The sequence below is a fragment of the Streptomyces sp. PKU-EA00015 genome (assembly GCF_013387495.1).
Taxonomy (GTDB): Bacteria; Actinomycetota; Actinomycetes; order Streptomycetales; family Streptomycetaceae; genus Streptomyces.
On record NZ_JABZEE010000007.1, the window covers coordinates 110847 to 165942 of the forward strand.

Sequence of the window (55096 nt, forward strand, 5' to 3'; positions counted from 1 at the left end):
CGCCCGAGTCCCCCACCGGTGTTCTCGTCGTAGGGGTCGTCCGGATGACGGACGGCGGCCAGATCGCGCCATGCGCGCCGGCCGTGCGATTCCACGGTGGCCTCGACGGGCACGCCGCCGTAGCCGAGGACCCGCTCGACGATCCGGCTGTTGTCCTCGACGAGATAGCCGAGGGTCTCGGCCCAGAAGTCCGCCTGGGCGTGCGGGTCGGCGGCGTCGACAACGAGCTTCCAGTGCAGTGTCATGGCAACCGGTTATAGTGGTTACATGGGTGGGACGGCAACGGAATCGCCGGGGCTGGAGCTGCGAACGCGGGAAGGACGCCCCTACCGCTTCGACGCGGGGGCGCTCTGCCTGGAGCTGCTGACCACGGGCGGACCGGGCGAATTCGCTCGCTACGAGGTGCTGGACGAGCCGGCCGGCCTGCTGTGCTGGGTGGCGGCAAGCCGCCTGCCCGGGGGCCTGCTGCTGGACGTCGACGACGCCTGCCTGGCGGAGGTCCGCCGGCTGAGGGACGCCCTGTGGCGGATGGCCGGCGCCCGCGTGCACGCCCAGGACGCCGACCCGGCGGATGTGGCCACGGTGAACGCGGCCGCCGCCGAGCCGCCCCTCGCCTTCGGCATCGCCGAGGACGGATCGCGGCAGTGGATGCCTGAGCGGTCCCGGGTGGCCCCACTGATGTCGACCGTCGCGCGCGACGCCGTGGAGCTCTTCACGGGTCCCTACGCGCACCGCCTCCGCGAGTGCTCCGCGCACAACTGCCACCTGCTCTTCGTCGACACCTCGCGGCCCGGCCGCCGTCGCTGGTGCGCGATGGAGCACTGCGGCAACCGCAGCAAGGTGCGGGCGCACCGCGCCCGCCAGGCCGAGGGAGAGGGATCATGACCACCGGACTGACCAGGGACGCGGGCTGGGAGATCGGCGTGTCCAGGACCCTGCCGCTGCCGCCCGAGGCTGTATGGGACTTCCTCGTGAGCCCCGAGGGGGTGGAGCTGTGGCTCGGCAAGGGCGTGCGGCTGCCCGCGGTGACGGGGGCGACGTACGAGAGGGCCGACGGCGTCACGGGCGAGGTCCGTTCCTGCCGTCCCGGCGACCGCATCCGCGTGACGTACGGCCCGAGCACCGTGCAGGTCACCGTCTCCGCCGCGCGCTCCGGCGACGGGGCGGTGCTCCGGTTCCACCAGGAGCGCCTGGCGGACGCGGAGGAGCGCGAGCGCCGCAGGGCGCACTGGAAGGCGGTGGTCGCGGAGGTGGAGAGTGCGCTGGGAGTCGACCGGGGACGGGAGTGACCGCCCGTCCGGCACGGGTGCTTTGCGACCGACGTCACGTCTTGATCGGTCTGCTCCCGGTTTAACGTGTCGGGATGGATGCTTCGCCCCTCGGCGGGCCGCCCGGCTGCCCGCTGGTCGGCGTGGCCGCCACGTACATGCCCCGGCTCTCGGAGTTCGCCTTCGAGCCGGGGCTCGTCGCCGCCGTCGACCAGCACGCGGCCGCAGTCCGGGACGCGCTGGCGCCGCTGGTCCCGGGGCAGCGCCGGTCCGGATCCCCGGTGCGCGCGAAGCCGGGTGACGTGCTGCGCCGTGAGGATCTCGCGGACTACGTCCTGGGGTTCACCGACTGGCTGTCGGAGATCGACTGGTCGGAGCCGGTCGGCTACGACTTCGCCACCCTGCGGCTCACGGCGGTCTGCTGGCTGATCCGCGAGCACGATCTGCTCGACGCCCCCTGACGCGACCGACGGGCCTGACGCGACCGACGGGCAGGGCCCGGTCGACGGCCGTCGACCGGGCCCTGCCCGTGCGCTGTGTCCCGGTGAGGCACACGGGCCCACGGGGTCACATCGGGTCCCGGCCGGTGCCTGTCCCGGGGGGCATGTCCTCGCCCCATCCCCTGTCCTGGCCGCCGCCCGTACCGGTGCCGCGGGCACGGCCGGGTTGGCGCTCGGTGACGGGCTGCCCGGCGGCGGCGTCCGCGCGGCCGCGCTGGTAGGCGGTGAGGGTGTCCCTGGCGCGGCCCGACTCGGCCTCGGCCGTGGCCAGCCAGCGCTCCCAGCGCTCGCGCATCGGGTTGACGAGACCACCGCCGACGCCCACGATCAGGATGCCCGCCATGGCGGCGAGCACGGCGACGAGGACGGGCCCGGTGACCGCCGTCGCGATCTGCGCCTGGCTGAGCGCCGCGATGACGCCGAGCGCCACGATGAAGCCCCAGGCCACGGTGGCGAGCACCCGGCCGTACGAGGTCTCGCCGAGGGCGCCCTGGACGATGTCGCGGACGGCACGGGCGATGGCCATGGCGACGACGACGATGACGCAGGCGACGATCGCCCTCGGGATCCACGAGACGATGCCGTTGATCATCGTGCTCACCGGGTTGGGTCCGAAGACCCCGAAGCCCAACTGCAGGGCGATCAGCATGATCCCGTAGTAGAGGATCTTGCAGATGATGCCGGTGGCGTCGTACTTCGAGTCCCTGAGGGTGTTCGAGACCCCGCTGCGCTCCGCCATGCGCTCGAAGCCGGCCTTGCGCAGGAGGCGGTCGGCGACCTTGGCGATCGCCTTGGCGACGACCCAGCCGATGATCAGGATCGCCAGGAAGGCGAGGAACTTCGGAATGAACCTGGCCACTGCGGACCACGCGTCGGTGATCCCCTGACCGAAGTCGATCGAAAGTGCGAGGGGTTGGGACATGACGCGCTCGCTCCGCTCTGGTGGGTTCCGCGGCCCGATGTGACCGGGCCTCGTCCTCCGGTGGTAACACCGGCCACCAGGGGTGGCCTGCGCCCAGAGGCGGAGCTGGGCCGTTCGAGTGGAGCTTGGGCCCTGCTGGGCGCGTCACCGGGAGGCAGCGCGGGTGAGGGTGTATCGACCTCCGGCGGTCGACAGGCGGCCCTGCGCACCTTTGCGCCCGGGACGCGGCCCGATCCGGACGTGGCCCAGTGCGGGCGCGCCCACCGGCAGGCGGGCTAGGGTCTTTCGTTTGGATCAGGCCGGATCAGTGAGTGGGGGTCCCCCCACGCCCGCAGGGCGTAGGGGGAGGGTCTGGTGCGTGCGATCGCAAGGCGGAGGAGGGAGACAATGGCGGAGCCATGGCGACCGACGACAACGCGGCGAGCGTGCGTGCCAGGGCCCGCGAGCCCGGCATGATCCAAACGAGAGGCCCTGGGTGGGGGCGGTCCCGGCCGGTCGGTCGGGGCGAAGGGCGCAGGCGTCGGGCCGCTGCGGGTCAGACTGGGCTGCCGCGGGTCAGGCGGTGCGGTCAGGCTGGGCGGCGGCGGGAGCCTGGGGCGTCAAGGACGTCTCCGGCAGGGGGGCGGTCTCCGGCGGCGCCGCCCTCAGGGCGTCCGCCGCGAGCCGCAGCGCCTGTGCCCTGGTCCGGCGGGCCGTCCTCAGCGCGTCCCACGTCAGACACGTCAGCGCCAGCCACACCAGCGCGAACCCGGCCCACCGCTCGGCGGGCATCGCCTCGTGGAAGTACAGGATCCCCAGCAGGAACTGGAACACCGGCGCCAAGTACTGCAGCAGCCCCAGCGTCGACAGCGGCACCCGGATGGCAGCGGCGCCGAAGCAGACCAGCGGTGCGGCCGTCACCAGACCTGTCGCGGCGAGCAGCACCGCATGGCCGGCGCCGTGGAAGCCGAAGGTCAACGAGCCGTTCGCACCCAGCCACAGCAGGAAGCCGAGCGCCGGCAGGAACTGGATCGCCGTCTCGGCCGCCAGCGACTCCAGGCCGCCGATGTTGACCTTCTTCTTCACCAGCCCGTAGGTGGCGAAGGAGAACGCGAGGGTCAGCGAGATCCACGGCGGCCTGCCGTAGCCGATCGCCAGGACCAGCACCGCGCCGAAGCCGATGCCCACGGCCGCCCACTGCGCGGGCCTCAGGCGCTCCTTCAGCAGCAGGACGCCCATGGCGATGGTGACCAGGGGGTTGATGAAGTAGCCCAGCGAGGCCTCGACGACATGGCCGGAGTTCACGGCCCAGATGTAGACGCCCCAGTTGACGGTGATCACCGTCGCGGCGACGGATATCAGGCCCAGCTTGCGCGGCTGCCGCACCAGTTCGCGTACCCAGCCCCACTGCTTCAGCGCGAGCAGGGCGACGGCCACGATCGCCAGGGACCACACCATCCGGTGGGCCAGGATCTCCAGGGCCCCGGACGGCTTGAGCAGCGGCCAGAAAAGGGGGACCAGACCCCACATGCCGTAGGCGCCGATCCCGTACAGCAGCCCTGCCCGCTGCTCGTTCTGCGACTTCACTGACCCTCCTGCCCCTGCGCGCGCGTTCCCAGACGAAGGTACGCGCGCGAGGGCGGTATGTCATGTCCGTATCGCCATACGGTCATGACGGATCATGCCGGTGCGGGCGGGGCGGCGGCCGCCGAGGCGTGGGGGTCAGGCGGTGGCCAGCGCCGCCGCGACCGTGTCGGCGAGCGGGGTGGTGGGCCGCCCGGCCAGCCGCGCCAGTTCGCCGGTGGTGCGGGCCAGCAGCCCGCGGCCGATGGCCCTGTCGACGTCGACGAGGATGCGGGCGAACGGCTCCGGAACACCCGCGCCGGTGAGGATGCCGAGGTGCGTCTCGGCCGGGACCTCGGTGTACGTGATGGTGCGGCCGGTCTGCCGCGACAGCTCGGCGGCGTACTCGGCGAGGGACCACGCGGCGTCGCCGCTCAGCTCGTAGGCCGCGCCCAGGTGGCCCTCGCCCGTCAGCACAGCGGCCGCGGCGGCCGCGTAGTCGGCGCGCGTGGCCGAGGCGATCCGGCCGTCGCCGGCGCTGCCGACGACGGTGCCGTGCTCCAGCACGGGGCCGAGGTTGCCCGTGTAGTTCTCGGTGTACCAGCCGTTGCGCAGGAAGGTGTACGGCAGCCCGGAGTCGAGGATCAGCTGCTCGGTCGCCTTGTGCTCGGCCGCCAGGTCGAAGTCCGCGTCCGGCCCGCCCAGTACGCCGGTGTACGCGAGCTGTGCGACGCCCGCGGCCTTCGCCGCCTCGACCACGGCGGCGTGCTGCGCGATGCGTCGGCCGACCTCGCTGCCGGAGATCAGCAGCACCCGGTCCCCGGCGCGGAAGGCGCCGTCGACGGTGGCCGGCTCGCTGTAGTCGGCGATCCGCAGCTCGACGCCGCGCGCCGCGAGGTCCGCCGCCTTCTCCTTGTCACGGACCACCGCGGTGATCCGGTCGGCCGGGACGGTGGCGAGCAGCTCGTCGACGACGAGACGGCCGAGGGCTCCGGTGGCTCCGGTGACAACGATGCTCATGGGTGGTTTCTCCGTTTTCGCGTGCTTCACGTGCGTCATTCGCCTGGTGAAACCACCCTAGGGAGAGCGCTAACAATTCGAAAGTACCCACTTTGAAGTAAGGTACTGGCATGGCCGTAAGCAACAACGGGGCTGGAGCCCCGGACGTGAACCGCGAGATGTGCCCGTCCCGGCTGATCCTGGAGCACGTGACCAGCCGCTGGGGCGTGCTCGTGCTCGCCGCCCTGCTGGAGCGCTCGTACCGGTTCAGCGAGCTGCGCCGGCACGTCGGCGGCGTCAGCGAGAAGATGCTGGCCCAGACCCTCCAGACGCTGGAGCGGGACGGCTTCGTGCACCGCGACGCCAAGCCCGTCATCCCGCCGCGCGTCGACTACTCGCTCACCGGGCTGGGCAGGGAGGCCGCCCGGCAGGTGTGGGACCTCGCGCGCTGGACGGAGCGGCGGGTGGCCGACGTGCAGGCGGCCCGGGCCGCGTACGACGACGGGAAGGCCCGCACGGCGGAGACCATCTGACCCGGTTCCCGTCCCCGCCCGCCGACGCCCACACGAAAGGGCCGGGAGCAGTGCTCCCGGCCCTTTCGCGAGTGGGGCGGCTCAGCCGACGACCGTCCAGGTGTCGTTGCCGGCGAGGAGCGCCGCGAGATCGCCCTTGCCGTTCTGCTCCACGGCCGTTTCGAGCTGGTCGGCCATGAGTGTGTCGTAGACCGGCCGCTCCACGCTGCGCAGGACGCCGATGGGCGTGTGGTGCAGCGTGTCGTTGTCGGCGAGCCGGGACAGCGCGAAGGCCGTGGTGGGACTCGGGTTGTGCGCGTCGTGGACGAGGACCCTGGACTCGTTCTCCGCCGTCACCTGCACCACCTCGAGATCACCGGTCCGCTCGTCGCGGACCACGCCCTTGGACAGCTCGGGACCGAACCGGATCGGCTTGCCGTGTTCCAGCCGGATCACGGCGTCCTCCGCCTGCTGCTTGTCCTTCAGGATCTCGAACGCGCCGTCGTTGAAGATGTTGCAGTTCTGGTAGATCTCGACGAGCGCGGTGCCCTGGTGGTCGGCGGCCTGCCGCAGCACCTCGGTGAGGTGCTTGCGGTCGGAGTCGACGGAGCGCGCGACGAACGAGGCCTCGGCCCCCAGCGCCAGGGAGACCGGGTTGAACGGGGCGTCCAGCGACCCCATCGGCGTCGACTTGGTGATCTTGCCGAGCTCGGAGGTCGGGCTGTACTGGCCCTTGGTGAGGCCGTAGATCCGGTTGTTGAACAGCAGGATCTTGAGGTTCACATTGCGGCGCAGGGCGTGGATCAGGTGGTTGCCGCCGATGGACAGCGCGTCGCCGTCCCCGGTGACGACCCAGACGGAGAGGTCGCGGCGGGAGGAGGCGAGGCCGGTCGCGATGGCGGGGGCGCGGCCATGGATGGAGTGCATCCCGTAGGTGTTCATGTAGTACGGGAAGCGCGAGGAGCAGCCGATGCCGGAGACGAAGACGATGTTCTCCTTCGCCAGGCCGAGCTCGGGCATGAAGCCCTGCACGGCGGCGAGGATCGCGTAGTCACCGCAACCGGGGCACCAGCGCACTTCCTGATCGGACTTGAAGTCCTTCATGGACTGCTTGGCCTCGGCCTTGGGCACCAGCGAGAGCGCCTCAGTCATTGATGGCCTCCTTGAGAGCTTCTGCGAGCTGCTCCGCCTTGAACGGCATCCCGTTCACCTGGGTGTGGCTCTGCGCGTCGACCAGGTACTTCGCCCGGATCAGGGCGGCGAGCTGGCCGAGGTTCATCTCCGGTACCACTACTTTTCGGTAACGCCCGAGCACGTCCCCGAGATTCCCGGGGAAGGGGTTCAGGTGGCGCAGATGGGCCTGCGCGATGGGCAGCCCCGCGGCCCGCAGGCGGCGTACGGCGGCCGTGATCGGGCCGTACGTCGAGCCCCATCCGAGCACCAGGGTCCGAGCGCCGTCCGGGTCGTCGACGTCGACGTCGGGCACCTCGATGCCGTCGATCTTGGCCTGCCGGGTGCGGACCATGAAGTCGTGGTTGGCCGGGTCGTACGAGATGTTGCCGCTGCCGTCCTGCTTCTCGATGCCGCCGATGCGGTGCTCCAGGCCGGGCGTGCCGGGCAGAGCCCAGGGGCGGGCCAGCGTCTGCGGGTCGCGCTTGTAGGGCCAGAACACCTCGGTGCCGTCGTCCAGCGTGTGGTTCGGCCCGGTGGCGAACTGGACGCGCAGGTCGGGAAGCTCGTCGATGTCGGGGATGCGCCAGGGCTCGGAGCCGTTGGCGAGGTACCCGTCGGACAGCAGGAAGACCGGGGTCCGGTACGTCAGCGCGATCCGGGCCGCCTCGACGGCCGCGTCGAAGCAGTCGGCCGGGGTGCGGGGGGCGACGACCGGCACCGGCGCCTCGCCGTTGCGCCCGTACATGGCCTGCAGCAGGTCCGCCTGCTCGGTCTTGGTCGGCAGACCGGTGGAGGGACCGCCGCGCTGGATGTCCACCACCAGCAGCGGCAGCTCCAGCGACACGGCGAGCCCGATCGTCTCCGACTTCAGCGCCACACCCGGACCGGAGGTGGTGGTCACCGCCAGCGAACCGCCGAACGCCGCGCCCAGCGCAGCGCCGATCCCGGCGATCTCGTCCTCGGCCTGGAAGGTGCGCACGCCGAAGTTCTTGTGCTTGGACAGCTCGTGCAGGATGTCCGAGGCCGGGGTGATCGGGTACGAGCCCAGGTACAGCGGGAGATCGGCCTGCTTGCTCGCGGCGATCAGGCCGTAGGACAGGGCGAGGTTGCCGGAGATGTTGCGGTACGTGCCCGTGGGGAAGGCGCTGGTGGCGGGGGCGACCTCGTAGGAGACCGCGAATTCCTCGGTCGTCTCGCCGAAGTTCCAGCCGGCGCGGAAGGCGGCGATGTTCGCCTCGGCGATGGCCGGCTTCTTCGCGAACTTCGTCCGCAGGAAGGACTCCGTGCCCTCGGTCGGCCGGTGGTACATCCAGCTGAGCAGCCCCAGCGCGAACATGTTCTTGCTGCGCTCGGCCTCCTTGCGGGTCAGGCCGAAGTCCTTGAGCGCCTCGATCGTCAGCGTCGTCAGCGGCACGGGATGGACGTGGTACGCGTCCAGCGAGCCGTCCTCCAGCGGAGAGGCGTCGTAGCCGACCTTGGCCATCGCGCGCTTGGCGAACTCGTCCGTGTTGACGATGATCTCGCCGCCGCGCGGCACATCGCCGATGTTGGCCTTGAGCGCCGCCGGATTCATCGCGACCAGCACGTTCGGCGCGTCGCCGGGCGTGAGGATGTCGTGGTCGGCGAAGTGCAGCTGGAAGCTGGAGACACCCGGCAGGGTTCCGGCGGGGGCCCGGATCTCCGCGGGGAAGTTCGGCAGCGTGGACAGGTCGTTGCCGAACGACGCCGTCTCGGAGGTGAACCTGTCACCCGTCAGCTGCATGCCGTCACCGGAGTCACCCGCGAAGCGGATGATCACCCGGTCCAGTCGGCGGATTTCCTTGTCGCCCGCGGGCCTGCGTTGCTCGCCGACGACGGCCTCATGGCCGCCGTTGGCCTCGTCGGCCTGATCGGCCGGGCTACTGACCTGGCTGGTCACTGAACTGGACCTCCCTCGAGGCGGCTCCTCCGGGCGGCCGGTCCACCGACCGTCCCACTGGCAACCCTACGACGGTAAGGGTCGCCTTCCCTGGACCGCTCATATGTCGGACGCCCCTATGAGACGTCGTGTCGCCCTGCTTTGTCACGCTTCACCCGTCCCAGGATCCTCTCCCGTATCTCTCCCCCTCGTCATTCCTCGGTCCTGGGCCCCGGGTGTCGCCGCCGCCGGATGCGGCGGGCGGAAGTTCAGGAATTCAGGTACGTCAGCACGGCCAGCACACGCCGGTGGTCCCCCTCGCTGGGGGAGAGGCCGAGCTTGAGGAAGATGTTGCTCACGTGCTTCTCCACCGCGCCGTCGCTCACGACGAGCTGCTTGGCGATCGCCGAGTTCGTCCGGCCCTCGGCCATCAGACCGAGGACCTCCCGTTCCCGGGGGGTGAGCCCGGCGAGGACGTCCTGCTTGCGGCTCCGGCCGAGCAGCTGCGCCACGACCTCCGGATCCAGCGCGGTGCCTCCGCGGGCCACTCGCACGACGGCGTCCACGAACTCTCGTACCTCGGCTACCCGGTCCTTCAGCAGATAGCCCACCCCGCGCGTGCTGCCCGCGAGCAGCTCGGTCGCGTACTGCTCCTCCACGTACTGGGACAGGACCAGCACGCCGACCGCGGGGTGCTCGCGACGCAGCTGCACCGCGGCCCGGACGCCCTCGTCCGTATGGGTGGGCGGCATCCGTACGTCGGCGACCACGACGTCCGGCAGCGCGTCCTGGTCCGCCAGCTCGGCGACGGTCTTGATCAGTGCCTGCGCGTCGCCGACGCCCGCCACGACGTCGTGCCCGCGGTCGGTCAGCAGCCGGGTCAGACCCTCCCGGAGCAGTACCGAATCCTCGGCGATGACCACCCGCACCCTGTCCTCCACAGCCCTGCGTCCCCCCTGTTCGATGATCCTTCCGCGCCTGCGCTGCCCAGCATTCCAGCTTCGTCCCGAGATCGGGTCCAACCGGCGGTATTGCCGGGGGGCCGCGGTTGTCCGGCGGGCATGCGCAGGGCCGGGGCCGCCCGTCCGGGCCGCCGCCCGGGGGGACGCGGCGGGGGGCGGAGGGGTTGAGGGAGGGGTTGAGGGGGAGAGGGCGTCAAGGGGCGGGCCGGGCTTCGGGCGCGTCGCCGGCCGGGACGGGGGCGGACCGGTGGGGCCGCGGGCGGCTCCCGTGCGTCGCGGGGCCGTGCCGGTGGGGCCGGGGAGCGGCGGATCAGCCGCGCCAGGGCAGCTCCGCCGTGACGGTGGTCGGGCCGCCCGCAGGGGAATCGACGGCGAGGATGCCGTCCACCGCGCCGAGCCGGTCCGCGAGCCCGGCCAGACCGCTGCCCGGCGCCGGGGCCGCGCCGCCCCTGCCGTCGTCCGTGACCTGGAGCATCAGCCGGTCCTGCGAGCGCCAGACGTCGACCGAGGCCCGGGTCGCCCGCGCGTGCTTGCTGACGTTCTGCAGGAGCTCCGAGACCGTGAAGTACGCGATGCCCTCGATCGCCGCCGCCGGCCTGCGGTCCAGGTCGACCTCGACCGTCACCGGCACCGCGCAGCGCGAGGCGACGGCGGACAGTGCGGCGTCCAGGCCGCGGTCGGTCAGCACGGCGGGGTGGATGCCGCGGGCAAGGTCGCGCAGTTCCTGCAGTGCCACCTTGACCTCGCCGTGCGCCTCGTCGACCATGCGGGCCGCCGCCTGCGGGTCCTCGGACAGCCTCTCCTTGGCGAGCCCGAGGTCCATGGCGAGCGCGACGAGCCGGGCCTGGGCGCCGTCGTGGAGATCGCGTTCGATACGGCGCAGATCGGCCACGGCCGTGTCGACGACCACGCCCCGGTCCGACTCCAGCTCGACGACGCGGCTGGCCAGCCGGGAGGGGCCGAGCAGTCCGGCCACCATCAGCCGGTCGACGCCGGTCAGCGCGCGGACGACCCAGGGCGTGGCCAGGGTGAGCAGCAGGCCGATGAGGCTGGTGACGGCGATCTCGAAGGGGGAGTCGAGGTAGAAGTTGTGCGTTCCGTCGCCGTAGAGCTGCAGACCGTCGATGCCCGCGTACATGGGGAAGACCCACTGCCACAGCGGGTAGAGGAGCAGCGCCCAGCCCGACGTCCACAGGGGCACCGCGAGGCAGAAGCCGAAGACGGCCCACGGGAAGTGGAGGACCGCGTACAGCAGGTGCCGCCAGGAGGTCCCGCTCTTGAGGACGCCTCCGATCCAGCCGGCGGCGCCGCTCCTGCGGACGCGGACGGGCTCGGGCGCGGCGACGTCCACGTCCAGCAGGGCCCTGGCGCGAAGCCGCTCCACCGCGCCGAATCCGCGCAGCACGGCGAACGATCCCGCGAGCAGCGGCACACCGAGGAAGGTGACGAGCAGTCCGGCGCTCGCGGCGGTCAGGGAGACGGCGAAGGCGAAGAGGAGCACGCTCATGGGCAGGCTGAGCAGGATCCATCCGAACTCCCGCCAGGTCCTGCCCTCCAGCGGCGCGCGCAGTACGGGAGGCAGGAGGTGCGTGCGTGCCCGGGGCACTGCGCCGTATCCGTGGTCCATGGCCATCGACGTGGTCCGTTCTGCGATGAGGTCTCGTTCTGCGGTGCGGGCTGTCATGTCCACAAGCGTGCTGGTGGGGCGCGTCGCGCACCATGAGGGCGGTATCCGTTCGCGCGGGGGGTTTTCCCCACCACGGGAGGCGGCCGGCGGCCCGGCGTCCACCCACGTGCGGCGGGCCGATCCGCACACTTCCTGACGGCCGGCGATCCCGGTCCTCAGGCGACCTCGAACCGGACGCGGGCGCCGGCGGACGCGGTCCTCGGCACCGGCGCCCCCGGTCCTCAGGACCGCGGTGTCAGCGCCCGCCGTGCGCCGTCCGCGCGCGCCAGGGCAGCTCGGCCGTGACCGTGGTCGGGCCGCCCGCCGGCGAGTCCAGCGCGAAGAGGCCGTCCACCGCGCCCAGCCGTTCGGCCAGCCCCGCCATCCCGGTGCCGCCGTCCAGCCGCGCCCCGCCCCTGCCGTCGTCCACGACCTGGATGAGCAGCCGCTCGTCCGTCCGCCACACGTCCACCGACACACGGGTCGCCTGCGCGTGCTTGCTGACGTTCTGCAGGAGCTCCGAGACCGTGAAGTACGCGATCCCCTCGATCGCCTCCGCGGGCCGTTCGGTCAGATCCACCGTCACCGTCACCGGGGCCGTGCAGCGGGATGCGATCGCGGACAGAGCGGCGTCGAGGCCGCGGTCGGTGAGCACGGCGGGGTGGATGCCGCGGGCGAGGTCCCGCAGCTCCTGGAGCGCGAGCTTCACCTCGCCGTGCGCCTCGTCGACCATCGCCGCCGCGGCGTCGGGATCGTCCAGGAGCTTCTCCTTGGCGAGGCCGAGCCCCATCGCGAGCGCGACCAGCCGCGCCTGGGCGCCGTCGTGCAGATCGCGTTCGATACGGCGCAGATCGGCCGCGGCCGTGTCGATCACGACGCCCCGGTCGGACTCCAACTCCGCGATGCGCCGCTCCAGTTCGTCCGACGGTGACAGCAGGCCGCGGACCATCGCACGGTCCGCACTCGCCATGGCATGCGCCAGGAACGGCAGCACCGGCCACAGCACGATCAGCCCCACCAGCGTGAGGGCGAACGTCAGCACACCCCACGGCAGCCGCACGAACGAGTACAGCACCGTCCGCCACGCCACCGGGTCCTTCAGCCGCGACCAGACCCAGGGGACCAGGCCGCCGTCCGCGGGACGGCCGAGCGGGCTGGGCTCGTCGACCTCCACGCCGAGCAGCGCGCGGGCCCTGGCCCGCTCCGCCCGCCCGATCCCGCGCGCGCCCGCGAGCGCGAGGGCCAGCAGGGGCAGACCGATCACGGTGACCGACAGGCCCACGCCGACGACCACGGTGACCGCGACGTAGACGAAGGCGAGCAGCGAGAGGGGGAAATCGCCCAGCAGGTGCGCGACCTCCTTCCAGGTGCGGCGGTCGAAAGCGAAGCGCACGGGGGGCGGTCCTCCGTTGTCCGGATGGGCGTTGCTCGCGGTCATGAGGGCCAGCCTGCCGGGCGGGGACTGCGCACGCCATGGGGTTCCTGGGTGGGATCAGGTGGGGACAACCCCACCTGATCCCTGACGCGACTGCTTACGCTCCCTTTAGCAGGGCCTAGACTCCGGTGCGTAGGGACCGACGTCGAACGCCGTCGAACAGGGCGCCGACGAGGTCAACCAGTCAGGGAGCGAGGGCGGACGTGCCGGAAACGACCGTGGTCGTCACCGCGGCGGACTACTTCCAGAGCTACTCGGTCGTCGGACTGCTCGCGGTCATCGGCGTGCTGTTCGTCGCCGTGGCCTTCGGCGCCGGGCGGCTGCTGCGGCCGGTGGTGCCGACCCCGGAGAAGCTGCTCACGTACGAGTGCGGTGTCGACCCCGTCGGCGAGGGCTGGGCCCACACCCAGGTCCGTTACTACGTCTACGCCTTCCTGTACGTGATCTTCGCCGTCGACTCGATCTTCCTCTTCCCGTGGGCGACCGTCTTCGCCGCCGGGGGCTACGGCGCGACGACGCTCGTCGAAATGTTCATCTTCCTCGGCTTCCTGGCCGTGGGACTGCTCTACGCGTACAAGAAGGGCGTCCTGACATGGGCGTGACTCCCGTGGACCTTCCCGAGCCCCGGCGGCTCGGCGCACTGGCGCGCCTGGCCCCCGAGCCGATGAAGGTCGTCCTCAACTGGGGCCGCCGCTACAGCCTGTGGGTCTTCAACTTCGGGCTCGCCTGCTGCGCCATCGAGTTCATCGCGGCCTCCATGGCCCGGCACGACTTCATCCGCCTCGGCGTGATCCCCTTCGCGCCGGGCCCGCGCCAGGCCGACCTGATGATCGTCTCCGGCACGGTGACGGACAAGATGGCCCCTGCCGTGAAGCGTCTGTACGAGCAGATGCCCGAGCCCAAGTACGTCATCTCCTTCGGCGCCTGCTCGAACTGCGGTGGCCCCTACTGGGACTCGTACTCCGTCACCAAGGGCGTCGACCAGATCATCCCAGTCGACGTCTACGTGCCCGGCTGCCCGCCGCGTCCGGAGGCGCTGCTCCAGGGCATCCTCAAGCTGCAGGAGAAGATCGCCCGCGAGTCGCTCGGCGAGCGCTACGGGCACGGCGGGGGAACCCGCCCGTCCACCGAGGCACTGCGCAGCGGTCTCGTCAGCCCGCCCCTGACCCCCGGCGCGGGCCCCGACGCCGGATCGGAGGGCGAGCGGTGAATCCGTACGACAGCCTCCCGGACGCCGTCACCGAGATCTTCGGCGAAGAGGCCACCGCCGAACGCGGCTACGACCTCCTCACCGTCGACGTCCCCGCCGGCACCTGGATCGCGGCGCTGGAGATCGCCCGCGACAAGCTGGGCTGCACCTACTTCGACTGGCTGAGCGCGGTCGACGAACCGGGCATCGGCTTCCGCGTGTGCGCGCACGTCGTCTCCCTGGAGGGCCGCGCGGTCCGCCGGCTGCTCGTCCGCACCACCGTCCCGCACAGCGCCCCCTCGCTGCCGACCGCCGTCGACGTCTACGCGGGCGCGAGCTGGCACGAGCGCGAGACGCACGAGATGTTCGGCGTCGATTTCACCGGGCATCCGCACCTTGATCCCCTGCTCCTTCCCGAGGGCTTCGAAGGGCACCCGCTGCGCAAGGACTTCGTCCTGGCCGCCCGGGTGGCCAAGGCATGGCCGGGTGCCAAGGAGCCGGGGGAGTCCGAGCACGGCGGGCCCAAGCGACGCCAGATGCTGCCGCCCGGCGTCCCCGACCCGAACGAGTGGGGCCCGCTGAAGGGCCAGCTCCCGCCCGCACCGGCCCGGCCGGCCCGCACCCCGCGTGCGGCCGCCGCCCCCGGCGCGACGGCCGAGCGCCCGCCGCGCCGCACCCGCACGGCGAGCGAGGGCTCGGCGTCGCAGGCCCCTGCGGCTCCGGGGGACGCGGGCGAGGCCCGTCCGGCCCGGCGGACGCGCACGGCGAGCGAGGGCTCGGCGTCCCAGGCGGCGGCTGCTGAGGCAGGCGCGGTTGGTCCGGCCCGGCGTACGCGCAGTGCGAGCGAGGGCTCGGCGTCGCAGGCCCCTGCGGCTCCGGGGGACGCGGGCGAGGAGACTCCTGCCGGTCCGCGCCCCCGCAGTTCCGACGCCCCCTGGCACCACGCCCGCCCCGCCTTCGACGATCAGCAACCGCCCGCGAGCGCGCCCGGCACGGCCCCCGAGGAGGCGCGGCCGCCCGGAGAAGCCCCCGCAGCCACGCCCGAGCCCGCGCCCCCCGCCGAGGCCGAGGCCGAGTGCGTACCCGAGCCCGAGCCCGAGCCCGAGCCCGCGCCACGCGCCGAGCCCGCACACGAACCCGAGGCCGACGAGCCGAACCGACCTGCCGGAGGCGACCCCGCGTGAACGACGCCCTCGACGTCGCCTTCCGGCTCATCGTCGTCTTCGCCGTGTTCATGGTCCTCCCGCTGATCATCGGGCAGACCGAGCACAAGGTCATGGCCCACATGCAGGGACGCCTCGGCCCCATGTACGCCGGCGGCTTCCACGGCTGGGCCCAGCTCGTCGCCGACGGCGTGAAGTTCGCGCAGAAGGAGGACGTGGTCCCGGCGGACGCCGACCGCCGCATCTTCCAACTCGCGCCCGCCGTTGCTCTGCTGCCCTACCTCCTGGTCCTGATCGCGATCCCCATCGGTCCGAGCGAGAGCGCGGTCGGCCAGATCGTCGACGCCGGCATCTTCTTCGTCCTCGCCGTCATGGGCGTCGGCGTACTCGGGTCGCTCATGGCGGGCTGGGCGTCGGCCAACAAGTTCTCCCTTCTCGGCGGTCTGCGTACCGCGGCTCAGCTGCTCGCGTACGAACTGCCGATGCTGCTCACCGCCGCGTCCGTCGCCATGGCGGCCGGTACGGTCTCACTGCCCGGCATCCTGAACGCCTTCGAGTGGTGGTGGCTGCCCTGGCAGATCGTGGGCGCCGTCGTCTTCTTCGTCGCCGGTCTCGCCGAACTTCAGCGTCCTCCCTTCGACATGCCGGTCGCCGACTCCGAGATCATCTTCGGTGCGTACACCGAGTACACCGGCCTCCGTTTCGCCCTGTTCCTGCTCGCCGAATACGCGGGCATCGTCGTCCTGTGCGGTCTGACCACCGTCCTCTTCCTCGGCGGCTGGCACGGTCCGTTCGGTGCCGACGGGCTCGGCTGGGTGTGGACCCTCCTCAAGACCGCGCTCCTGGCCTTCCTCGTCATCTGGCTGCGCGTGAGCTATCCGCGGCTGCGCGAGGACCAGCTGCAGAAGCTCGCCTGGACGGCCCTCGTCCCCCTCGCCCTCGCCCAGATCGCCCTCACCGGCATCGTCAAGGTGGTGATCCAGTAATGTCCCCGATCCCCGGCAGCGGCCTCGCCAAGGGCCTTGCCGTCACCCTGCGGACGATGACGAAGAAGCACGTCACCGCGCAGTACCCGGACGTCCTGCCCGACCTCCCGCCGCGCAGCCGCGGCGTGATCGGCCTGTTCGAGGAGAACTGCACGGTCTGCATGCTCTGCGCCCGTGAGTGCCCCGACTGGTGCATCTACATCGACTCCCACAAGGAGACCGTCCCGGCGGCCGCCCCCGGAGGCCGTGAGCGCAGCCGGAACGTCCTCGACCGGTTCGCCATCGACTTCTCGCTCTGCATGTACTGCGGTATCTGCATCGAGGTGTGTCCTTTCGACGCGTTGTTCTGGTCGCCCGAGTTCGAGTACGCCGAGACCGACATCCACGAACTCACCCACGAGCGCGACAAGCTCCGCGAGTGGATGTGGACGGTGCCCGCGCCGCCCGCACTCGACCCGGGCGCCGAGGAGCCGAAGGAGATCGCGGCTGCCCGCAAGGCCGCCGAGAAGCTCGCGGCCGCCGAGGAGGCAGCAGCGGTCGAGGCCCACGCCGGCACCGAGCCGGGCACCGAGCCCGGCGCCGAACCGGGACAGGGAGGCCCCGCATGACGCTCGCCGCCGCTTCCGCGCCCCAGGGCTTCCTCTCGCCGACCGGTGTCGAGATCGCCTTCCTGCTCGTCGGCCTCGCCACGCTCGGCGCGGCCCTCGTCACCGTCACGACCAGGCAGCTGGTGCATGCCGCGCTCTGGCTGGTCGTGACGCTCGGCGGCCTCGCCGTCGAGTACCTCCTGCTCACCGCCGAGTTCATCGCGTGGGTGCAGGTCCTGATCTACGTCGGGTCCGTGGTCGTCCTCCTTCTCTTCGGGCTGATGCTCACCAAGGCCCCCATCGGCCGCTCCCCGGACGCCGATTCGGGCAACCGGTGGGTGGCCCTCCCGGTGGCCGCCGCCGCCGCGGCGGCCCTGGTGTGGGTCGTCGTGGACGCGTTCCGCACCACCTGGATCGACCTCGACGGACCCGTCCAGGGATCCACCAAGGTGTCCGGCGAGATCCTCTTCCGGCACTGGGTGCTGCCGTTCGAAGCGCTCTCCGTCCTCCTGCTCGCCGCCCTCGTCGGCGCGATCGTGCTGTCCCGCCGGGACCCGGAACCGCCCGCCACGACCGGTCCCGTGCCGCCGGACCGGGCCGGCCGCACGGGCCGCGAGGCTGCGGCCGACCGTACGGCCCGAGAGGGGAAGAGCTGATGCATCTCGCCTATCCCGCCGTGCTCGCCGTCCTCCTCTTCAGCATCGGGCTGTACGGCGTCCTCGCACGCCGCAACGCGATCCTCGTCCTGATGTCCGTCGAGCTGATGCTCAACGCGGTCAACCTCAACCTGGTCGCCTTCGACGTGTGGCTGCGCGACACGCTCCACGCCGGCCAGGCCCTCACCCTGTTCATCATCGCCATCGCCGCCGCCGAGATCGGGATCGGCCTGGCGATCGTGCTGATGGTCTACCGCAACCGCGGCAGCTCCGACGTCGACCGCCTCCGTGACACGGCCGAGCCGACCGGACCCGACGGCAGCGGCACCCCCGACGACAGCGACACACCCGCAGACCGCGAGGAGAAGGCCGAGGCCACCGCGTGACCACGACGACCCTCGCCGTTCTCGTCCCCCTTCTTCCGTTCCTCGGAGCCGCCGCCGGACTCCTCCTCGGCCGCACCGCCCCCGGATTCGTCCGCCCCCTGGCCGTCCTGCCCACGCTCGCAGCCGCCGCTCTCGCCGTCGTCGTCGCAGCGCGCCAGCAAGGCGGGCGGACCATCACCGCGTCGACCGAGCTCACGCCCACCGGCTCGGTCCCGATCGACCTCGCCCTGCACATCGACGGCTTCGCGGCGCTCGTCGCCGTGCTGGTCGGGATCGTCGCGTCCTGCGTGCAGATCTACTCGACGGGCTATCTCCGCGACGACCCGCGTTACCCCTCGTACGCGGCGCTCATCTCCCTGTTCACGTCCGCCATGCTGCTCGTCGTCTACTCCGGCGACCTGATGGTGCTGCTCGTGGGCTGGGAGATCATGGGCATCTGCTCGTACTTCCTCGTCGGCCACTACTGGGAGACGTCCGAGGCGCGTGCCGCCTCCCTCAAGGCGTTCCTGGTCACCAAGCTCGGTGATGTCCCCTTCCTGATCGGTCTGTTCGCGCTCGCCGCCGACGCGGGCACCTTCCGTATCAGCGGCATCCTCGGCGCCGTCGCCGCCGGCGCCGTCGACCACCCCACCCTGGTGGCACTCCTGCTCCTCGCGGGCGTGGCGGGCAAGTCGGCGCAGTTCCCCCTGCACACCTGGCTTCCCGACGCGATGGCGGGCCCCACGCCCGTCTCCGCGCTGATCCACGCCGCGACGATGGTCGCGGCCGGTGTCTACTTCGTGGCCCGGCTCCTTCCCGTCTTCGCCGCGTCCGCCGCGGCCATGACCGTCCTCGCCGCTATGGCGGCGGTCACGATGGTCGGTTCGGCGCTCGCCGCGCTCGCCCAGGACGACATCAAGCGTGTCCTCGCCTACTCGACCATCGGCCAGCTCGGCTACATGTCGGGGGCACTGGCCGTCGGCGACCGCGGCGCCGCCGTCTTCCACCTCCTGTCCCACGGTGCGTTCAAGGCGCTGCTCTTCCTCGCCGCCGGTGTGATCATCCATGCCGCCGGCACGAATTCGCTCGCCGCCATGTCCCGGATGAGCGGCTTGGCCAAGCGCGTGCCCGACGCCTACTGGACGATGACCGTCGCGCTGCTCGCGCTCGCCGCGATCCCTCCCTTCGCCGGCTTCTTCTCCAAGGAAGCCGTCCTGGTCGCCGCCGAGCACACCGCGCTCGGCGATTCCGCCGTCGCCCCCGCCGGCGCCGGCTGGGCCGTGCTGGTCGCCGGACTGCTGACCGCCGTCCTCACCGCCGCCTACGCGATGCGGCTGTGGCTGCTCGCCTTCCGCGGCCGCGGTGCCGAGGCACCCGACCACGGCCGCGAGCCGGTCGCCATGACCACCGTGCTCTGGGTCCTCGCCGTGCCGTCACTCGCCTTCGGCCTGACCTTCGACCAGCTGCCCGGCTGGTTCGACGGCCACGCCCTCACCCCCACCGTCACCACCGCCGTCCTCGGCACGGGCGTCGCCCTGGTCGGCGGACTGATCACCTACGGAGCGTGGCGGCACACCACGGCGGCAGCCGCACATCCCCCCATCGGCGCCGTGGCCGCTCACCCCGGCGCCGAACCGGCCGTCTCCGAGGCCGAGGCGATCGCGGCCCACACCCCCGCCTACGGATCGATCGCGGCGGCCGCCGACCCGTCCGACCCCGCCCGGCTGCTGCTCGGCCCGCTCCATCGCCACGCGGCGGCGGGATTCCACGTCGACGCCGTCTACTCCGCGCTGTTCGTCCGCCCGGTACGCGCCGCCGCGCAGCTCGTCCGCTTCCTCGACCGTGAGGTCGTCGACACCTATGTCAGCGGATCGGGCACCGGCGCACGCCTGCTCGGCAGCGCCGTGCGCCGCGCGCAGACCGGCAACGTGCAGACCTACCTCGGCGCGTTGCTCGCGGGCTCCGTCGTCCTGGCCGTCGCCGCCGTCGTCCTGTCCAACGTCAACGCGGGGTCGTGAGCCGTGATCGATATCAGCGAGTCCGTGATGCAGCTCCTTCTCGCGTTCGTCGTCGTCGGCCCGCTCCTGGGCGCCGCCGCGGCGCTCCTGCCCGCCCCGCCCGGCCTGCGCGGCTCCGGCCCGGACCAGGCGGTCCTGCGGCACGGCGTGACCGTCACCGGCGCGGTCCTGGCCGCCGCCGTGGTGCTGGCGCTCGGCTTCGACCACGACCGGCCGTCGCGGATGCAGGCCACGACGGACATCAGCTGGATCCCGGCACTCGACGTGCGGATCCACCTCGGTGTCGACGGCATTTCGCTCCCCCTTCTCGTGCTGACGGCGTTGCTGACCTTCCTCTGCGCGCTCCACGGCTACTTCAAGATGCCTGCCGGCCCTTCGCCGAAGGCATTCGTCGCTCTGCTGCTCGTCCTCGAATCCGGCACTCTCGCGACCTTCGCGGTCCTCGACCTGGTGCTGTTCTTCCTGGCCTTCGAGATGGTGCTCATCCCGATGTACTTCCTCATCGCCCGCTGGGGCGGTGAAGGACGGCAGCCCGCCGCCTGGAAGTTCATCCTCTACACATTGCTCGGCTCGGTCGTCATGCTGCTCGGCCTCCTGCTCGTCGGGCTGAAGGCCGGCACATTCGACATGGTGGCACTCGCCACTGACAACGGCCGCGACCTCACCACATCCGTGCAGGTCATCGCCGTTCTGGCGATCGGGATCGGGCTCGCGGTCAAGACACCGATGTGGCCTCTGCACAGCTGGCTGCCGGACGCGCACACCGCGGCCCCGACCATCGGCTCGGTCCTGCTCGCCGGTGTCCTGCTCAAGATGGGTACGTACGGATTCGTCCGTATCGTCCTGCCGATCACGCCCGACGGGATGCGGACGTTCGCCCCGTACCTCGCTGCCTTCGCCGTCGTCGGCATCATCTACGGATCGCTCGCCTGTCTCGCCCTGGCGCGCAAGGGCGCGGGCGGCGACCTGAAGCGGCTCATCGCCTACTCGTCCGTGGGCCACATGGGCTTCGTCCTCCTCGGCATCGCGAGCATGACGCCCACCGGCATCAACGGCGCGCTCTTCGCCAACATCGCCCACGGCCTCATCACCGGCCTCCTGTTCTTCCTGGTCGGCGCGGTGAAGGACCGCTACGGCACCGCGGATCTCGACACCCTCGCCGGAGCCACCGGCGCCGCGCTGTACGGACGCGCTCCCCGCCTCGGCGGGCTGCTCGCCTTCGCGGCCGTCGCGTCCCTCGGACTGCCGGGCCTGGCCGGGTTCTGGGGAGAGATGCTCGCCCTGTTCGGGGCCTTCGACCCGGCCGACGGGCTCAGCCGGCCCGCGTTCCTCGTCTTCATGGCGATCGCCGCCTTCGGCACGCTGCTGACGGCGGCGTACCTGCTGGTCGTCGTACGCCGGGTCTGTATGGGAGCGCCGCCCCAGGGCCTCCCGAGCGCGGCGGACGGCCGGGTGTTCGCCCCGCTCACCGACGTCCGCGGATACGAGTTCGCCGCCTGGACCCCGCTCGTGGCCCTCACCGTCATCGCCGGACTGTGGCCCGCGGTCCTCCTCGGCCTCACCGACCCGGCAGTGCAGCAGCTCCTCGCAGGAGGCAAGTCGTGACCATGGCCGCCGACAGCGTCCCCAGCCTGGTCCAGTCGGTCGACTGGCTCACGATCGCGCCGCCGACCATCACGGCCGTCGTCGGACTGGTCGTCCTCGTCGTGGACCTCTTCGTCGAGGAGCGTCGCAAGCCGCTGCTCGGCGCCCTCGCCGTCGCGGGCCTGATCGCCGCAATGGCGACCCTGCTCCCGCTGCGCAAGGGCGACCGCTCGACGTTCTGCCTGACCGACGGCACCGAGGCGTGCAGCTACACCGCCGACCACTTCACCCTGGCCATCCAGTTCCTGGTGCTCGGCGGCGCGCTCCTGACCGCGGTGCTCTCGCTCACGTACACCCGCAAGGACCTTCCCGCCGGAGAGTTCTGGTTCCTGCTGCTCTCCTCGGCGGCCGGCGCGGCGCTGCTGCCCGCCTCCCGCGACCTCGCCACTCTCGTGGTCGCCCTCGAAGTCGCGTCGCTGCCCGCCTTCGCCCTCGTGGGACTCAGGCGCGGCGACCGGCTCTCCAGCGAAGCCGCCCTGAAGTTCTTCCTGTCCTCCGTCACCGCGACGGCCGTCACTCTGCTCGGCGTCAGCTTCGTCTACGCCGCGACCGGCACGCTGCACCTCACCCAGGTCGCCGCCGGGCTCGAGAACGTTCCCGGCCAGCTGGACACACTCGCCAAGGCGGGCGTCGCCCTGACGCTCGTCGGCTTCGCGTTCAAGACCGCAGCCGTTCCCTTCCACTTCTGGGTCCCCGACACCTATGTGGGCGCGCCCCTCCCGGTCGCCGGTTACCTCTCCGTCGTCGGCAAGGCCGTCGGATTCACCGGCCTCATCCTGGTGACCGTCATCGCCTTCCCCGCGTACGCCGACATCTGGGGCCCGGCGCTCGCCGTCCTGGCCGCCCTCACCATGACCGCGGGCAACGTGGCGGCCCTGCGCCAGTCGGCCACGCGCGCGTGGAGCGCGGTACGGCTGCTGGCCTGGTCCTCCGTCGGGCAGGCCGGTTACCTCCTGGTGCCGATCGCGGCCGCCGCGTACTCCAGCGACGACCAGATCGGCGCCACCGTCGCCTACGCCCTGATGTACGCCGTCGTGAACCTCGGGGCTTTCTCGGTCGCCGCGCTCGTCGCCCGGAACCACCCGCAGAACCGGATCGCGGACTACCGGGGCCTGTACGCGGCCCGCCCCGCGGCCGCCCTGGCGATGGGCTTCTTCCTGCTCTGCCTGGCCGGCCTGCCGCCGGGCATCATCGGCCTGTTCGCCAAGGTCACCGTGTTCTCGTCGGCGGTCGACGCGGGCCTGGGCTGGCTCGCGGTCGTCATGGGCGTCAATGTGGTGATCGCGCTCTACTACTACCTCCAGTGGACAGCGCTCCTCTTCCGTGCCCCCCATGGCGCTGTGAGCGGCGCGGAGGTCGAGCCGGTGCGCCGGCGCACGCCCGCGCCCGTCACCGTGGCCATCGCGCTGACCGCGGTCGGCGGTGTCGTGCTCTCCGGCTATCCCCAGCTGGTGCTGCGCTTCGCCGCGGACACGCTGTTCTGACCATCACCCGAACGGCCCACGCCCCAGGGCCGGGAGCACAAGGGAACCAGCGTCCTTCGCCTGGCGTTGACCAGTACAGAAGGGTCCACTGGACAGTGGAGCACCGCCACGCAAAGGGTTCCCCTGCCGCACCGCTTGGAGGGCGTACCGTGCACCGCCGGCACAACGGGCTGAAGACCGCCGTACTCCTCGGGGGACTGTCCGCACTCATCCTCGTCATCGGCAGCTTCTTCGGCCGGACGGGTCTGCTCGTCGCGCTCGTCGTCGCCCTCGGTACGAACGCCTACGCCTACTGGAACAGCGACAAGCTGGCGCTGCGCGCCATGCGTGCCCGTCCGGTCAGCGAGTTCGAGGCGCCCGCGCTGTACCGGATCGTCCGTGAACTCTCCACCGCCGCCCGCCAGCCCATGCCCCGCCTGTACATCTCGCCGACCCAGGCGCCCAACGCCTTCGCCACCGGCCGCAACCCGCGCAACGCGGCCGTGTGCTGCACCGAGGGGATCATGCGGATCCTCGACGAGCGCGAGCTGCGCGGCGTCATCGGCCACGAGCTCAGCCACGTCTACAACCGCGACATCCTCATCTCGTCCGTTGCCGGAGCCCTGGCCTCGGTCGTGATGTTCCTGGTCAACTTCGCCTGGCTCATCCCCGTCGGCCGCTCGGACGACGACGACGGCCCCGGCCTCGTCGGCATGCTGCTGATCATGATCCTGGGGCCGCTGGCCGCCTCGGTGATCCAGCTCGCGGTCAGCCGCTCGCGGGAGTACGAGGCGGACGCGTCGGGCGCCCAGCTCACCGGCGACCCGCTGGCACTGGCGAGCGCCCTGCGCAAGCTCGACGCCGGGACGAAGCAGCTGCCGCTGCCGCCGGAGCCCCGCCTGGAGACGGCGAGCCACATGATGATCGCGAACCCCTTCGGGCCGGGCCGGGGCTTCTCCAGGATGTTCTCCACCCACCCGCCCATGGCGGAACGAATCTCCCGCCTCGAGCAGATGGCAGGTCATCGCCCGTGAAGACAATTCTGAACGTCATTTGGCTGATCCTCAGCGGCTTCTGGCTCTTCCTCGGATACCTGGCCGCCGGCGTCATCCTCTGCATCACGATCATCGGCATCCCGTTCGGCCTCGCGTCGTTCCGGATCGGCGTCTACGCCCTGTGGCCCTTCGGCTACACGACCGTCGACCGCCGCGACTCCGGGGCACCGTCGCTCATCGGCAATGTGCTGTGGTTGATCCTGGCCGGATGGTGGCTCGCACTCAGCCACATCGTCACAGGCATCGCACTGTGCCTGACGATCATCGGCATCCCGTTCGGCGTGGCCAACTTCAAGCTGCTCCCGGTGTCGCTGATGCCGCTCGGCCGCGAGATCGTCCCCTCGGACCGCCCCTTCGCGAGCCGCACTGAGGCTCGTCCGTAGCAGCCGGTGCCGGGCCCGCCGGCCGCCCCACCGCGGGCGGTCGTGTACGGCGTTCAGCGGTCGGCCGGCCCGTCCCGCCCGGGCCGGCGCAGCGCGTAGAGCACGGCGCCGGCGGCCAGCACGCCCAGCCCCGCGACGGCCGACACCGCGGGCAGCGACAGCGCGAGGACCACGCACCCCGCCAGACCGCAGACGGCGGTCAATTGCGCCCGCCGGGAACTCAGCGTCCAGGCCGAGACGTTGGCAATGGCGTAGTACACCAGCACTCCGAACGACGAGAAGCCGATCGCCCCGCGCAGGTCCACCGTCGCCGCCACCACCGCGACGACGGTCCCCACGGCCAGCTCCGCGCGGTGCGGCACCTGGAACCGCGGATGGACGGCGGCCAGTGCTCCCGGCAGATGGCCGTCCCGGGCCATCGCCAGCGTCGTGCGTGAGACGCCGAGAATCAGCGCGAGCAACGACCCGAGCGCCGCCACGACGGCGCCCGCCCGCACGACGGGCCCGAGCCCGCCGGCCCCCGCCGCCTCCACGGCATCGGCCAGCGGAGCCGTCGCCCTGCTCAACTCACCGGCGCCCAGCACGGAAAGGACGGCGACGGCCACACACACATAGACGACGAGCGTGATGCCGAGGGCCAGCGGCACGGCCCGGGGGATCGTACGGGCCGGATCACGCACCTCCTCGCCCAGCGTCGCGATCCGGGCGTACCCCGCGAATGCGAAGAACAACAGGCCGGCGGCCTCCACCACTTTGCCGACCGAGACGTCGCCGCCGAGTTCCAGCCTGCCTGCGTCCGCAGCGCTCGACCCCAGACAGGAGACGACCACCGCGACGAGCACAGCCAGCACCACCGCCACGATCGCCCTGGTGAGCAGCGCCGACTTCTGAACACCCGCGTAGTTCACGGCAGTCAGCGCCACCACCGCGGCGACCGCGACGGCATGCGCCTGCTCCGGCCACGCATACGCCCCGACGGTGAGCGCCATCGCGGCGCACGAGGCGCTCTTGCCGACGACGAACGCCCATCCCGCCAAGTAGCCCCAGAAATCGCCCAGCCGCTCCCTGCCGTACACATAGGTGCCGCCCGACGCCGGGTACAGGGCGGCCAGCCGGGCCGACGACATGGCGTTGCAGTAGGCGACCGCGGCGGCCAGCGCCAGACCGATCAGCAGTCCCGTACCGGCCGCGCGCGCGGCGGGGGCCAGCGCCGCGAAAACGCCCGCGCCGATCATCGATCCGAGGCCGATCACCACCGCGTCGAACACCCCGAGCGAGCGCCTCAACTCCCGTGTCATGCGTCGCACCCTACTGATCCGCGCAACCGCGCCCCGTCTCACCGTCGTCCTCGGACACGACACCATTCGAAAGGCAGGTTCATGGCATGAGCGTCATCAGCTGGATCGTCCTCGGGCTGCTCGCGGGGGCGATAGCCAAGGTCCTGCTGCCCGGACGGGACCCGGGCGGGCTGATCGGCACCACACTCATCGGCGTCGCGGGCGCGTTCACCGGAGGATGGCTGTCGGCCCGCTATCTGGACCGGCCGATAGCCAACGAGTTCTACGACGGCGCGACCTGGGCCGCGGCCGTCGGCGGATCGCTCGTGCTGCTGATCATCTACCGGATCCTGTTCGGCCACTCCCGTTCGCGCTGACCGTACAGCCCCTCGCGTCTGCCGGGAGCCCGTGAGCTCCGCCCGGCTACAGGCCCGTCTCCCGCAGGGTGATGTTCAGCCGCCCGCCGGCCATCCCGGCCGCCGGATCGGCGGTGCCCGCGTAGACCTTGGGCACACCGTGGTACGTGAAACGGGAAGGGCCGCCGAAGACGAACAAGTCCCCGGACACCAGCTCGACATCCGTGTAGGGCCGCCCCCGGTTCTCTGTGTTCCCGAAGCGGAACAGACAGGTGTCGCCGATGCTCAGCGACACCACGGGAGCGCCGGAGTGCTCCTCCTTGTCCTGGTGCATGCCCATCCGCGCCGCGCCGTCGTAGAAGTTGATCAGCGCCGTGTCCGGGGTGTACGCCGAGGCGTCGCCGTACGTCCGGTCGTCCCCGTACGCCTCGGCCAGCGCCTCGCGGCCCAGGTCGACCAGCCACCGCGGGAACGCGGCGACCCGTTCGCCGTTCACGTCGTCCGCGGTGCGGGAGTAGCGGTACGGCTGCCAGTGCCAGCCCACGCACACCGTCTGCACCGACATCACGCCTCCGCCCGGGAGCGCGGTGTGCCGCAGCGGCACCGGGCCGCGGGCCCAGGACCGGCATGCCTCGACGAGTTCCCGCTGCCGGTCGCGCGGCAGCCAGCCGGGCACATGGACCGCGCCGGGGGCGACGACGGCCCGCTCCCTCGGGAAGAGCGTGTCGTTCACGGCGCGAGCGCGCCCTCCAGCCCGAGGAGCCGCTCCTTGGACTCGAGCCCGCCGGCGTACCCCCGCAGCGCGCCGTCCGCACCGATCACGCGATGGCACGGCCGGACGACGAGGAGCGGATTGCGCCCGATCGCCGTCCCGACGGCGCGCACACCGACCGCCGAGGTGCCGACCCGTTCGGCGATCTCCTTGTAGGTCGTGGTCCCTCCGTACGGGACGTCCTCCAGCGCGCGCCACACCCGCCGCTGGAAGGCGGTCCCGCTGTCGGTGTACTCGATCTCGAAGCGAGTCAGCCGGCCCGCGAAGTACGCGGACAGCTGGAGGCCGATCTCCTCGAAGGCCGCCCGGTCGCGGCGCCATCCGTCCTGGACGACGGCACCGCCCTTCTGCCCGGGCAGCGAGAGCGACGCGAGCGCGGTGCCGCCCTTCGCCGAGGCCGAGACCTCGCCGACCAGCAGCAGTTCGCCCAGCGGGCTGTCGACGACGTCGTACAGGGTGGTCATGACGCGCGTCCCTCCTTGCGGGATCTCGGTGCGGGTGGCTTCGCCGGACGCCCCTCGGGGGCGTCCATGCCCGCTCGTCCACGAGTCTGCGTCCCGGACGCACCCGATGCTGGCGGAAATCGGACGTGGCCCCTCATGGCCCTGCGCCCCCCGACAGGGCGGGGGCGGAACGGCCCGAGCCGCTCCGCCCCCGTACGCCCCGGGTGGGCGTCCTACCTCACCGGTAGTTCACGAACTGCAGCGCGAAGTCGAAGTCCTGCCCCTTGAGCAGCGCCTGCACGGCCTGGAGGTCGTCCCGGCTCTTGGAGCTGACGCGCAGCTCGTCGCCCTGGACCTGCGCCTTGACGCCCTTCGGACCCTCGTCGCGGATGATCTTCGCGACCTTCTTGGCGTTGTCCTGGGAGATGCCCTCCTGGATCGAGGCGAAGATCTTGTACTCCTTGCCGGAGAGCTGCGGCTCGCCCGCCTCCAGCGCCTTCAGCGAGATCCCCCGCTTGACCAGCTTCGTCTGGAAGACGTCCAGGATCGCGTTGACGCGGTCCTCGGAGTTCGCCTGCATCAGGATCTTCTCGCCGGACCAGGCGATCGAGGCACCGACGTTCTTGAAGTCGTAGCGCTGCGAGATCTCCTTGGCGGCCTGGTTGAGGGCGTTGTCGACCTCCTGCCGCTCGACCTTCGAGACGATGTCGAAACTGGAGTCGGCCATGTCCTGTGGCTCCTTGAATCGGGGGCGTGGAGCGTGTCCGGACCGCCCGGACCGCTCCGCCAAGCCTAGCCACCCGCAACCGCCCCGAGCGCTGATCAATCCGGTGGCGAAGCACCCCTGCGCATCAGGTATCGTTTACGTCGTTGCCACGGAGCACCGCCCACAGCGGAGTGTCCGGGCGACATCCCATGGCGGTGTGCCCGAGTGGCCAATGGGAGCGGACTGTAAATCCGTCGGCTTAGCCTACCCAGGTTCGAATCCTGGCGCCGCCACGCGAGAGAGATGGCCCCTGATCTGCGGAAACGCGGATCAGGGGCCATCGTCGTTGGAGCCGTCGAGAGGGCCGACTGTCTCGCTCTGCCTCGTTCGCGCACGCTCTCTACCAGCTGTTGTGGACGAGGCGTGGACGGGATTTCCGGCCGCCACCACCGCCTCGAGCCCACCTGGCCGCAACCGCCGCGACCGGTGTCGGATCAAGGAAGACCCAGACCGCCGAGTGGGCTTCGCGGGTGGCCCAAATGCCCGTACACATGGCGGGCGGGCGGGCGGGCTGGGTGGGGGAGTGCTGCCCGCTCTCGGTGCGTGTGGCTCGTCAGGCGACGTTGCGTCTAGTCCACTGATCGGATGTGGAACCTGTATACCGCTCTGCCGCCGCCCAGGCGGACAACAACCTCGCGGCCTTTCGAATCGCGCGGGCGGTATAGCGCAGCACCCTTGGACCCCGGAACCTCCACCACTTTAGCCACTCGGACACCAGACTCGGTTCTGAGCTCAAACTCCTTACCCACGGAGAGGTAGCGGATCCCTAGCGGCAGTGCAGCAGCTGGTCCGGCGTCCCTGTAGGCAGATCCCCCCTGAGCTGACTTGCGGCCGGGCTTGAAGGAGGGCGAGACTTGGTAGCCAGTCTTCACATTTAGGCGAGCGGCCGACTTCATATTCTTGCGAGTGGCCCTCTTCGCGGAAAATCGCCTCTTGGCTGCAGCTGAATCCTTCGCTTCACGTGCTTGAGCCACGGTGTTGGTCAAGCGTTCGAGAGTTCCAGCAAGTTCCGCCACGGCGCTCTCGCCCTCGCCATCGATGGCCCTCTGGAAGATCGCAGCCCACTTGTTATCCCACGCCTCCAGTGCCTCCCTGGACCGCGTAGGATCTTTACCCTCCGCCAGCGCCCGCAGCAGCGCAATGGCGCTCGGGCTGTGCTCAGCCATCTAGCCACCGTAGCATGATCTCTATCACCTCAGTTGGTATATTCATACAAACTGCGCACTTTAGATGGGTGTCGAAGAGGTATGTGAAGCCGACTATTGCTGCCTCTTCTGCCCGCTGCATGAGCACCGAGCTGCCCAAAGATTGGAATTCCCGGGAAGTCAAGTTGATCTTAACTAGGACCTTCCAGTGTTGATGGGCGAGCATCCAATCCGCATCGTGTGCCACACCCATGAGGACAGCGAACTGATGCTCTCCCGTCGCCGGTGATTCTTTGAGTTTGGATAGCTTGCGCACCGTCCTCAACTCGAGTCACCGCCTCGGTTCTTTGCTTGCGGGGGCGGATGCTTCTCTCGATGCATGCGAGCTGATTCAGCGAGTGTCGGCCCCTTGCCCGCTTCCACGATGCTGCCACTCAGTTCTCCCGCCCACGCCCCAACGAGGGCTGGTGCGGCGAGCCAGCCAGTCAACGAGAGCAGGTATCCGACACCTGAGGATTTAACGGTCGGGTCGTCGGGGGCTGTGTTAGAGACGAGCAAGTTATAGGCCAGGGCCCAGTCGTCCAAACAGATGGCCCCGATAAGCACGACTACGAATGTGATGAGGACAACGAGGGCGAGGTACCCGAGTAGCCGCAGGGGCAGAGGCACCTGACGTCGTAGCTCGCCCAGTGCTTCCCAGGGCCCCCCACCCTCGTCGTCCGTCATGTCGCAAATCTAGGAATTGTTCGGAATCTATGCAGCCTGGACAACGCCACACGGGCTACTGGCTGCGCTCGGTTGCCCACCTCATCCGCAATTTGGGAGTGCGGCCGGCGTTACAGAACTGCCGACTGAGTCGAGACGCTTACGAGAAAGCAACCACAGCCTCTCGCAGCCGCGCGGAGATCTTGGCGTTTGCTGCCTCGTCGCCGCCCTTGAGGAACTTGGCGTACACCCGGAACAGCACTGCGACGCTGTGGCCGGCGCGCTCGGCTACGAGCTGAGGCTCCACTCCAGAGCTGAGCCATGTGGAGACAGCCGCGTGGCGAAGGTCGTACGGCCGCTTGGCGAGCTTGGAAGCCAGCTCGTCGGGTGTGAGCACATCCGCTCGGGCGCGGGCCCAGACCTCGCCGTAGCCGCTCTCCTGCACCATGCCGCCGCGCGCCGTACGGAACAGACGGCCGTCGGGCGCCGTGCCGAACCGGATGACGTGCCAGCGCAACAGAGCCACCAGCTCCGGCGGTATCGGCACGTACCGCACCGCCTTGCGCGACCGGTGCTTCAGCCCTCGCTGATCGTGAGCCTGACCGCTGTCCGTCCAGGCCGTTCCCGAGCGCGCTCGGCTCTCGCGCAGCCGCAGCATGCCCCAGCCCCGCCGCGGGAGTTCGCAGTCCCGCAGCTTCAGCCCTACCGTCTCGCCGGGGCGAGATGCGGCGTAGTAGATGCAGCCGAAGAACGCCTCCAGGTGCCGTCCTCGGGCTCCCTGTGCCCGGACACCCGCCAAGAGGGCGGCTGCCTGACCCGGGTCCGGGACACACTCGGGGTCCACCTCCTCTTCCACGCGCTCGGGAGCCTTCCAGCGGATCGACGGGATGGGGTTCTCCGTCAGCAGCTCGGCATCGACGGCGAGGCCGAGCGCTTGGTGGAAGATGGCTCGCTTCCTGGCGATGACCGTGCCTGCCGCAGCCTTGCCGTCGAGCCGCCGGGCGCAGGCGTCCAGAGCCCTGCGGACGAGTAGCCGATCGGAGAGGGCCGACGTAGGGATGGATTTCCGCTCGACCCACGCGAGGATGGCCTTCACATCGGCCGGCAGGTCCTCGTCCCACCGCTTGACGTTGAATGCCCAGCTGTAGAGCGCCCTCCGCACGGTGCGGTGGTCGGCCATCCCCTGAGTGTCCTTGACCAGTGCAAGGGTGACTGTGGCCATGGCCTCTGCGAGATTCCGGCGCGTCGTCGCGGGGGAGTGGTCCCACTTCGATTCCACGTAGTTCCTCGCATGCTGGTACCAGGAGATATCCCGCTCCTTCTGCACCATCGACTTGGGCAGCCCGCTCACCACGTCGAAGGGCTCACCCGCTCGCGAGGCGGTGATGAGCTGCGCGCGACGGCTCTCGGCGAGGCCGGCAGTCAGGAAGGACTCGGAGTGCGGATGCGTCCCGACCCGCCAGCGGAGCTGGAACGGCTTGCGGTACGTCCGCTTGCGGATGCCCCAGATCCGCACGGTGTAGCTCCACTCAGTCACGCGATCTCCAGTTCTTCCAAGAAGGCGTCGAGGACGCTGCGGCGCACCCGGAGATGTCCGTTCGGCAGCCGCCGCACCTCAGGGCCGTATCCGCGGTTTCGCCAGCGGTACCAGGTGGCCCGTGTGATGCCGATCTCGTTCAGCACGTCGGTCAGGGGCAGCCACTCGTCGGCCGGCTGACGTCGACGGCGGGTAGCGGTCGTCATGTGGCCTCCTTCTCGATATCTGCGGAACCGGACAGCCCGGACAGCTCGATTTCTGACTGTCCGGGTCGTTCTTGCAGGTCAGATGTGGTTCCCGGACACCCGGACAGCTCGGACACCTCTTGTGCGGCCTGTGTCCGGGTGTCGGTGTCCGGGTAGTAGCGGCCGCCGGCGTCTCGGGCGAGCTGGCCGTCTGCGGCCATGCGGGAGCAGGTGCGGCGGATCGTGTCGATGTCGACGTGCGGGAGCGTCGTGGCGATGTCCTTGGGCTTGGTGCCGGGGTTGGCGCGGACGTGCTTGAGGATGGCGGCGCGGGTGTTGCCGACGGTGTGGTCGGAGACGGGTCCGTCCAGGAGGTGCCAGGCGCCGGAGGCGTCCTGGAACTGGAGGGCGTATTCGGCTTCGTTCACGTCGCGTCCGGTGACGTGGAGGATGCCGTCGGCCTGTCCTCGGGCGCGTTTGAGGACGAGGGTGGCGTCGGCTGCTCCGGCGATGCCGTTGGTGCCGGAGACCTCGGTGAGGAAATCGTCGGAGCCTGCCTTGCGGACGTGGTGGACCAGGACGACGGTGATGCCGTAGTGGTCGGCGATCCGCTTGGCGAAGCCGACGGCGTGATAGTCCGCGTCGTAGGCGGACACGCCTTGCGGGGCCTGGCCGCGCATCTTGGCGAAGACGTCGATGACGACCATGCGGGCGTCCGGGTTGCGGTCCAGCCACCCGGCGATGGCCTCCGCGCCGCCCTGGGGGAAGGGTGGGCACTCGGTCACGAGGGTGAGCCCGGGCGGCGCCTTCTGTCCCCCGAGGAGCTTGCCCATGCGGGTCTGTAGGCGGCGCGGGGTGTCCTCCAGGGCGAGGTAGAGCACGGGGCCGCCCTGGACGGGGACGGAGTCGAACGCCTTGCTCCCGGCGGCGACGGCGAGCCCGAGCCCGAGAGACAGCCAGGACTTGCCCACCTTCGGCGGTCCGGCGAGCAGGCTCACGCCTTCGGCGAGGATGCCGGGCACGGCCCATTTCGGCTCGGGGAAGTGCGCGGCCATGAGCTGATCCGCGGTCCACGACGTCCGCGGTCGTTCCCGCTTCGGCAGCGCGGCCGACGGACCCTGAGGGTCGCTGGGGACGGAGTACAGGTGCAGCGGCGGAATCGGGTTGGCGCTCATGCGGCGACCGTCCTCGGGCGGTTGGCTCCGGCCCGCAGACCGGAGGCGATCGTGCGCCGGGCCTCGCGCTCGCCCTGGCCGACGTTGAGCGCGGCGGCGCACAGCCACTCGGTCACCTCGGCTTCGCCCAGCTCGCCCCCGGCGACGAGCTGTCCGAGCGCGACGGCGGCGATGTAGAGGGTCTTGTTCCGCTCGCCTTCCACGGAGCGGCTGACGCGTTCCAGCTCGCCGTTGACCGCGGCCCGCAGCCACTTGCCGCGCCGGTCCGTGGCGATGGCGACCGTGATGGGCTTCTGCGGGGGCAGTGGTGAGGGGCGCAGGAGTTCGGCGAGCCACGACGGCAGCGGCGCGACCGGGTCCTGCCGCACGGTCTCGTACGGGCGTCCGGCGAAGGTGCTGGCGGGTGCGACGACGTATCCGCCGTGGGCGCGGGTGTCGATCTTCCAGCCGAGTCCGTTGCCCTTGTCGCCGCTGGTGTTCCGCAGGGGCTCGCCCTCGGGTGCGGTGAAGTACAGGTGGGTGCCGCCGCTCCAGGTCCGCACGGTGAATGTGTCGCCGGGATACGGCTGGTTGTGGCGCTCGGACAGCACGGCGAGGACGTCGGCACCGCTGGTCACGCCGGGCAGTGCCCAGTCGGCCGGCGGGGTGTCGTCCGGGCCCTTGGGCATGTCGAGGTCGACGACGACCAGCCCGGACGGGCCGGTGGCCAGGCCGATGTTGTACGGGGCGTGGGCCCAGCACCGGGTGATGCGCTCGGGGTCGGTGGTGGCCCGGGTCTCCCAGTCGGTGACGGCGGGGCGCTTGTCGCCGGGGCGGAGCGGGAAGACGTGCCAGCCGCGGGCGGCAGCGTCCAGCGCGGCGTGGAGCAGCGCGAGGCGTTCGGCTTGAGGCATGCTGGGGGTTCTCCTGTTTCCTTCGAAGGGGCAGGGAGCCGAGGCGGGCGCGGTCTTGTGGTGAGAGGCGCCCGCCTCGGGCGTATCTACTGGTGCTTGGCCCAGTGGGCGTACTGCTGACGGACGTAGCGGCGCGGGTCGCAAGCGGCCGCGGCGTTGTCGGCGTCCATGAGCCGCTGCGCTGCCTTGGCGGCGGCCTCGCTAGCGTCGCCGTGGATACCGGCGTCCTCGTCGGCGAGGGCGATGCGGTCCAGGACGGCGGCCTTGCGCAGCCAGAACTCCCGTCCCAGCGCGTGGCCGAAGGGCTTGTCGGCGGCGGCGCTTGCGGTCCATCCGATCTCGCTGATGATGCTCGGGGCGAGCGCGTACGCCTCGTCAGGCGTCGGCCATGCCTCGGTGTCGGCGCGGTGTTCAGCCGTGACGTACACGCGGGTGCGCTCGGTGTTGTGGCGGTTGGGGTATTGGCGGGCGGGCCCCGTGGTGAACGTCTGGGCCAGCTTCTCGGTGATGTGGTCGGCGTCGGCCGGGTCGCAGATGACGCGGATCTCGAACATGGTCAGTCCTCCTTCAATGCGGCGTGCATGGTGGGGAGTTCGGGCAGTCCGGCGCGGGTGAGTTGTGCCGGGTCGAAGCCGGGGAGCATGGCGCGGGCGGTCATGGCTTCGGCGAGCGCGGTGGCGTAGGCGGCGCCCTCGCGGGCGACCTCGATCTGTGTGCGGGCGCGCAGGGCCTCGATGCGCTCGATGTGGCCGTGGTTCTCGCGTTTCTCCGACATGTGCCGCTCGTGTGCGAGGGTGTCGCGGCGGTCGGTGCGCCAGTAGCGGGCTGCGAGCCCGTACGCCACAGCGGTCGCGAGTGCCCACAGCAGCAGCGGCAGGGAGAGGCCGTCGGCGTATCCGGCGACCCCGGCGAGGGCGAGCCCGCCGGAGGCGGCAAAGCACGTTCCGGCGAGAACCCCGTCCCCGGAGCGGCCGACGCTCGCGCAGGCGCCGGCCGCTGCGGCTCCGGTAGCGAGCACGACCATGAGCGCCGCGTTGCCAACGGAGTGTTCGGCGCCGTTCGCGTTCCAGATTCGACCGAGGATCAGCACGGTCGATGTGGCGATGGCGGGCGCGACCTTGGGCAGTACGACGGTGAGCGGGTGGCGGACGGTGATCGGCTGGTTCATCGCGTCTCTCCTCAGATCTGTTGGATGGCGTCGATGACAGCGGTGGTGAGCTGGTTGATGGGGCCGGACGCTCCGGTGGAGGCGAGGAAGAACCCGAACGCTGCGGCGACGAACGCGGAGCCGTAGCCGAGGGTCTTGGAGCGCAGCAGGAAGAACAGGACGAGCCCGAAGAGGGCGACGAGCGAGACGGTCACGGCCATGCGGAATCTCCTTTGACGGCGTGTTGGGGTGGCTGGCTAAGCTGCGGGCGCCCTGGGGTGCTGGCAAGCTCGGGGGTTTGGCCGACGGTTGCGCCCGCCTAGCTCCTGCTCGGAGCGGGGTACGTCTCATGACGTGCACCGTCGCCGCTTCGCGTTCACGTCAGCGGGTGCCGTCGCGGTAAGCGCGGGCCCAGAGGTTGTAGAGGTGGCGGCCGACGCGGATGCGTTTGCCGGTGGCCTTGCAGCGGCGGCAGTCCTTGCCGCGCTTCATGCGGCCCTTGCGGTCGGTAGTGATCGCGTGGCCCATGCCGCGGCACTTGTGGCAGTTGCCGAACGGCGATCCCGCACACACCCCGGCGTAACACAGAGTTATGGCGAGTAGGAAGGCGATAGCGAGCAGGGCAGGGGTCATGACGGGCCCTCCCAGGCGGGTTTCATGGTTTCCGCAGGTGGGCCGCTATCCGCTAGCGGCCTGATCAGGTGCGGTGTTGGTCGCTAGCGGGGCCGCTAACGTTAGCGGCGCGTACCGCTAGCGCTAGCGACCCCGGAAGCTCAGCCCGCGTCCCACTTTCCGTCACGCTCCGCAATCATCGTGGTGATGTGGGAGCGGTCAATGCCGCGTCGGTTGACGACCTTGCCGTCCACGCGGCGGCCCACCTGGATGGTGGTGATGCCGTGCGGCTTGAGCGCTGCGGCGAGCGCGTCGGGGTCCCAGCCGTCGTAGACCTCCGGCCGCAGCTCCGCGAGCCGTGCCACGACGGTCTCGGACCACACCTTGGTCTCCTTGGCGGTGACGACGGCGAGGATGTCGGCGAGCAGGTCGTAGCCGCTGGCCACGGTCTCCGGCTCCTCTCCGAGGGCGTGGCCGGAGAGCAGGCCGGCCTTCTCCCGCAGCGCGCGGGCTCGGGCGGCGACGGTGTCGGCGGCGGGGCCGTCGACGTAGACGGAGGAGACGATCCGGGCGTCCGAGCCTTCGCCGACGAAGTAGTGGATGCCCTTGTCTCCCCAGGCGAACATCGTCGCCCGCACCCCGCGCTTGTAGCTGGAGGTGCCGAGGACCATGTCGTTCTCCAGCTGGCCCATGACCTTCAGACACCAGCGGGCCGAGGCGTTCGCGGAGATGCCGGTGGGCAGGGCCTTGGCGTCCGGCCGCTGCGTGGCGAGCAGCAGCACGATGCCGGTGGCCGGGCCGCGCTTGACCAGGTCGGTGGCGATCTCCTCGAACTCGTCCTTGTATTTCGGGTGCTCGAACAGCACCTGGCACTCGTCGACCCCGATCACGATCGGGTGCAGCCCGAGCGAGCGCTTGTCTGCCAGCTGGCTGGTCACCTTGGACTCCGGGCAGATGTCCCGCGGCAGCGACCGGATCGCCTTCGTGCGGCGCCGCAGCTCCTCACGCAGCGCGCGGAAGTCGTTGATGGCGTACTCGATCGACTCGTCGTCGTCGCCCGCGGCGTGCCGGTGGGACACGGCGTTGCCCACGGGGTCCAGGTCGCCGGTGCCCTTCATGTCGTACGTGTGCAGCTCCGCCCGCGGGTCCAGCGCGGCGATGAGGAGCAGCAGGCGGAGCAGGAACGTCTTGCCCATGCGCGGGATCGCGCCGATGATCCCGGCGATGTACATGAGGGTGACCTCGACCCAGCGTCCGCGCTGGTCGGTGCCGTACGCCACGGGCTTGAACAGGTCCACCGAACCGGAGGTGAGCAGGGGCCACTTGGGCTTGCGGGCGGTGGACATGTCCTGGTCGCCGACCCACAGGACCATGTGGGCGGTGTGCTCGTCGGGTACCGCCTCCGGCCACACGCAGCCGAGCGGGCGGCGCAGGCCGGAGGCGAGGCGTTCGCGGCGCTCGATGATGTCCGTGACCGTCACGCCGTAGGGCAGGTTCCCTTCCGCGCGCCAGCCGGGGCCGTCGCGGGTGATCGGGGCGGTGAACTCGAACCCGTCCTTGCCCTTGGCCTGCGCTTGGTTGATCGCCGGGATGCCGACGGCACCGAGCGCGCGGAGCACGATGTCGCTGGTGAGCTTGGTCGCCTTCGGCATCTCCACGGCCCGGTGGATGACCGGGTCGTCCGCGCGGCGGCCGGCGAACCCGAGCGCCATCACGACCGCGCTCACGGACAGGGCTTGCAGCCAGCCCGGCGCGAGCACGTAGATGGCGAGCGCGGAGCCGAGCCCGACGAACAGGGCGAGCACCGTGATGAGGGTGCGCAGGCGGACCCGGCCGTCACGCTGCCTCGACAGCTTCAGGTACTCGGCCGCGTCCTCGCGCCGCACCGCAGCCAGGCGGACCGGCTCGCCCTCCCGGTCAGCGACCCACCGCACCGTCCCGCCCACGAACCGCGCCGCCCCCGCCGGGGACTGGAACGCGAGCCGCAGCGCGTAAACCGGTGCACGCAGGGCGTGGTACCCGGCTGCGTGGGCGTAGTGGCGGGCCACCCACGTGGTGGCGGTCTTCAGCTCGGCCGTCGACCGCAGCCACACCGGGACGACGGTGCGGCGTCGGGCGCCCATCAGCCGACCCAGGTAGCCCGGACCCGCTGCGGCCGAGGTCGACTGGTCGACCATCACTGTGGCCGTCGGGTCGCCCGACCCGGCGGCGGAGGAGTCGGCCGACGGGTCGCCGCTCAGGTCGGCCGACTCGCCGCGGGCGGCGCGGGCCGACTCCAGGTCGACCACGTTCCCGCCCGCGTCGGCGCTCATCTCGGCTTCGAGTCGGTTGAAGAGTTCGTTTTCGTCATCGGGGTGCTTCACTGACAGTTCCTTCCAAGGGAGGGTGGGCCCGGCCGGCGCTGTGAGAGGTGAGCGGCCGGGCCCGTGTGGTGTGGTTGTCAGGCGGCGTGGGCGGCGGTGCGGGCGAGGGCTTCGCCGACGCGGTGGCCGATCCACTGGGCGACGTTGCAGGACACGGCGTTTCCGGCCTGCATGGTCTGTTCGCCGGGTGATCCGTGGACGATGTAGTCGTCCGGGAAGCGCTGGGCGAGGAGCTGTTCGCGGGGCTGGATCATGCGGTAGTGGCAGTCCTCGACGTCCGGGGCCGGGTCGGCGACCAGGCCGGCGGAGTCCTTCGTGGACAGGGTGTGCAGGGGCTGGCCGGTCGTCTTGGTTGCCGCGTTGCGGTACGGGATGACCAGGCCGTGGTGGTTGCCCTGGGCCGAGATGGTCGACAGCGGACGGTGGGCCGGTTCGGCGGTGCCGTTGCGCCGGTACTCCACGACGAACGCCCCGTCGGCGTGAGGCGGCGTGCACAGGGCCTCGAACCCCTTGGGGTTGGCGAGTCGGGTGCGCATCGGCTCGCCGGTCGTGGTCGCGGTGGTGTTCCACGTGCCGCCGGTCGGCACGAGAAGGGCGTCCCCGATCTTCACCGTGCGGGCGGCGAGCGGCCGGACCTCGGGAAGGTAGGCGCGGCCGTCGTGCCCGCCGTGGTTGACGGTCACGACCATGCGGCGCCGCCCGAGCATGTCCAGCCCTGCCCGGATGCGGCGCAGCGTGTTGGGCACCAGGGGGCGCATGCCGTGGGCGGCGCGTTCCCCGATCCTCACGCCGGTGTTGGACCAGTCGATGATGTCGGCGGCCGGGCGGACGTAGGGCTCCACCAGGGCGTGACGACATCGGCTGTTGGGGCAGCGGTAGTCGTACTGCTGCCGGTACTTGCCGATGCGGCGCCCGTTGCGCCACGTCTGCACGGCGTCCACATCCGTGCCGCACTCCTTGCACCAGGCGCGTGGCCGGGGTGCCAGATCCGGGAGCGGGATCGTGGTGCGGGTGAAGACGATGTAGATCCGGTCCCGCCACTGCGGGGCGTGGGCGTTGTCCGTGCCGCCGATATGCGCGGAGGAGACCGAGACGACCTGGGAGCGGTAGCCGAGGCGGTGCATGCCCTCGCGCCACCAGTCGAACAGCTCCCAGTCGGTGGCGAACTCCGTCACGTTCTCGCACATGACCGCCTGGTAGCGGTGCACCTCGGTGGCGCGCAGGATGTCGTAGGCGGTCGCCCTGGTGCGCTCCCAGGCCCCGTTCTGCACCGGGCCCAGTTCCTCCAGGTCGAAGGCGAGCTGGCCGCGGGTGCGGCGGCGGCCGCCGGCCGGGCTGATCTCGGTGCAGATCGGCGAGCCCCACAGGACGTCGGTGCGGGGCAGGCGCCGCATGTCGTAGTTGTTGACGTCGGCGCACAGGTGGTCGGCCGCCGGGTGGTTGGCGGCGTGGGTCTCGATGGCGCGCTGCCAGTGGTTCGCGGCGAGCGTCAGCTCGTACCCGGCGGCCACCAGGCCGGTGGACGACCCGCCCGCACCGCAGAACAGGTCGGTGAACGTCAGGCTCATGCCTGATCTCCTTGTCTGGCTCGCAGGGGTCAGAGGTCGAACAGCCCGCACTGATCCGCGCTCGGTGCCGAGGCGGACCGGCGCTGAGCGGACCGGCGGGCGGCGGTGAAGCACTGCGGGCACCAGGCCCGCAGCCCGCTCGCCGACAGGGCGGCCGCCTGGCAGTCAGGGGTGAGCGGGTCCGCTGCGGCGGCCATCAGCCGGACCGGGCCGCTGTGCTTGCTCGCGTACTGGTCGTGCTCGCGCGGGCAACGGCCCTCGCTCTTGGCGTGGGCCTGCCCGCACTCGCCCTCGCACTGGCAGCGCCCGCCGGCCGCCGCCATCACCGTGCGGAACAGCGACGCCGCCACGATCGGCTCGCTCATGCCGCCACCGCCCCGACCTCGGCGGCCTGGTCACCTTCCACCGGGTGCAGGCGGCGGCCGTCGGTCCGCTCGGCGAGCAGCGCGTCGCGCAGCACGCGGGAGTTGGCTGCCGAGCAGCGCAGTGTGGTGCGGATCGCCTCCGCGTTGATCGCCTCGTCCGCCCATCCGGCTGTGGCCTCGCGGGCTTCGGCCAGCAGCTCCGAGGCCGTTCGGGGCGTCTTCGCCTTGGCCTTCGTGCGGGTGGTGCGCTTACGAGGAGGCTTCGGCGCCTCTTCCTTCGGCGGCTCCGTCGGCTCCGGTTCCTCGGCATGGGGGAGCACGTCCTCGGTGGCCGGGGCGAGCTCTCCGAGCTTGAGGAGCACCCGCTCGCGGCGCGGGGTCAGCGACCGCCAGCGGCGGCCGTGCCGCTCCCGCAGATCCGCGCGGGCGAGCTGCCGCTCCCGCTCACGGGTCAGGGCGTCGGCGTAGGAGGTGATCTCCCACAGCGTCATCCGCCGCCACAGGGCGAACGTCGACACCGGGGCCAGCAGCCACCGCGAGGCACGGATCTTATCCATCCGCCGACCGGTGACCGCGCCGATCCGCACGGCGTAGATATGGGCGCCGATCTCCGAGAACACCACCCACAGCAGCGGCATCGTGCCGTGCGCCACCTTCGCCCACCCGCCGTGCCCGGCGGCGACGTTCAGGCCGCATGTCACCAGGGTCAGGACCCAGGGCACGAACCGAACCCAGGCGAGGGACATGTCCATCCGGATCAGCAGCAGATTGGCCACGGTGAACACCGGGATCGCCACGTCGATCCCGACCGGCAGCATCCACGGCTCACCGAACCCCCAGCGGGCCGCTGCGGCCGACACGGCATCGAACGAGGAGATCAGACCCAGCGCTCCGACACCGGCCGCGGCGAGCGCACCGACACCGGCGAGGCCCATCTCCGGGCGCGTCAGCGGCGGCACCTGCGGCCGCGTCGTGTCCGTCGCGATCGTCATGCCGCTACCCCGTTCCGGCGGGGCCGGCGAGCCGCCTTGGGCGCGGTGAGCGGGATGACGTTGAACAGCTCCGGCGCGAACGCCTCGATCGCCTCCGAGGCGACGCGGCTCACGTCGTCCGGCAGGTTCGGGTTGTCGGCGAGGATGTCGCGCGCCGCGTCCAGGCGGGCCGCTCGCTCCATGTCGCTCTCGCCCTCCGCCCCGAGCCACAGCTCAATCGGGGTGCCCAGGGCCAGTTCCACAAAATCGGTGTCGCTGACGACCTCATGGCCGCCGATGAATGCGCGCATGGTGCTCTCCTGAATCGAAGGGGCAGGGCGAGCCAGGCGATCGCGGTGCTTTGGTGAGAGGCGATCGCCTGGCGTGGAACCTGGTGCTTGCTTCCGGCTCCCCTCAGCCCTGCTCGTACGGCACGAGGACCGGACGGGCAGGGGAGGCAACCGGCCGCATCGGACAAGCCGCTGCGGAGGGGCTGGGATGGCGCTGTTCATCACGCGGAGACCCGCGTGGCCGCCTACTTGGCCGAGGAGAGGCGGCGTTATCCCCATTCAGTTGTCAAGGAACGGACGCTTCCTTCGGTCCCCGTCTAGGGCCCTCCGGGCGCTGCCAGTTGGTGCGCGTTGCCCCTGCGGGCAGGGCACCGCTGACTGGTCTTCAGGGCTCCCATACGAGCCCTGACCTCTCTGCCTCAGAGTGCACTGTGAGGCAGAGTCGCGCAAGTCTTCTCGCGAAAGTGGTCATCGGGAAGGTGGCTCTACCTATGCCGCTTGGGCACTATGAGGCAGAGAGGTATCGATGACACATGGGGTGCAGATGATCGAGTGGTCCGGCACGCCGGCCTACCAGCAAGTCGCGGAAGACCTGCGCAAGAGAATCGCGCGAGACGAGTTCACGCAGTCCGGCAAGCTTCCGTCCCTGTCGGAACTCCAGGGGCACTACGGCGTGACCGTGACTGTCGCCCGTGACGCGATTCGCCAGCTCAGAACCGACGGCCTTGCCGTGAGTCACCAGGGCAAGGGCGCGTTCCTCACCGTCGACTCGGCGGACCGTGCCCGAGAAGCCGGGCCGGAGGCCGCCATCGCGGAGCTGCGCGACGAGGTCACCCGTCTTCGGTCGGAAGTCAGTGATCTGCGCGAGCGAGTGGCGGCTCTGGAGACAGAGTGACGGCCATCGCGCTACGCCCATCGCTCCCTGACCTGCCAGGCCACGGGGCCGCTGCATCGACCGTCCAGTCATCACCGTGGTCATGATCCATGTCCTTTCGCTCACTTCGGATGCAGTGCCTTCACCGGCGTCGATAGGTTGAGCACCGGCCTCTGCATCGTTTGTAGCGCCGCGACTTGACTGGATGACAGATTCACCATGTGGCCGCCATCAGGCGGCCACATGGGACTCATCGGGGAGGACGGAGTGGGACAGCGGCCGAACGAGCTGACACCGCATGCCAGCCCGCAGCACTACCTCGGTGCCGAGATGCGGGCTTGGCGCACCCAGCGAGACTTATCCCTGGGCAAACTCGGCTCAGCGATCCTCTTCAACAGCAGCTATATGGCCCGTGTGGAACGGGGCGATCAAGCGGCTTCCGCTGAGCTCGTCCGCGCCTACGACGACGCCCTGGGCGCCGGCGGCTCCTTGGTGAGGCTGCATGAGTCGATCATCCAAGGCGCCAATCTTGAGGCCCTTCGGGCGCTCCATGTGTCCAAACCGGCGAACCATGTGTCCAAACGGCTGGGTGGCGTGGCGGAGGACGCGAGCACCCAGGCACCGTCTGAGGAGGGACTGTCCGTCCCTGTGAGAACCGAAGACGGAGGGATCATTTTCGTGTCGCTCTCCCGTAGAGCCCTGATCAGCGCGCTGGGCGCGGGTGCAGCACTCGCTGCCTCCAGCGAGCTCCCCGCTGCGGCGCAGCCCCGGCGCTCCAGCCTCAGCGCTTCCGGCGCGAACCCCATTGAACTGCTCCAAGCCACACGCCGGGTCCTGATCGACAACGACAACCGGTTCGGGCCGGGCATGGTCATTCCGATCGCCCAGCAGCAGATATCTGCCATCAAGGAGCTGCGTACAGATCGCCGGGGCGCCGACCGGCGCCAGCTCCTTCAGCTCCAGACTCAGTACTCGGAGCTGCTCGGCTGGTTCTTCCAGGACGCCGGCGACTTCCGCGCGGCGCAGCACTGGATGCGTGAAGCTCTGGAGACCTCCCACATGTCGGGCGACCCGGAGCTGACCACGTACATCCTCGCCCGGCGCAGTCAGTTGGCCGGCGACATGCGGGACCCGATAGAGGCCGTTGACGTGGCGGAGGCCGCCGAGGACATGGCGGATCCCGGCAGCCGACTGGCGGCTGTGGCGGCTACGTACGGAGCCCATGGTCACGCCTTGCGCAGCGACTCGATATCGACCCAGCGGGCCTACGAGCATGCCCTCGCCCTCCACGCCACGATGGATCCGGACCCGGCTTCGCCCTGGGGCGTATGGCTCGATGCCGCCTATATCGAGGTGCAGCGTGCCCACAGCCTGGCTGCGCTGGGAGATCACCTTGGAGCAGCAGCAGGCTTCCGCGACGCCATAAGCCGCTTGCCCGCCGGATACCACCGGGACAGGGGCGTCTACCTTGCCCGAGAGGCGGTCGCCCTCGCAGGTGCGGGAGAAGCCGAGCAAGCAGCGGCGATTGGGCTTCAAGCTCTGAGCATCGGAGTCGAGACGGGCTCCGCCCGCATCAATCGCGAGCTGGCCCAGCTTGACGAGGCGATGGAGCAGTGGCGCACTGCACCGGGCGTGGCCGACTTCAGAGAGGCCATGAGCGAGGCTGTACTCAAGCAAGCATGACCGTCTCAACCGACGTGATTCAACGAAGGAGAACCCTGGTGCCCCGTCCGTACGTGCTGCTCAGCGTGGCGACTTCCGTCGACGGCCACATCGACGACAGCAGTGCCGAACGGCTCCTGCTCAGCAACAGTGAGGACTTCGACCGGGTCGACCAGGTGAGGGCGGAGTCCGATGCCATCCTCATCGGCGCCGGCACCATGCGCGCCGACAACCCGCGGCTACTGGTCAACAGCGAGGAGCGCCGTGCTCTCCGGGAGGCGGCTGGGAAGCCTGCCTATCCGCTGAAGGTCACCATCTCCGCGAGCGGTGACCTGGACCCGAGTCTGAAGTTCTGGCACCACGGCGGCGAAAAGATCGCCTATACGACCGATGCCGGGATCGACAAGCTCAGGGAGCGGCTGACTGGCCTGGCGGACGTCGTATCGACCGGGCCCGACATCGACTTCGGGGCGTTGCTCGATGACCTCGGGAACCGCGGTATCGAACGGCTCATGGTCGAGGGCGGCGGGCAGATCCACACGGCCTTTCTGTCACAAGGGCTCGCGGACGAAATCCACCTCGCGATCGCGCCCCTTGTCGTGGGCGACGCAGCCGCACCGCGGTTCCTCAACCCGGCCCAGTACCCCGGCGGCTCGACGCGACGCATGCACCTCGCCGAAGCGCGGACGATCGGTGACGTCGTCCTTCTTCGCTACCTGCCCAAGCAGGAGAGCGCGGCGTGACCCCCGAGGACGATCGCGCTTGGATGGCGACGGCCATTGAGCTGTCCAGACAGTGCCCGCCCGCTGAAGGAGCATTCTCGGTCGGAGCTGTCATCGTGGGCTTCGATGGCGAGGAGATCTCACGCGGGTACTCCCGCGAGACAGACCCGCACGTGCATGCCGAGGAAGCGGCCCTGGCGAAGGTGCCCGAAGGTGACGCGAGGCTCCGCGATGCCACGCTGTACAGCACGTTGGAGCCGTGCACAGAGCGGAAGTCGCGTCCGTTGAGCTGTACCCAGCTGGTGCTGCGCTCCGGCGTTCCGCGGGTCGTCATCGCCTGGCGGGAACCGGACTTCTTCGTGAGCAACTGCATCGGGGTGGAGAGCCTGAGAGAGGCCGGTGTGACGGTGGTCGAGCTTCCGGAGATGGCGGCAGAAGCGCGAGCCGTGAACACTCACCTGGCCATCGACACAGGCGGGCCGCAGTCCGCTCCGCCGAGCGAGCCCACGTGACAACTGCCTCCTCGTGGCGGAGCTTCAGCGGGCAGAATGTTCGGATGAGCGAATGGGGGGTCGCGCTGATTGCTGCCGGATCAGCGGTGGCAGGCAGCCTCGCCACGGGGTGGTACACGCGCAACGCCGGTCTCCGTCAGGCAGAGGCCGCTAAGCACGCCGGCAACCGCCAGGCAGACGCGCTCCTGGACACGGTGCGCGTGAACTTGGAGGAGCAACGCCGCTCCAGGATCGAGGATCGCCGACGGCAAGCGTACGTAGCGTTCCTGGACGCCGCCCAGAGGGTGGTGCTGATGGACCGGGACACCCCGGTCGGCCTCGCCGATCTGACGTCTGCCGCTGCGATGGTCACCCTGGAAGGGCCCACGGCCGTCGAGTCGGCCGCCAACGACGTGCTGATCGCCGTGAACGCCTACCGCAGCCAGGACGAGGGCTCGCGCAATGTGGATGCGTTCCTTACCGCTCGGCAGTCGTATCTGCGAGCGGTTCGAGCAGCCTTGGACGGGTTGGTGTAGCGGAGCGATAGCGGCAGACCGGTGTCCGGGCTGTCCGGTCGCCTGACGGCACCTCCTGGTCGTGGAGCAGGACCTGTCCGCCCGTCAGGAACATTGCCTGGCAGTCCATTTGTAGGTCAGCACAGCAGGGCTCCAGAGGTCGACTTGTCGGTCCGGAGGCCGTCGGCCAATGGGTGCTTAACCTAACGCTTGACTCTGTTCCTCACGGCCAAGATTGAAAGGGCGAGGGCAACAGGTCCGACTACCTTCAAGAAGAGACGCAGTGCAGCCCCGACGGTGTTGAACTGTGTCGAGCCCAAACCGTCATTACGGATAGACACCATGCTTTCGAGGTAGTACATAAGAGTCGACGTGAAACTGGGGGCATGGCCGGTGAATCCGAAATTGACTGTAGCCCAAGATGTACTAAGGATCGCGGCGGACAGGATGACTATGGCTCGGCTGGCTCGCAAGCCATATCCAGATGTCACCCAATAGAGCCAAATGATTAGACGCTCGGCTCTAGGTGTGTTTTGTGAATGTCTGCGCATCTCCATTTCTCCGTAATAGAAGTCCGCAGCCCCGGGATCGTTTCGGGATTCCTCCTGGGCTTTTCTCAGGGAACGGTAGACTTGCGCTATCGAATCGGCGCTCGCAAGGTGAACGGAAGTTCGCCTCCTGTCGTTACTCCATGGCCTACGCCATCCGTTCTGCCGTCTCCACTGCCTCTCTTCATTTATGACCTTACGGTCGATCCAGTGACTAAAGTACGGAAACTTCGAAGATCTCCGCCAGCCGTGAGGTGATCTGCCGAAGCGAGCGTCTCCGTCAATTCTCAGTTTATCCAGGTTGTGGCTTTCGGAGAATTGGCATTTCGTCAATGCGACGTTGGACAATGCAAGGTTAGCTAGGTCTGCTCGTCGAAGTGAAACGATTGAGGGCGTGTCCACTCCAGTCGAATCGGCTACGGCAGACTCGTCTAGCCTCACCCTTCCATCAGGGGCCGAGAATTCGAAGGGCGGAACCCCTGTAATAACGCTAGCTTCCTCGAAGGTGCTCCCCTCCAGCGTTATCGCTGCGTAGCGTACGTTGAGTGCTAGAGATTTTTCGAAACGCGCCTGGCTTAGGTCGATACGTGGAGTAGCTACGGAGATCCTAGCACCGTTAGCCCAGTTGGAGTTCGTCGCGATTACCTCGTTTCTGCAGGCAGCTGGGCCAATTTCAACAGTCGAAGAGAAGCGCGTCTCGGCGATGTCCAAGGTCTCGTGAATGGAAACTCCCGTGAATTGAAACCTTCCTGACATTTCACTCCAACGGAAGGTCAGGCCACTCCCGAAGGTGACGTTTGTGAACGTGGCGGCGGCAAATATGCAGTTCCGAAAGGAAACTCTTCCCTCGAATGTGGTGTCGGAGAATCTCGTGCCGCCCGCGAATCTGCAATCGGAGAACTTGGCGCGCCCACGGAGCCTTGCCCCTGCGAAGAACACCTCTTCTTCGAATCCCGTACCCCAAAAGGAGGAGCCATCATCAAAATTAGTGCGAGTGAATTTCACCGTTCTATTGAAGTTGCAACGTATGAAATTAGCACGGCCTGAGAACCTGCAGCCATCGAAGGAGACCGAGTGCTTGAATGTTGCGCGCGTGAAGGTTCCTCGCTCTGTAAAGAGCGCCTGCCTGAAATTCACCGCGCCATGAAACGTGGAATTCTGAAAAGATGCTGTTCCGAGAATGGGTCGACCGCCTGGGTCGCGAAGCGCTTCCAGTACTTGGGAGAATCTTTGAGCATGTATTTGGGTATTGCGAAAAGCGATTGAGTCCCCGTGCTGTAGAGATTCGAGGAAAGTCGCAAATTGATCTTCACTCGCGTGCTCTAGGCATTCGCCCCCTGCGGTCAGGGAAGTTCCAATGCAGTTGTCTATAGGACAACTGGATCGGGGTCGTGAACTCGGTTCCGTCATGGCTCCCCCCTTATGGATCAAGATGGGGCTACTGATTGATCCGCAGCCCCGAACCACTCTAGGACGGCGCAACGGGTTTGGTCGGTGTCCTGCCCGACCCGGGGACGAGCAGATCAGGGGGCCGGATGCTGGCCCGCGGAATCGGGGAGCCCTTTGCCTGCCCGCTGTTGTGCCCGACTGACCCCTGCTCTTACTCAGCGCCGAGTCCCTGATCAGGGAGGTGGCTAAAGCCGTGGAGCCGACCGCCCGAACCACAGAGGGGTTCAACCCCGCATCAGCCCTTCGCCTTGGCGTGCGGCCAGCGGCCGGGCCAGAGCGAGGCGAAGATTCGACCGAGCTTGGGATACAGCGCCTTGACGCGCTACGGGCTCAAGCTGAGGGGTGGTTCAGGCCTCCAGTGTGCTCTGAAGCGGAAACAGTCGCAGGGTGGAGACATGCCTGAGCCGCTACGTGTGATCGTCTATCCACCGTCGCCGACGGGCGGCCGGCGGGTACGCGTGGACGGCGAGATCCGTTTCTGCGGCGGGCGGGCGGGCCTCGCCGACGCTGACGAGCTGGTACATCAGCGATTCGCGGCTGACCGCGTTGCACCGGCTCTCGGGCAGCTCTCGGCGAAGTGTGTCCGGACTGTCCGGCTGTCCGGTTAAGGCGCTGACCAGCGGATATGGACCGGACAGCTCTGAGGGCAGGTGTCCGGGCTGTCCGGTCAAAGACGGCTGCAACACCAGTAGCGATGTTGCAGCCAGTCGACGCAGCCGACCTCGTGGTCGTGTCGCCGGAGGCGACTCCCCTAATGCCTCTCTGAGCCCGCCGTGGACGAGACGTGGACGGTAGGTCCGCGCATCGCGTGCGCTGCCCGTTCCGCCCCAGGTCAGGAGGGGTACAAGCGCGTGAACAACAGACGTCTGTAAATCCGTCGGCTTAGCCTACCCAGGTTCGAATCCTGGCGCCGCCACGCGAGAGAGATGGTCCCTGATCTGCGGAAACGCGGATCAGGGGCCATTTTGCTGTACGGGGCGACGGGGCCGTGCCTGTTGCTCCTGTAACGCTCGGTCCCGCTCTCCGCCAGCGGGTCCGGACGGGACGTGGACGGGACTCGCGGCCTCCACCGGCGGCTACGGCCCCAGCACCTCGGCACGGCCCGGTCGGGCCGTCGACGTGGTGTTGTTCGGGGCCGGTGGAGTCCTTCGGCGTCGTCCTTCAGGGACTTGGCGTACCCCCCCGCGGACCACCGCCGCGGAGCGGCCGGCCGACCCTGCCCCTCGGGCGGTGCGGAAGGGGCCGGCCGTCCTCGGCTGAGCCGTTTTCGGCGACGGGCCGCCGGAATCCGGTGCGACGGCTCACGGTGTCCGTGAGCGCCCCGCTCAGCTGCCGACGTAGTCCGCGAGGTGTTCGCCGGTGAGGGTGGAGCGGGCGGCGACGAGGTCGGCGGGGGTGCCCTCGAAGACGATCTGGCCGCCGTCGTGGCCCGCGCCGGGGCCGAGGTCGATGATCCAGTCTGCGTGCGCCATGACCGCGGGGTGGTGCTCGACGACGATGACCGACTTGCCGGAGTCGACGAGCCGGTCGAGCAGGCCGAGCAACTGCTCGACGTCGGCGAGGTGCAGGCCGGTGGTCGGCTCGTCGAGGACGTACACGCCCCCCTTCTCGGCCATGTGGGTCGCCAGCTTCAGCCGCTGTCGCTCGCCGCCGGAGAGCGTGGTGAGCGGCTGGCCCAGGCTGAGGTAGCCGAGCCCGACGTCGGCGAGCCGGTCGAGGACGCGGTGCGCGGCCGGCGTGTGCGCCTCGCCGGAGCCGAAGAACTCCTCGGCCTCGGTCACCGACATCGCGAGCACCTCGCTGATGTCCTTGCCGCCGAAGGTGTACTCCAGTACCTCGGCCTGGAACCGCTTCCCCTCGCAGTCCTCGCAGGGCGTGGCGACACCGGCCATCATCGCCAGGTCGGTGTAGATGACGCCGGCGCCGTTGCAGGTGGGGCAGGCTCCCTCGGAGTTGGCGCTGAACAGCGCCGGCTTCACGCCGTTGGCCTTCGCGAACGCCTTGCGGATCGGGTCGAGCAGCCCGGTGTAGGTGGCCGGGTTGCTGCGCCTGGAGCCGCGGATCGGGCCCTGGTCGACCGACACCACACCCGCGCCCGCGGGGACCGACCCGTGCACGAGCGAACTCTTGCCGGAGCCGGCGACGCCGGTGACGACGGTCAGCACGCCGAGCGGGATGTCGACGTCGACCTCGCGCAGGTTGTGCGCCGTCGCGCCGTGGATCTCCAGCGCCCCGGTGGGCTTGCGCACCGTCTTCTTGAGCGCGGCACGGTCGTCGAGATGGCGGCCGGTGACGGTGTCACTGGCCCGCAGCCCCTCCACGGTGCCCTCGAAGCAGACGGTGCCGCCCGCCGTACCGGCGCCGGGGCCGAGGTCGACGACGTGATCGGCGATGGCGATCGTCTGCGGCTTGTGCTCCACGACGAGCACCGTGTTGCCCTTGTCCCGCAGCCGCAGCAGCAGGTCGTTCATCCGGCTGATGTCATGGGGATGCAGGCCCGTGGTCGGTTCGTCGAAGACATAGGTGACATCGGTGAGCGAGGAACCGAGATGACGGATCATCTTGACGCGCTGCGCCTCACCGCCCGACAGCGTGCCCGACGGCCGGTCCAGCGCGAGGTAGCCGAGGCCGATCTCCACGAACGAGTCGAGGGTCTGCTGCAGCGCGGTGAGCAGCGGTGCCACCGACGGCTCGTCGAGGCCTCGGACCCATGCGGCCAGGTCCCTGATCTCCATCGCGCAGGCGTCTGCGATGCTGATCTTCTTGATCTTCGACGACCGGGCGCCCTCGTTGAGCCGGGTGCCGTCGCACTCGGGGCAGGTGGTGAAGGTGACCGCCCGCTCCACGAACGCCCGGATGTGCGGCTGCATCGCCTCCTTGTCCTTGGACAGGAACGATTTCTGGATCTTGGGGATCAGCCCCTCGTAGCTGAGGTTCACCCCCTCGACCTTCACCTTGGTCGGCTCCCGGTAGAGGAAGTCCTGCATCTCCTTCTCGGTGAACTCACGGATCGGCTTGTGCGGGTCGAGGAAACCCGACTCGGCGTAGACCCGCACGGTCCAGAAGCTGTCCGACTTCCAGCCGGGGATGGTGAACGCGCCCTCGGACAGGGACTTGGAGTCGTCGTAGAGCTGGCTCAGGTCGATGTCGGAGACCGTCCCCCGGCCTTCGCAGCGGCCGCACATGCCGCCGGTGCGGGAGTAGGTCGCCTTCACCGCCTTCTTGTCGCCGCGCTCGACCGTGATCGCACCGCTCGCCCGGACCGAGGCGGTGTTGAAGGAGTACGCGCTGGGCGGGCCGATGTGCGGAGTGCCGAGCCGGCTGAAGAGGATGCGCAGCATCGCGTTGGCGTCGGTGGCGGTGCCGACCGTGGAGCGGGGGTCGCCGCCCATCCGCTGCTGGTCGACGCTGATCGCCGTCGTCAGCCCGTCGAGGACGTCGACCTCGGGCCGCGCCAGCGTCGGCATGAAGCCCTGGACGAAGGCGCTGTAGGTCTCGTTGATCAGCCGCTGCGACTCCGCGGCGATCGTGTCGAACACCAGCGAGCTCTTGCCCGAGCCGGAGACCCCGGTGAACACCGTCAGCCGGCGCTTGGGGATCTCGATGCTGACGTCCTTGAGGTTGTTCTCGCGCGCGCCGTGCACGCGGATCAGATCGTGGCTGTCGGCAACGGGCAGCGCAGTCGACTGCGTGTCCGTCGTGGCCCGGCTCATCCTGTCTCCATCTACTAGGCGGGGCCGCCTTCGCGGCCCCCGTCGGCGTCGCGCTCGGCGTCGCGGCAACCAGGGGGTCCATGTCGCTTCGGCCTGTGGCGGCTCTGGGCTCCGGCCACGCGGCGTGCCGCCCCGAGGCGTCGGACCGACCAGCGGTCGGCACGCGCCGGACCATCAAGTGGCCGGCACGCGTCAGTTCGCGGCGGACATCTCGTTCACCTCGCGCCAAGCCTCGTGCGGGGCGGGGTTCGTCGGCAGGGTAACGCCGGTTCGCGGCACCGGACTTCAGTTCTTGCGAGGCTGGCTGAAGCGCAGCATGTTGCCGGAGGGATCGCGGAAGGCGCAGTCGCGGACGCCGTACGGCTGGTCGACCGGCTCCTGCAGCACCTCGCCGCCCGCGGCGCGGATGCGCTCGAACGTGGCGTCGCAGTCGTCGGTCCGGAAGATGACACCGCGCAGCAGGCCCTTCGCCAGCAGCTCCGCCATGGCCTGCCTGTCGGCGGGCGAGGCGTTCGGGTCGGCGAGGGGCGGTTCGAGGACGATGTCCACATCGGGCTGCGACGGCGAGCCGACGGTCACCCAGCGCATACCCTCGAACCCGACGTCGTTGCGCACCTCCAGGCCGAGAACGTCCCGGTAGAAGGCGAGGGCCTTGTCGTGGTCGTCGACGGCGAGGAAGCACTGCGAAAGCTTGATGTCCATGCGTTTCACGCTACGGGCGGCGTGCGGCTTTCGCTTCTCCATTCCTGACCGGTCGCGTGTGGATCTTGGCGACGCAGGCCGGGACGGCGGCGCCCTCGTCATGGCTGCGGGCCCGGTACGCGCTCGGGCTCTCGCCCACCAGCTCGGTGAAGCGCGAGCTGAACGACCCCAGCGAGGTGCAGCCGACCGCGAAGCAGACCTCCGTCACCGACAGATCGCCGCGCCGCAGCAGGGCCTTGGCCCGCTCGATCCTGCGCGTCATCAGGTAGCTGTACGGCGTCTCCCCGAAGGCGGCGCGGAAGCTGCGGGAGAAATGGCCCGGCGACATGAGGGCGACGCGCGCCAGCGCCGGGACGTCGAGCGGCTGCGCGTAGTCGCGGTCCATCGCGTCACGGGCCCGGCGCAGCCGGACGAGGTCTTCCAACGTCACGCGACCACCATCCCACAGCGTCCGCCGTGTGCCGGCGCAGCGGAGCCCTGGCTGTTCCAGAGCGCCGAGCGCCGAGGACACGCCCCGCCGACTGCCGCGGGCCGTCCTGTCCGAGTGCTTCCCCCTGCCGCATCGACGCCCGAGCACAGGACCGGCCGCCTGGAGAGCTGACCGGCCACTGAGCGCGCGGCGGCGCGACCAGGGGTTCTGGGACACGGCCGGCCCGGGCCCGCGCCTCCGCGTCAGTCCGCCAGGCGGAAGGCCAGTTCGATCTCCCACTTCGACGGGTCCGGCTCCACCCGCGGATCCGTCAGGTACGACTCCAGGCGGCACGCCCAGTGCTCCACGCCGTCGACCTCCGTCATGTCCCAGGCCAGGCCCTCCCGCGCCGCCCACGCGCGCAGCGCCGTCACGACGTCGACGAGCTGGTCGGGGTGGCCGCGGTGGCGGACCGTCGCGTAGCGGCCCGCGGGCAGCAGGGCCATGCCGATGTCGCCCTCCGGCTCCGGCATCGACGTGACCGGCATGCCCGCCTCGACCACCGACTCCGCGTCCATGGCGACGGTGTTGAAACGGAAGAACGGCGGGCCCGCGAAGCAGGCTCCGCCGGCGTCCAGCCAGCCGATCAGTTCGGGCAGGCGGTCGGCGATCACGGCGAAGTCGGCCATCCGTACGGAACCGCGGATGTAGGCGTAGAGCTGCTCGCCGCGTTCGACGATCGCGGGGCTGATCCGGGGTGTCTGCTGGTTCATGACCTCAAGGACCTTGCGGGCGAGGGGAATTCGTCGGCCGGGGGCGGCGCCTCAGTTCCCGGCGACGTCCTTCACGGCCACCGTCACCGGGATCGAGCCGGAGACGAGTTCCAGTGTCAGCCCCGCCGTTGCCGGTGTCTCCGCCATCTCGGCGAGCACCGCCGCCACGTCGTCGCGCGGCACGGAACCGCGTCCCGTGGACGCCTCCAGGCGCACCAGGCCCTTGCCGGCGTCGTTCGTGAGCGTGCCGGGCCGCAGGATCGTCCAGTCGAGGCCGGACTTGCCGCGCACGTAGTCGTCCGCCGCGCCCTTCGCCCGCAGGTAGACGTCGAACACGTCGTCGCCCTCGTGCCGGGCGTCCGCACCCATGGTCGAGACGACGATGAAGCGCCGTGCGCCCACCCGTTCCGCCGCGTCGGCGAAGAGCACCGCCGCGCCGCGGTCCACCGTGTCCTTGCGCTCGGCGCCGCTGCCAGGGCCCGCGCCGGCCGCGAAGACGGCCACGTCCGCGCCCTGCAGCACCGCGGCGACCTCCTCGACGGACGCCGACTCCAGATCCATCAGCACCGGTTCGGCTCCGGCCTCCCGGAGGTCGTCGCCCTGTTCCCGCTTGCGGATGACGCCCGCGACCTCGTGTCCGCCGGCCGAGAGCAGCCGCTCCAGTCGGCGCGCGATCTGACCGTGTCCACCAGCGATGACAATGCGCATGTCTACGACCGTACTTCCGAAACGGGGCGGGCGCTCAGGGACAGCCGTCCGACCGCCCCTGGCGCGGCAGTTCGAGCGCGACGGCCGCCGCCGAGTCGCAGTACTCGCGTACGGCGCTGGTGCGTGCCACGACGCGCCCGCGGTGGATGACGATCCGGCTGTACGCGAGGGACAGCACGCCCGAGATCCGTTCCCCGCGCACGGCGAGCAGCTCCGCGGGGAAACCCGCCTCGACCCGCACCTCGGGCAGTCCCATCACCTCGCGCGCGGTGCCGGCCACGCGGTCGTACGCGTCCGACGGCTGCATCCCGGCCTGCGAGGCCAGCAGGTAGGCCGCCTCCAGCGGGTCCCCCCGGCCGACCGGGTTGGCGACGACGTCGCGCAGGGCGCCGCTGCCCGCGGCGACCGTCACACCGGCGGCCCGCAGCAGCCGCACGGGCGCGTTGCCCCGCTGTTCGACGCCCGCGCAACCGCCCTGCGGCAGGGAGACCACCGTGACGCCGGCGGCGGCCAGCTGGTCGGCGGCACGGGCGGCGATGTCGCGCGGCAGCCTCGCGAGTCCGGCGCAGGGGCCGATCGTCACTCCCGGACGCAGGCCGCCGGCCATGGCGGCCAGCCGGGCGAGGCGGGCCGGGTCGTCACCGTGGGTGTGCAGGTCGACGGGGCAGCCGTGCTCGGCGGCGAGCTCCAGGACCGTCTCCGCGTAGCCGGTGGGGTCGGGATCGGCGTCCGGGCAGCCGCCGACCACGCCGGCGCCCATCTTCATCGCGTCGCGCAGGAGCGCCACCCCCTCGGCGCCCGCGGCTCCCGTCAGCAGCCGTGGCACGGCCACCGCGGTCAGATCGGCGAGGCCGCGCAGCGACCGGCGGGCCTGGAGCACCGCCTCCAGGGAGCCGAGTCCCTGCACGTCCCCGATGCGCACATGGGAGCGCAGCGCGGTCGCCCCGTGTCCCAGTTGCAGCAGCGCGGCCTCGGTGGCGCGCCGCTGGATGTCGTCGGGCTCGTACGAGACGGGGCCGGGCGTCTCCGCGCTGAGCGCCGTGTCGCCGTGGGTGTGCGGCTCGGCGGGAGCGGGCAGCAGCAGGAAGCCGGTCAGGTCGAGCCGTGCCGCGAGCGAGGGCAGGCTGCCGGCGGTGCCGACCGCCTCGATGCGGCCGCCGCCGAGCCGTACGTCGACGGTGCGGCCGTCGGTCAGCCGCGCGCCGCAGAGCAGCAGCGCTGCGGAGTCCGCGGTCGCGCCGCCGGGGGGCGGCGGCTGGCTGTCGGGCATCGCGCTCCTGTGGGGGCGGTCGGGCTCTGGGCGTAGGACCGGTGGAAACCGGCCGTCCGGAAGGTTCGGAGGGCCGGAGGAACCGGAGAGGATCACGCAGCGTGAGACGAGCCTAGGGCGGCTCGCCATGGCCTTCGAGGAAGAGGGCAATAGTCGTACCGGTGGGGTCGCATGTGGCGTACGGGACGTCGGGGACACCCGAGGGGAAAGCCGGACAACGGGGCCCCGGCCGTGGGGTGACGCGCGGGCGGCGCGTGGGGCTCCGGGGCGGCAGTGCCGGACGCAGGGAGCCGCCCGGCACAGGC

The 55096-nt window shown here is 70.2% G+C and carries 57 protein-coding genes and 1 tRNA gene (1 of these 58 running past the window's edge); 23 read left to right on the top strand and 35 right to left on the bottom strand.

What is annotated here, in order from left to right; all coding sequences use genetic code 11:
• Nucleotides 1-245: the 5' portion of a VOC family protein gene (locus tag HW130_RS06920; protein WP_177148540.1), read on the bottom strand. The gene continues 205 nt to the left of window position 1, outside the view; 245 of the gene's 450 nt are visible here — the first part of the coding sequence; its start codon is at nucleotides 243-245; the stop codon falls past the left edge of the window.
• Nucleotides 246-267: 22 nt separating this feature from the next.
• Here HW130_RS06920 and HW130_RS06925 point away from each other — a divergent pair, with 22 nt between their 5' ends.
• The 3 genes from HW130_RS06925 to HW130_RS06935 all read left to right on the top strand — a co-directional run bounded on the left by HW130_RS06925 (nucleotide 268) and on the right by HW130_RS06935 (nucleotide 1729).
• The gene (locus HW130_RS06925; RefSeq protein ID WP_177148541.1) at nucleotides 268-885 is read left to right on the top strand and encodes an ABATE domain-containing protein; all 618 of its coding nucleotides are present in this window, start codon (nucleotides 268-270) and stop codon (nucleotides 883-885) included.
• Nucleotides 882-1289: an SRPBCC domain-containing protein gene (locus HW130_RS06930; protein WP_177148542.1), complete on the top strand. Its 408-nt coding sequence runs from the start codon at nucleotides 882-884 to the stop codon at nucleotides 1287-1289. Before HW130_RS06925 ends, HW130_RS06930 begins: the two co-directional genes overlap by 4 nt.
• A 74-nt stretch (nucleotides 1290-1363) precedes the next feature.
• Nucleotides 1364-1729, top strand: a complete 366-nt coding sequence (locus HW130_RS06935) for a DUF6401 family natural product biosynthesis protein (RefSeq protein WP_177148543.1) — start codon at nucleotides 1364-1366, stop codon at nucleotides 1727-1729.
• Nucleotides 1730-1835: 106 nt separating this feature from the next.
• Here the strand turns inward: HW130_RS06935 and HW130_RS06940 are convergent, their stop codons facing one another.
• The 3 genes from HW130_RS06940 to HW130_RS06950 form a co-directional block, all read right to left on the bottom strand.
• On the bottom strand, nucleotides 1836-2690 hold the full coding sequence (locus tag HW130_RS06940) for a hypothetical protein (protein WP_177148544.1): 855 nt from the start codon (nucleotides 2688-2690) through the stop codon (nucleotides 1836-1838).
• A gap of 555 nt (nucleotides 2691-3245) precedes the next feature.
• Nucleotides 3246-4256 (bottom strand): EamA family transporter RarD, encoded by a 1011-nt coding sequence (gene rarD, locus HW130_RS06945; protein WP_177148545.1) that lies wholly within the window; start codon nucleotides 4254-4256, stop codon nucleotides 3246-3248.
• A gap of 135 nt (nucleotides 4257-4391) precedes the next feature.
• On the bottom strand, nucleotides 4392-5252 hold the full coding sequence (locus tag HW130_RS06950; RefSeq protein WP_177148546.1) for an NAD(P)H-binding protein: 861 nt from the start codon (nucleotides 5250-5252) through the stop codon (nucleotides 4392-4394).
• A 110-nt stretch (nucleotides 5253-5362) separates the two neighbouring features.
• On the opposite strand from HW130_RS06950, the gene HW130_RS06955 reads away from it, so the two are divergent.
• Nucleotides 5363-5764, top strand: coding sequence for a helix-turn-helix domain-containing protein (locus HW130_RS06955; RefSeq protein ID WP_177148547.1), 402 nt, complete (start codon nucleotides 5363-5365; stop codon nucleotides 5762-5764).
• Nucleotides 5765-5845: 81 nt separating this feature from the next.
• Here the strand turns inward: HW130_RS06955 and HW130_RS06960 are convergent, their stop codons facing one another.
• The 5 genes from HW130_RS06960 to HW130_RS06980 all read right to left on the bottom strand — a co-directional run bounded on the left by HW130_RS06960 (nucleotide 5846) and on the right by HW130_RS06980 (nucleotide 12879).
• Nucleotides 5846-6895: a 2-oxoacid:ferredoxin oxidoreductase subunit beta gene (locus tag HW130_RS06960; RefSeq protein WP_177148548.1), complete on the bottom strand. Its 1050-nt coding sequence runs from the start codon at nucleotides 6893-6895 to the stop codon at nucleotides 5846-5848.
• Nucleotides 6888-8834 (bottom strand): 2-oxoacid:acceptor oxidoreductase subunit alpha, encoded by a 1947-nt coding sequence (locus HW130_RS06965; protein WP_177148549.1) that lies wholly within the window; start codon nucleotides 8832-8834, stop codon nucleotides 6888-6890. Before HW130_RS06965 ends, HW130_RS06960 begins: the two co-directional genes overlap by 8 nt.
• A gap of 248 nt (nucleotides 8835-9082) precedes the next feature.
• The gene (locus tag HW130_RS06970; protein ID WP_309140359.1) at nucleotides 9083-9742 is read right to left on the bottom strand and encodes a response regulator transcription factor; all 660 of its coding nucleotides are present in this window, start codon (nucleotides 9740-9742) and stop codon (nucleotides 9083-9085) included.
• A gap of 343 nt (nucleotides 9743-10085) precedes the next feature.
• Nucleotides 10086-11408, bottom strand: coding sequence for a sensor histidine kinase (locus HW130_RS06975; protein ID WP_177148708.1), 1323 nt, complete (start codon nucleotides 11406-11408; stop codon nucleotides 10086-10088).
• Nucleotides 11409-11697: 289 nt separating this feature from the next.
• Nucleotides 11698-12879: a sensor domain-containing protein gene (locus HW130_RS06980; protein ID WP_177148551.1), complete on the bottom strand. Its 1182-nt coding sequence runs from the start codon at nucleotides 12877-12879 to the stop codon at nucleotides 11698-11700.
• A gap of 200 nt (nucleotides 12880-13079) precedes the next feature.
• Here HW130_RS06980 and HW130_RS06985 point away from each other — a divergent pair, with 200 nt between their 5' ends.
• The 12 genes from HW130_RS06985 (at nucleotide 13080) to HW130_RS07040 (ending at nucleotide 24385) form a co-directional block, all read left to right on the top strand.
• On the top strand, nucleotides 13080-13478 hold the full coding sequence (locus HW130_RS06985; RefSeq protein WP_177148552.1) for an NADH-quinone oxidoreductase subunit A: 399 nt from the start codon (nucleotides 13080-13082) through the stop codon (nucleotides 13476-13478).
• Nucleotides 13469-14086 carry an NADH-quinone oxidoreductase subunit B gene (locus HW130_RS36680; protein WP_177148553.1) on the top strand — a complete coding sequence of 206 codons (618 nt, stop codon included), beginning with the start codon at nucleotides 13469-13471 and terminating at the stop codon, nucleotides 14084-14086. Before HW130_RS06985 ends, HW130_RS36680 begins: the two co-directional genes overlap by 10 nt.
• Nucleotides 14083-15249 carry an NADH-quinone oxidoreductase subunit C gene (locus HW130_RS06995; protein WP_177148554.1) on the top strand — a complete coding sequence of 389 codons (1167 nt, stop codon included), beginning with the start codon at nucleotides 14083-14085 and terminating at the stop codon, nucleotides 15247-15249. The genes HW130_RS36680 and HW130_RS06995 overlap by 4 nt, the downstream gene beginning before the upstream one ends.
• On the top strand, nucleotides 15246-16214 hold the full coding sequence (locus tag HW130_RS07000) for a complex I subunit 1 family protein (protein WP_177148555.1): 969 nt from the start codon (nucleotides 15246-15248) through the stop codon (nucleotides 16212-16214). Before HW130_RS06995 ends, HW130_RS07000 begins: the two co-directional genes overlap by 4 nt.
• A complete protein-coding gene (locus tag HW130_RS07005) occupies nucleotides 16214-16822 on the top strand; it encodes an NADH-quinone oxidoreductase subunit I (protein WP_177148556.1) in 609 nt (202 codons plus the stop codon). The genes HW130_RS07000 and HW130_RS07005 overlap by 1 nt, the downstream gene beginning before the upstream one ends.
• Entirely contained in the window at nucleotides 16819-17457 is a 639-nt protein-coding gene (locus tag HW130_RS07010) for an NADH-quinone oxidoreductase subunit J (RefSeq protein ID WP_177148557.1), read from the top strand. The genes HW130_RS07005 and HW130_RS07010 overlap by 4 nt, the downstream gene beginning before the upstream one ends.
• Nucleotides 17457-17843 (top strand): NADH-quinone oxidoreductase subunit NuoK, encoded by a 387-nt coding sequence (gene nuoK, locus HW130_RS07015; RefSeq protein WP_177148558.1) that lies wholly within the window; start codon nucleotides 17457-17459, stop codon nucleotides 17841-17843. The genes HW130_RS07010 and nuoK overlap by 1 nt, the downstream gene beginning before the upstream one ends.
• The gene (locus tag HW130_RS07020; RefSeq protein ID WP_177148559.1) at nucleotides 17840-19840 is read left to right on the top strand and encodes an NADH-quinone oxidoreductase subunit L; all 2001 of its coding nucleotides are present in this window, start codon (nucleotides 17840-17842) and stop codon (nucleotides 19838-19840) included. Before nuoK ends, HW130_RS07020 begins: the two co-directional genes overlap by 4 nt.
• 3 nt (nucleotides 19841-19843) lie before the next feature.
• Nucleotides 19844-21445: a NuoM family protein gene (locus HW130_RS07025; protein ID WP_177148560.1), complete on the top strand. Its 1602-nt coding sequence runs from the start codon at nucleotides 19844-19846 to the stop codon at nucleotides 21443-21445.
• A 2-nt stretch (nucleotides 21446-21447) separates the two neighbouring features.
• Nucleotides 21448-22968: an NADH-quinone oxidoreductase subunit N gene (locus tag HW130_RS07030; protein WP_177148709.1), complete on the top strand. Its 1521-nt coding sequence runs from the start codon at nucleotides 21448-21450 to the stop codon at nucleotides 22966-22968.
• A 149-nt stretch (nucleotides 22969-23117) separates the two neighbouring features.
• On the top strand, nucleotides 23118-23981 hold the full coding sequence (gene htpX, locus HW130_RS07035; RefSeq protein ID WP_177148561.1) for a zinc metalloprotease HtpX: 864 nt from the start codon (nucleotides 23118-23120) through the stop codon (nucleotides 23979-23981).
• Nucleotides 23978-24385: a YccF domain-containing protein gene (locus tag HW130_RS07040; RefSeq protein WP_177148562.1), complete on the top strand. Its 408-nt coding sequence runs from the start codon at nucleotides 23978-23980 to the stop codon at nucleotides 24383-24385. Before htpX ends, HW130_RS07040 begins: the two co-directional genes overlap by 4 nt.
• A 53-nt stretch (nucleotides 24386-24438) precedes the next feature.
• On the opposite strand, the gene HW130_RS07045 is transcribed toward HW130_RS07040, so the two are convergent.
• Complete coding sequence (locus tag HW130_RS07045; protein ID WP_177148563.1) at nucleotides 24439-25683, bottom strand: APC family permease; 1245 nt, start codon at nucleotides 25681-25683, stop codon at nucleotides 24439-24441.
• 86 nt (nucleotides 25684-25769) lie between these two features.
• Between HW130_RS07045 and HW130_RS07050 the strand changes: the two genes are divergently transcribed.
• The gene (locus HW130_RS07050) at nucleotides 25770-26039 is read left to right on the top strand and encodes a GlsB/YeaQ/YmgE family stress response membrane protein (protein ID WP_177148564.1); all 270 of its coding nucleotides are present in this window, start codon (nucleotides 25770-25772) and stop codon (nucleotides 26037-26039) included.
• Between the two features lie 46 nt (nucleotides 26040-26085).
• Here HW130_RS07050 and HW130_RS07055 read toward each other — a convergent pair whose 3' ends face one another.
• The 3 genes from HW130_RS07055 to HW130_RS07065 all read right to left on the bottom strand — a co-directional run bounded on the left by HW130_RS07055 (nucleotide 26086) and on the right by HW130_RS07065 (nucleotide 27960).
• Complete coding sequence (locus HW130_RS07055) at nucleotides 26086-26751, bottom strand: alpha-ketoglutarate-dependent dioxygenase AlkB (RefSeq protein ID WP_177148565.1); 666 nt, start codon at nucleotides 26749-26751, stop codon at nucleotides 26086-26088.
• A complete protein-coding gene (locus HW130_RS07060; RefSeq protein ID WP_177148566.1) occupies nucleotides 26748-27254 on the bottom strand; it encodes a methylated-DNA--[protein]-cysteine S-methyltransferase in 507 nt (168 codons plus the stop codon). Before HW130_RS07060 ends, HW130_RS07055 begins: the two co-directional genes overlap by 4 nt.
• 217 nt (nucleotides 27255-27471) lie before the next feature.
• Nucleotides 27472-27960 (bottom strand): YajQ family cyclic di-GMP-binding protein, encoded by a 489-nt coding sequence (locus HW130_RS07065; protein WP_177148567.1) that lies wholly within the window; start codon nucleotides 27958-27960, stop codon nucleotides 27472-27474.
• A 190-nt stretch (nucleotides 27961-28150) separates the two neighbouring features.
• Here HW130_RS07065 and HW130_RS07070 point away from each other — a divergent pair.
• Nucleotides 28151-28232 (top strand) — tRNA-Tyr (locus tag HW130_RS07070).
• 336 nt (nucleotides 28233-28568) lie between these two features.
• Here HW130_RS07070 and HW130_RS07075 read toward each other — a convergent pair.
• The 15 genes from HW130_RS07075 to HW130_RS07140 form a co-directional block, all read right to left on the bottom strand.
• Entirely contained in the window at nucleotides 28569-29165 is a 597-nt protein-coding gene (locus HW130_RS07075; protein ID WP_177148568.1) for a hypothetical protein, read from the bottom strand.
• On the bottom strand, nucleotides 29158-29397 hold the full coding sequence (locus HW130_RS36955) for a DUF6313 family protein (protein ID WP_375256513.1): 240 nt from the start codon (nucleotides 29395-29397) through the stop codon (nucleotides 29158-29160). The genes HW130_RS07075 and HW130_RS36955 overlap by 8 nt, the downstream gene beginning before the upstream one ends.
• Before the next feature lie 612 nt (nucleotides 29398-30009).
• Entirely contained in the window at nucleotides 30010-31386 is a 1377-nt protein-coding gene (locus HW130_RS07080) for a site-specific integrase (protein WP_177148569.1), read from the bottom strand.
• Nucleotides 31383-31592 (bottom strand): AlpA family transcriptional regulator, encoded by a 210-nt coding sequence (locus HW130_RS07085; RefSeq protein ID WP_177148570.1) that lies wholly within the window; start codon nucleotides 31590-31592, stop codon nucleotides 31383-31385. The genes HW130_RS07080 and HW130_RS07085 overlap by 4 nt, the downstream gene beginning before the upstream one ends.
• The gene (locus HW130_RS07090) at nucleotides 31589-32746 is read right to left on the bottom strand and encodes an AAA family ATPase (RefSeq protein WP_177148571.1); all 1158 of its coding nucleotides are present in this window, start codon (nucleotides 32744-32746) and stop codon (nucleotides 31589-31591) included. Before HW130_RS07090 ends, HW130_RS07085 begins: the two co-directional genes overlap by 4 nt.
• On the bottom strand, nucleotides 32743-33639 hold the full coding sequence (locus HW130_RS07095; RefSeq protein WP_177148572.1) for a bifunctional DNA primase/polymerase: 897 nt from the start codon (nucleotides 33637-33639) through the stop codon (nucleotides 32743-32745). Before HW130_RS07095 ends, HW130_RS07090 begins: the two co-directional genes overlap by 4 nt.
• A gap of 86 nt (nucleotides 33640-33725) precedes the next feature.
• Complete coding sequence (locus tag HW130_RS07100) at nucleotides 33726-34193, bottom strand: hypothetical protein (RefSeq protein ID WP_177148573.1); 468 nt, start codon at nucleotides 34191-34193, stop codon at nucleotides 33726-33728.
• A gap of 2 nt (nucleotides 34194-34195) precedes the next feature.
• Complete coding sequence (locus HW130_RS07105) at nucleotides 34196-34807, bottom strand: hypothetical protein (RefSeq protein WP_177148574.1); 612 nt, start codon at nucleotides 34805-34807, stop codon at nucleotides 34196-34198.
• Nucleotides 34808-34818: 11 nt separating this feature from the next.
• Nucleotides 34819-35007: a hypothetical protein gene (locus tag HW130_RS07110; RefSeq protein ID WP_177148575.1), complete on the bottom strand. Its 189-nt coding sequence runs from the start codon at nucleotides 35005-35007 to the stop codon at nucleotides 34819-34821.
• A gap of 160 nt (nucleotides 35008-35167) precedes the next feature.
• Nucleotides 35168-35419: a hypothetical protein gene (locus HW130_RS07115; protein WP_177148576.1), complete on the bottom strand. Its 252-nt coding sequence runs from the start codon at nucleotides 35417-35419 to the stop codon at nucleotides 35168-35170.
• Between the two features lie 140 nt (nucleotides 35420-35559).
• Nucleotides 35560-37761 (bottom strand): cell division protein FtsK, encoded by a 2202-nt coding sequence (locus HW130_RS07120; RefSeq protein WP_177148577.1) that lies wholly within the window; start codon nucleotides 37759-37761, stop codon nucleotides 35560-35562.
• 77 nt (nucleotides 37762-37838) lie between these two features.
• The gene (locus HW130_RS07125) at nucleotides 37839-39329 is read right to left on the bottom strand and encodes a DNA cytosine methyltransferase (RefSeq protein WP_177148578.1); all 1491 of its coding nucleotides are present in this window, start codon (nucleotides 39327-39329) and stop codon (nucleotides 37839-37841) included.
• A 29-nt stretch (nucleotides 39330-39358) separates the two neighbouring features.
• Complete coding sequence (locus HW130_RS07130) at nucleotides 39359-39694, bottom strand: hypothetical protein (protein WP_177148579.1); 336 nt, start codon at nucleotides 39692-39694, stop codon at nucleotides 39359-39361.
• Nucleotides 39691-40686, bottom strand: coding sequence for a DUF2637 domain-containing protein (locus HW130_RS07135; protein WP_256355937.1), 996 nt, complete (start codon nucleotides 40684-40686; stop codon nucleotides 39691-39693). Before HW130_RS07135 ends, HW130_RS07130 begins: the two co-directional genes overlap by 4 nt.
• The gene (locus tag HW130_RS07140; RefSeq protein ID WP_177148580.1) at nucleotides 40683-40976 is read right to left on the bottom strand and encodes a hypothetical protein; all 294 of its coding nucleotides are present in this window, start codon (nucleotides 40974-40976) and stop codon (nucleotides 40683-40685) included. Before HW130_RS07140 ends, HW130_RS07135 begins: the two co-directional genes overlap by 4 nt.
• Before the next feature lie 523 nt (nucleotides 40977-41499).
• Here HW130_RS07140 and HW130_RS07145 point away from each other — a divergent pair.
• The 5 genes from HW130_RS07145 to HW130_RS07165 all read left to right on the top strand — a co-directional run bounded on the left by HW130_RS07145 (nucleotide 41500) and on the right by HW130_RS07165 (nucleotide 45240).
• The gene (locus tag HW130_RS07145) at nucleotides 41500-41850 is read left to right on the top strand and encodes a winged helix-turn-helix domain-containing protein (RefSeq protein WP_256355955.1); all 351 of its coding nucleotides are present in this window, start codon (nucleotides 41500-41502) and stop codon (nucleotides 41848-41850) included.
• A gap of 222 nt (nucleotides 41851-42072) precedes the next feature.
• Nucleotides 42073-43512: a helix-turn-helix transcriptional regulator gene (locus HW130_RS07150; protein WP_177148582.1), complete on the top strand. Its 1440-nt coding sequence runs from the start codon at nucleotides 42073-42075 to the stop codon at nucleotides 43510-43512.
• 35 nt (nucleotides 43513-43547) lie between these two features.
• Complete coding sequence (locus HW130_RS36685) at nucleotides 43548-44234, top strand: RibD family protein (RefSeq protein WP_375256514.1); 687 nt, start codon at nucleotides 43548-43550, stop codon at nucleotides 44232-44234.
• Nucleotides 44231-44725, top strand: a complete 495-nt coding sequence (locus HW130_RS36690) for a deaminase (protein WP_177148584.1) — start codon at nucleotides 44231-44233, stop codon at nucleotides 44723-44725. Before HW130_RS36685 ends, HW130_RS36690 begins: the two co-directional genes overlap by 4 nt.
• A gap of 44 nt (nucleotides 44726-44769) precedes the next feature.
• Nucleotides 44770-45240: a hypothetical protein gene (locus HW130_RS07165; RefSeq protein WP_256355938.1), complete on the top strand. Its 471-nt coding sequence runs from the start codon at nucleotides 44770-44772 to the stop codon at nucleotides 45238-45240.
• A 182-nt stretch (nucleotides 45241-45422) separates the two neighbouring features.
• Here the strand turns inward: HW130_RS07165 and HW130_RS36960 are convergent, their stop codons facing one another.
• From HW130_RS36960 to HW130_RS07200, 7 genes are all read right to left on the bottom strand, one after another.
• Nucleotides 45423-47177, bottom strand: coding sequence for a pentapeptide repeat-containing protein (locus tag HW130_RS36960; RefSeq protein ID WP_375256512.1), 1755 nt, complete (start codon nucleotides 47175-47177; stop codon nucleotides 45423-45425).
• 1364 nt (nucleotides 47178-48541) lie between these two features.
• Entirely contained in the window at nucleotides 48542-50929 is a 2388-nt protein-coding gene (locus HW130_RS07175; RefSeq protein ID WP_177148586.1) for an excinuclease ABC subunit UvrA, read from the bottom strand.
• Between the two features lie 285 nt (nucleotides 50930-51214).
• Complete coding sequence (locus HW130_RS07180) at nucleotides 51215-51631, bottom strand: VOC family protein (RefSeq protein ID WP_177148587.1); 417 nt, start codon at nucleotides 51629-51631, stop codon at nucleotides 51215-51217.
• Between the two features lie 10 nt (nucleotides 51632-51641).
• Nucleotides 51642-52061: a helix-turn-helix domain-containing protein gene (locus HW130_RS07185; protein ID WP_177148588.1), complete on the bottom strand. Its 420-nt coding sequence runs from the start codon at nucleotides 52059-52061 to the stop codon at nucleotides 51642-51644.
• A 242-nt stretch (nucleotides 52062-52303) separates the two neighbouring features.
• On the bottom strand, nucleotides 52304-52813 hold the full coding sequence (locus tag HW130_RS07190) for a GyrI-like domain-containing protein (protein WP_177148589.1): 510 nt from the start codon (nucleotides 52811-52813) through the stop codon (nucleotides 52304-52306).
• Nucleotides 52814-52864: 51 nt separating this feature from the next.
• The gene (locus HW130_RS07195; RefSeq protein WP_177148590.1) at nucleotides 52865-53521 is read right to left on the bottom strand and encodes an SDR family oxidoreductase; all 657 of its coding nucleotides are present in this window, start codon (nucleotides 53519-53521) and stop codon (nucleotides 52865-52867) included.
• 34 nt (nucleotides 53522-53555) lie between these two features.
• Nucleotides 53556-54791 (bottom strand): amidohydrolase family protein, encoded by a 1236-nt coding sequence (locus tag HW130_RS07200; RefSeq protein ID WP_177148591.1) that lies wholly within the window; start codon nucleotides 54789-54791, stop codon nucleotides 53556-53558.
• Nucleotides 54792-55096: the final 305 nt, after the last annotated feature.

Coding starts and splice junctions, on each gene's coding strand:
- HW130_RS06925 (WP_177148541.1), top strand. CDS start 268: ATGGGTGGGACGGCAACGGAATCGCCGGGGCTGGAGCTGCGAACGCGG.
- HW130_RS06930 (WP_177148542.1), top strand. CDS start 882: ATGACCACCGGACTGACCAGGGACGCGGGCTGGGAGATCGGCGTGTCC.
- HW130_RS06935 (WP_177148543.1), top strand. CDS start 1,364: ATGGATGCTTCGCCCCTCGGCGGGCCGCCCGGCTGCCCGCTGGTCGGC.
- HW130_RS06940 (WP_177148544.1), bottom strand. CDS start 2,690: ATGTCCCAACCCCTCGCACTTTCGATCGACTTCGGTCAGGGGATCACC.
- HW130_RS06950 (WP_177148546.1), bottom strand. CDS start 5,252: ATGAGCATCGTTGTCACCGGAGCCACCGGAGCCCTCGGCCGTCTCGTC.
- HW130_RS06955 (WP_177148547.1), top strand. CDS start 5,363: ATGGCCGTAAGCAACAACGGGGCTGGAGCCCCGGACGTGAACCGCGAG.
- HW130_RS06960 (WP_177148548.1), bottom strand. CDS start 6,895: ATGACTGAGGCGCTCTCGCTGGTGCCCAAGGCCGAGGCCAAGCAGTCC.
- HW130_RS06975 (WP_177148708.1), bottom strand. CDS start 11,408: ATGGCCATGGACCACGGATACGGCGCAGTGCCCCGGGCACGCACGCAC.
- HW130_RS06980 (WP_177148551.1), bottom strand. CDS start 12,879: ATGACCGCGAGCAACGCCCATCCGGACAACGGAGGACCGCCCCCCGTG.
- HW130_RS36680 (WP_177148553.1), top strand. CDS start 13,469: ATGGGCGTGACTCCCGTGGACCTTCCCGAGCCCCGGCGGCTCGGCGCA.
- HW130_RS07005 (WP_177148556.1), top strand. CDS start 16,214: ATGTCCCCGATCCCCGGCAGCGGCCTCGCCAAGGGCCTTGCCGTCACC.
- HW130_RS07010 (WP_177148557.1), top strand. CDS start 16,819: ATGACGCTCGCCGCCGCTTCCGCGCCCCAGGGCTTCCTCTCGCCGACC.
- nuoK (WP_177148558.1), top strand. CDS start 17,457: ATGCATCTCGCCTATCCCGCCGTGCTCGCCGTCCTCCTCTTCAGCATC.
- HW130_RS07030 (WP_177148709.1), top strand. CDS start 21,448: ATGGCCGCCGACAGCGTCCCCAGCCTGGTCCAGTCGGTCGACTGGCTC.
- HW130_RS07045 (WP_177148563.1), bottom strand. CDS start 25,683: ATGACACGGGAGTTGAGGCGCTCGCTCGGGGTGTTCGACGCGGTGGTG.
- HW130_RS07050 (WP_177148564.1), top strand. CDS start 25,770: ATGAGCGTCATCAGCTGGATCGTCCTCGGGCTGCTCGCGGGGGCGATA.
- HW130_RS07060 (WP_177148566.1), bottom strand. CDS start 27,254: ATGACCACCCTGTACGACGTCGTCGACAGCCCGCTGGGCGAACTGCTG.
- HW130_RS07065 (WP_177148567.1), bottom strand. CDS start 27,960: ATGGCCGACTCCAGTTTCGACATCGTCTCGAAGGTCGAGCGGCAGGAG.
- HW130_RS07075 (WP_177148568.1), bottom strand. CDS start 29,165: ATGGCTGAGCACAGCCCGAGCGCCATTGCGCTGCTGCGGGCGCTGGCG.
- HW130_RS36955 (WP_375256513.1), bottom strand. CDS start 29,397: ATGGGTGTGGCACACGATGCGGATTGGATGCTCGCCCATCAACACTGG.
- HW130_RS07085 (WP_177148570.1), bottom strand. CDS start 31,592: ATGACGACCGCTACCCGCCGTCGACGTCAGCCGGCCGACGAGTGGCTG.
- HW130_RS07090 (WP_177148571.1), bottom strand. CDS start 32,746: ATGAGCGCCAACCCGATTCCGCCGCTGCACCTGTACTCCGTCCCCAGC.
- HW130_RS07095 (WP_177148572.1), bottom strand. CDS start 33,639: ATGCCTCAAGCCGAACGCCTCGCGCTGCTCCACGCCGCGCTGGACGCT.
- HW130_RS07100 (WP_177148573.1), bottom strand. CDS start 34,193: ATGTTCGAGATCCGCGTCATCTGCGACCCGGCCGACGCCGACCACATC.
- HW130_RS07105 (WP_177148574.1), bottom strand. CDS start 34,807: ATGAACCAGCCGATCACCGTCCGCCACCCGCTCACCGTCGTACTGCCC.
- HW130_RS07110 (WP_177148575.1), bottom strand. CDS start 35,007: ATGGCCGTGACCGTCTCGCTCGTCGCCCTCTTCGGGCTCGTCCTGTTC.
- HW130_RS07115 (WP_177148576.1), bottom strand. CDS start 35,419: ATGACCCCTGCCCTGCTCGCTATCGCCTTCCTACTCGCCATAACTCTG.
- HW130_RS07125 (WP_177148578.1), bottom strand. CDS start 39,329: ATGAGCCTGACGTTCACCGACCTGTTCTGCGGTGCGGGCGGGTCGTCC.
- HW130_RS07130 (WP_177148579.1), bottom strand. CDS start 39,694: ATGAGCGAGCCGATCGTGGCGGCGTCGCTGTTCCGCACGGTGATGGCG.
- HW130_RS07135 (WP_256355937.1), bottom strand. CDS start 40,686: ATGACGATCGCGACGGACACGACGCGGCCGCAGGTGCCGCCGCTGACG.
- HW130_RS07140 (WP_177148580.1), bottom strand. CDS start 40,976: ATGCGCGCATTCATCGGCGGCCATGAGGTCGTCAGCGACACCGATTTT.
- HW130_RS07145 (WP_256355955.1), top strand. CDS start 41,500: ATGATCGAGTGGTCCGGCACGCCGGCCTACCAGCAAGTCGCGGAAGAC.
- HW130_RS07150 (WP_177148582.1), top strand. CDS start 42,073: ATGGGACTCATCGGGGAGGACGGAGTGGGACAGCGGCCGAACGAGCTG.
- HW130_RS07165 (WP_256355938.1), top strand. CDS start 44,770: ATGAGCGAATGGGGGGTCGCGCTGATTGCTGCCGGATCAGCGGTGGCA.
- HW130_RS36960 (WP_375256512.1), bottom strand. CDS start 47,177: ATGACGGAACCGAGTTCACGACCCCGATCCAGTTGTCCTATAGACAAC.
- HW130_RS07175 (WP_177148586.1), bottom strand. CDS start 50,929: ATGAGCCGGGCCACGACGGACACGCAGTCGACTGCGCTGCCCGTTGCC.
- HW130_RS07180 (WP_177148587.1), bottom strand. CDS start 51,631: ATGGACATCAAGCTTTCGCAGTGCTTCCTCGCCGTCGACGACCACGAC.
- HW130_RS07190 (WP_177148589.1), bottom strand. CDS start 52,813: ATGAACCAGCAGACACCCCGGATCAGCCCCGCGATCGTCGAACGCGGC.
- HW130_RS07195 (WP_177148590.1), bottom strand. CDS start 53,521: ATGCGCATTGTCATCGCTGGTGGACACGGTCAGATCGCGCGCCGACTG.
- HW130_RS07200 (WP_177148591.1), bottom strand. CDS start 54,791: ATGCCCGACAGCCAGCCGCCGCCCCCCGGCGGCGCGACCGCGGACTCC.